The sequence below is a fragment of the Ensifer sp. MJa1 genome, from assembly GCF_037026475.1.
GTDB lineage: Bacteria > Pseudomonadota > Alphaproteobacteria > Rhizobiales > Rhizobiaceae > Ensifer.
Genome location: NZ_JAKUMO010000018.1, coordinates 112,498 through 156,572, shown reverse-complemented (window position 1 = coordinate 156,572; position 44,075 = coordinate 112,498). Strand labels below are relative to the sequence as shown.

39 protein-coding genes and 1 tRNA gene (1 of these 40 running past the window's edge) are annotated in these 44,075 nt (G+C 62.4%); 13 read left to right on the top strand and 27 right to left on the bottom strand.

Going from position 1 to position 44,075, the window contains the following annotated elements; translation table 11 throughout:
* Positions 1 to 134: 134 nt before the first annotated feature.
* The 7 genes from phoB to phoR form a co-directional block, all read right to left on the bottom strand.
* Positions 135 to 818 (bottom strand): phosphate regulon transcriptional regulator PhoB, encoded by a 684-nt coding sequence (phoB, locus tag MKZ91_RS22640; protein WP_065794638.1) that lies wholly within the window; start codon positions 816 to 818, stop codon positions 135 to 137.
* A 201-nt stretch (positions 819 to 1,019) separates the two neighbouring features.
* Entirely contained in the window at positions 1,020 to 1,733 is a 714-nt protein-coding gene (gene phoU / locus MKZ91_RS22635; RefSeq protein ID WP_275024478.1) for a phosphate signaling complex protein PhoU, read from the bottom strand.
* A 50-nt stretch (positions 1,734 to 1,783) separates the two neighbouring features.
* Positions 1,784 to 2,599 (bottom strand): phosphate ABC transporter ATP-binding protein PstB, encoded by an 816-nt coding sequence (pstB, locus tag MKZ91_RS22630; protein ID WP_336173282.1) that lies wholly within the window; start codon positions 2,597 to 2,599, stop codon positions 1,784 to 1,786.
* Between the two features lie 13 nt (positions 2,600 to 2,612).
* Positions 2,613 to 3,935, bottom strand: coding sequence for a phosphate ABC transporter permease PstA (pstA, locus tag MKZ91_RS22625; protein WP_336173281.1), 1,323 nt, complete (start codon positions 3,933 to 3,935; stop codon positions 2,613 to 2,615).
* Positions 3,932 to 5,416, bottom strand: a complete 1,485-nt coding sequence (gene pstC, locus MKZ91_RS22620) for a phosphate ABC transporter permease subunit PstC (protein WP_336173280.1) — start codon at positions 5,414 to 5,416, stop codon at positions 3,932 to 3,934. The genes pstA and pstC overlap by 4 nt, the downstream gene beginning before the upstream one ends.
* 96 nt (positions 5,417 to 5,512) lie before the next feature.
* The gene (locus MKZ91_RS22615) at positions 5,513 to 6,547 is read right to left on the bottom strand and encodes a substrate-binding domain-containing protein (RefSeq protein ID WP_336173279.1); all 1,035 of its coding nucleotides are present in this window, start codon (positions 6,545 to 6,547) and stop codon (positions 5,513 to 5,515) included.
* 194 nt (positions 6,548 to 6,741) lie between these two features.
* The gene (gene phoR / locus MKZ91_RS22610; protein WP_336173278.1) at positions 6,742 to 8,007 is read right to left on the bottom strand and encodes a phosphate regulon sensor histidine kinase PhoR; all 1,266 of its coding nucleotides are present in this window, start codon (positions 8,005 to 8,007) and stop codon (positions 6,742 to 6,744) included.
* Between the two features lie 235 nt (positions 8,008 to 8,242).
* Between phoR and ppk2 the strand changes: the two genes are divergently transcribed.
* Positions 8,243 to 9,139: a polyphosphate kinase 2 gene (gene ppk2 / locus MKZ91_RS22605; protein WP_336173277.1), complete on the top strand. Its 897-nt coding sequence runs from the start codon at positions 8,243 to 8,245 to the stop codon at positions 9,137 to 9,139.
* Positions 9,140 to 9,232: 93 nt separating this feature from the next.
* Here the strand turns inward: ppk2 and MKZ91_RS22600 are convergent, their stop codons facing one another.
* The gene (locus MKZ91_RS22600; protein ID WP_336173276.1) at positions 9,233 to 10,426 is read right to left on the bottom strand and encodes a biotin transporter BioY; all 1,194 of its coding nucleotides are present in this window, start codon (positions 10,424 to 10,426) and stop codon (positions 9,233 to 9,235) included.
* A 344-nt stretch (positions 10,427 to 10,770) separates the two neighbouring features.
* Between MKZ91_RS22600 and MKZ91_RS22595 the strand changes: the two genes are divergently transcribed.
* The 5 genes from MKZ91_RS22595 to MKZ91_RS22575 all read left to right on the top strand — a co-directional run bounded on the left by MKZ91_RS22595 (position 10,771) and on the right by MKZ91_RS22575 (position 14,413).
* Positions 10,771 to 11,781: an NAD(P)H-dependent flavin oxidoreductase gene (locus tag MKZ91_RS22595; protein WP_336173275.1), complete on the top strand. Its 1,011-nt coding sequence runs from the start codon at positions 10,771 to 10,773 to the stop codon at positions 11,779 to 11,781.
* A gap of 76 nt (positions 11,782 to 11,857) precedes the next feature.
* Positions 11,858 to 11,933: transfer RNA gene (locus tag MKZ91_RS22590), tRNA-Thr, on the top strand.
* A gap of 765 nt (positions 11,934 to 12,698) precedes the next feature.
* A complete protein-coding gene (locus MKZ91_RS22585; protein ID WP_336173274.1) occupies positions 12,699 to 12,890 on the top strand; it encodes a hypothetical protein in 192 nt (63 codons plus the stop codon).
* A gap of 398 nt (positions 12,891 to 13,288) precedes the next feature.
* On the top strand, positions 13,289 to 13,537 hold the full coding sequence (locus MKZ91_RS22580) for a hypothetical protein (RefSeq protein WP_336173273.1): 249 nt from the start codon (positions 13,289 to 13,291) through the stop codon (positions 13,535 to 13,537).
* A 552-nt stretch (positions 13,538 to 14,089) separates the two neighbouring features.
* A complete protein-coding gene (locus MKZ91_RS22575; protein ID WP_336173272.1) occupies positions 14,090 to 14,413 on the top strand; it encodes a hypothetical protein in 324 nt (107 codons plus the stop codon).
* A gap of 156 nt (positions 14,414 to 14,569) precedes the next feature.
* On the opposite strand, the gene MKZ91_RS22570 is transcribed toward MKZ91_RS22575, so the two are convergent.
* The gene (locus MKZ91_RS22570; protein ID WP_336173271.1) at positions 14,570 to 15,241 is read right to left on the bottom strand and encodes a hypothetical protein; all 672 of its coding nucleotides are present in this window, start codon (positions 15,239 to 15,241) and stop codon (positions 14,570 to 14,572) included.
* 216 nt (positions 15,242 to 15,457) lie between these two features.
* On the opposite strand from MKZ91_RS22570, the gene MKZ91_RS22565 reads away from it, so the two are divergent.
* Entirely contained in the window at positions 15,458 to 16,414 is a 957-nt protein-coding gene (locus tag MKZ91_RS22565) for an enoyl-CoA hydratase/isomerase family protein (protein ID WP_336173270.1), read from the top strand.
* A gap of 57 nt (positions 16,415 to 16,471) precedes the next feature.
* On the top strand, positions 16,472 to 17,146 hold the full coding sequence (locus MKZ91_RS22560; protein WP_336173269.1) for a type 1 glutamine amidotransferase domain-containing protein: 675 nt from the start codon (positions 16,472 to 16,474) through the stop codon (positions 17,144 to 17,146).
* 114 nt (positions 17,147 to 17,260) lie between these two features.
* Here the strand turns inward: MKZ91_RS22560 and MKZ91_RS22555 are convergent, their stop codons facing one another.
* Positions 17,261 to 17,614 carry an EF-hand domain-containing protein gene (locus tag MKZ91_RS22555; RefSeq protein ID WP_336173268.1) on the bottom strand — a complete coding sequence of 118 codons (354 nt, stop codon included), beginning with the start codon at positions 17,612 to 17,614 and terminating at the stop codon, positions 17,261 to 17,263.
* Positions 17,615 to 17,631: 17 nt separating this feature from the next.
* Positions 17,632 to 17,883: a glycine zipper 2TM domain-containing protein gene (locus MKZ91_RS22550; protein ID WP_336173267.1), complete on the bottom strand. Its 252-nt coding sequence runs from the start codon at positions 17,881 to 17,883 to the stop codon at positions 17,632 to 17,634.
* Positions 17,884 to 18,418: 535 nt separating this feature from the next.
* On the opposite strand from MKZ91_RS22550, the gene ampC reads away from it, so the two are divergent.
* Together ampC and MKZ91_RS22540 are read left to right on the top strand one after the other, a co-directional pair.
* The gene (gene ampC, locus MKZ91_RS22545; RefSeq protein WP_336173266.1) at positions 18,419 to 19,591 is read left to right on the top strand and encodes a class C beta-lactamase; all 1,173 of its coding nucleotides are present in this window, start codon (positions 18,419 to 18,421) and stop codon (positions 19,589 to 19,591) included.
* Between the two features lie 257 nt (positions 19,592 to 19,848).
* Positions 19,849 to 21,054 (top strand): alpha/beta hydrolase, encoded by a 1,206-nt coding sequence (locus MKZ91_RS22540; RefSeq protein WP_336173265.1) that lies wholly within the window; start codon positions 19,849 to 19,851, stop codon positions 21,052 to 21,054.
* 36 nt (positions 21,055 to 21,090) lie between these two features.
* Here MKZ91_RS22540 and MKZ91_RS22535 read toward each other — a convergent pair whose 3' ends face one another.
* From MKZ91_RS22535 to MKZ91_RS22500, 8 genes are all read right to left on the bottom strand, one after another.
* Positions 21,091 to 21,783 carry a response regulator gene (locus tag MKZ91_RS22535; RefSeq protein WP_336173264.1) on the bottom strand — a complete coding sequence of 231 codons (693 nt, stop codon included), beginning with the start codon at positions 21,781 to 21,783 and terminating at the stop codon, positions 21,091 to 21,093.
* Positions 21,780 to 24,473 carry a sensor histidine kinase KdpD gene (locus MKZ91_RS22530; RefSeq protein ID WP_336173262.1) on the bottom strand — a complete coding sequence of 898 codons (2,694 nt, stop codon included), beginning with the start codon at positions 24,471 to 24,473 and terminating at the stop codon, positions 21,780 to 21,782. Before MKZ91_RS22530 ends, MKZ91_RS22535 begins: the two co-directional genes overlap by 4 nt.
* A 22-nt stretch (positions 24,474 to 24,495) precedes the next feature.
* Positions 24,496 to 25,065, bottom strand: a complete 570-nt coding sequence (gene kdpC, locus MKZ91_RS22525; protein ID WP_336173261.1) for a potassium-transporting ATPase subunit KdpC — start codon at positions 25,063 to 25,065, stop codon at positions 24,496 to 24,498.
* A 2-nt stretch (positions 25,066 to 25,067) separates the two neighbouring features.
* A complete protein-coding gene (gene kdpB, locus MKZ91_RS22520) occupies positions 25,068 to 27,185 on the bottom strand; it encodes a potassium-transporting ATPase subunit KdpB (RefSeq protein ID WP_336173260.1) in 2,118 nt (705 codons plus the stop codon).
* Positions 27,186 to 27,199: 14 nt separating this feature from the next.
* The gene (gene kdpA, locus MKZ91_RS22515) at positions 27,200 to 28,909 is read right to left on the bottom strand and encodes a potassium-transporting ATPase subunit KdpA (protein WP_336173259.1); all 1,710 of its coding nucleotides are present in this window, start codon (positions 28,907 to 28,909) and stop codon (positions 27,200 to 27,202) included.
* A gap of 81 nt (positions 28,910 to 28,990) precedes the next feature.
* Positions 28,991 to 29,077, bottom strand: a complete 87-nt coding sequence (gene kdpF, locus MKZ91_RS22510; RefSeq protein WP_336173291.1) for a K(+)-transporting ATPase subunit F — start codon at positions 29,075 to 29,077, stop codon at positions 28,991 to 28,993.
* A 313-nt stretch (positions 29,078 to 29,390) separates the two neighbouring features.
* The gene (locus MKZ91_RS22505) at positions 29,391 to 30,551 is read right to left on the bottom strand and encodes an AI-2E family transporter (RefSeq protein ID WP_336173258.1); all 1,161 of its coding nucleotides are present in this window, start codon (positions 30,549 to 30,551) and stop codon (positions 29,391 to 29,393) included.
* A gap of 187 nt (positions 30,552 to 30,738) precedes the next feature.
* Entirely contained in the window at positions 30,739 to 31,962 is a 1,224-nt protein-coding gene (locus MKZ91_RS22500) for an MFS transporter (RefSeq protein ID WP_336173290.1), read from the bottom strand.
* Between the two features lie 351 nt (positions 31,963 to 32,313).
* Here MKZ91_RS22500 and MKZ91_RS22495 point away from each other — a divergent pair, with 351 nt between their 5' ends.
* Together MKZ91_RS22495 and pgi are read left to right on the top strand one after the other, a co-directional pair.
* Complete coding sequence (locus tag MKZ91_RS22495) at positions 32,314 to 34,014, top strand: long-chain fatty acid--CoA ligase (protein WP_336173256.1); 1,701 nt, start codon at positions 32,314 to 32,316, stop codon at positions 34,012 to 34,014.
* A 139-nt stretch (positions 34,015 to 34,153) separates the two neighbouring features.
* Positions 34,154 to 35,779 (top strand): glucose-6-phosphate isomerase, encoded by a 1,626-nt coding sequence (gene pgi, locus MKZ91_RS22490; RefSeq protein ID WP_336173255.1) that lies wholly within the window; start codon positions 34,154 to 34,156, stop codon positions 35,777 to 35,779.
* Between the two features lie 41 nt (positions 35,780 to 35,820).
* Here the strand turns inward: pgi and MKZ91_RS22485 are convergent, their stop codons facing one another.
* The 8 genes from MKZ91_RS22485 to MKZ91_RS22450 all read right to left on the bottom strand — a co-directional run bounded on the left by MKZ91_RS22485 (position 35,821) and on the right by MKZ91_RS22450 (position 42,781).
* On the bottom strand, positions 35,821 to 35,943 hold the full coding sequence (locus tag MKZ91_RS22485; protein WP_336173254.1) for a hypothetical protein: 123 nt from the start codon (positions 35,941 to 35,943) through the stop codon (positions 35,821 to 35,823).
* 168 nt (positions 35,944 to 36,111) lie between these two features.
* Positions 36,112 to 37,038: a carbohydrate kinase family protein gene (locus MKZ91_RS22480; RefSeq protein ID WP_336173253.1), complete on the bottom strand. Its 927-nt coding sequence runs from the start codon at positions 37,036 to 37,038 to the stop codon at positions 36,112 to 36,114.
* 88 nt (positions 37,039 to 37,126) lie between these two features.
* Positions 37,127 to 37,819, bottom strand: a complete 693-nt coding sequence (locus MKZ91_RS22475) for an orotate phosphoribosyltransferase (protein ID WP_336173252.1) — start codon at positions 37,817 to 37,819, stop codon at positions 37,127 to 37,129.
* Between the two features lie 11 nt (positions 37,820 to 37,830).
* Complete coding sequence (pyrC, locus tag MKZ91_RS22470) at positions 37,831 to 38,868, bottom strand: dihydroorotase (protein ID WP_336173251.1); 1,038 nt, start codon at positions 38,866 to 38,868, stop codon at positions 37,831 to 37,833.
* Positions 38,869 to 39,072: 204 nt separating this feature from the next.
* Complete coding sequence (locus MKZ91_RS22465; RefSeq protein ID WP_336173250.1) at positions 39,073 to 39,693, bottom strand: nucleoside triphosphate hydrolase; 621 nt, start codon at positions 39,691 to 39,693, stop codon at positions 39,073 to 39,075.
* Positions 39,690 to 40,472: an ATP-binding cassette domain-containing protein gene (locus MKZ91_RS22460; RefSeq protein ID WP_336173249.1), complete on the bottom strand. Its 783-nt coding sequence runs from the start codon at positions 40,470 to 40,472 to the stop codon at positions 39,690 to 39,692. Before MKZ91_RS22460 ends, MKZ91_RS22465 begins: the two co-directional genes overlap by 4 nt.
* Positions 40,472 to 41,557: an ABC transporter permease gene (locus MKZ91_RS22455; protein WP_336173248.1), complete on the bottom strand. Its 1,086-nt coding sequence runs from the start codon at positions 41,555 to 41,557 to the stop codon at positions 40,472 to 40,474. The genes MKZ91_RS22460 and MKZ91_RS22455 overlap by 1 nt, the downstream gene beginning before the upstream one ends.
* Before the next feature lie 198 nt (positions 41,558 to 41,755).
* Positions 41,756 to 42,781, bottom strand: a complete 1,026-nt coding sequence (locus MKZ91_RS22450) for a sugar ABC transporter substrate-binding protein (protein WP_336173247.1) — start codon at positions 42,779 to 42,781, stop codon at positions 41,756 to 41,758.
* Between the two features lie 341 nt (positions 42,782 to 43,122).
* On the opposite strand from MKZ91_RS22450, the gene MKZ91_RS22445 reads away from it, so the two are divergent.
* Positions 43,123 to 44,075: the 5' portion of an ROK family transcriptional regulator gene (locus MKZ91_RS22445; RefSeq protein ID WP_336173246.1), read on the top strand. 280 nt of this gene lie beyond the right edge of the window; the window shows 953 of its 1,233 coding nt (coding positions 1-953); its start codon is at positions 43,123 to 43,125; its stop codon lies off the right edge, out of view.

Sequence of the window (44,075 nt, the reverse complement as noted above, 5' to 3'; positions counted from 1 at the left end):
ACAGCCCGAACAAAAATGCCTGCCACAAAAACAAAAACCCGCCGAAAATATCGACGGGTTTGTCAGCGGTCTGAAGGGGCCGATCGGCCCCTTTTTTATGCTCTCTACCCGGCCTCGCTGGCCGCTCGGTCTCGTCAGCTTTCAAGCGAATAGCCGGCACCGCGAACGGTGCGGATAACATCGGGCATGCTCGAGAAATTCAAGGCCTTGCGCAGGCGGCCGACATGCACGTCGACGGTACGTTCGTCGACATAGATGTCATGACCCCAGACGCCATCGAGAAGCTGCGAGCGCGAGAAGACGCGGCCCGGAGAGGACATCAGGAACTCGAGCAGGCGGAACTCGGTCGGGCCCAGGCGAACCTCGCGGCTGCGGCGGTGCACACGGTGGGTCTCGCGGTCGAGCTCAATGTCGCCGCAACGCAACAGCGTGGAAAGCACTTCCGGCTTCGCCCGACGAAGCATCGCCTTGACGCGGGCCATCAGTTCCGGCGTCGAGAATGGCTTGACCACGTAGTCGTCGGCGCCGGTCGCAAGACCACGAACGCGCTCGCTTTCCTCGCCGCGCGCCGTCAGCATGATGATCGGCAGGCGTTCGGTTTCCGGACGCTGGCGCAGGCGTCGGCAAAGCTCAATGCCGGAGACGCCGGGCAGCATCCAGTCGAGGATGAGCAGGTCGGGCAACCGTTCCTGCAGGCGGATTTCGGCCTCGTCGCCCCTGAGGATCGTATCGACGTCGAAGCCCTCGGCTTCGAGATTGTAACGCAGCAGGACGCTCAGCGCCTCTTCGTCTTCGACTACGGCGATTTTTGGCAGCATAAGGTAACGTCTCCTTACCGCGAGCGCCGCGCGATCCTTTCGATCGCCAAAGCGCCCTGACACTCTAAATCTGGAACCACGGCCGCCGTTTTCAAAGGCAGCGGGAAACCGCATGCTTCAGATGCAGGAAATCGGGGCCGCGACCGAAGCCGCGACCAGATGATACTCAATAGGCATGCATGCGAACGGCGCGCTTGACGCTCAGTCGGTGACCGAGCCTAGCGTCGACGTGTTGTCATCCTTCGGACGTTCGCCTTCCGGCTGTGCGCCTGTCGCCATGTAGTAGATCGTCTCGGCGATGTTGGTCGCATGGTCGCCGATGCGCTCGATGTTCTTGGCGCAGAACAGAAGATGCGTGCAGGGCGTGATGTTGCGCGGATCTTCCATCATGTAGGTCAAAAGCTCGCGGAACAGCGAGGTGTAGATCGCGTCGATCTCCTCGTCACGCTCACGGATGCTGTTGGCCTTTTCCGGCGAACGCGACGCGTAGACGTCGAGCACTTCCTTGAGCTGAACCAGCGCCAATTCGGCAAGGTGCTCGAGGCCGCGTGCAAGCTTGCGCGGGATGCCGGAACCGGCAACCGCGATCACGCGCTTGGCGGTGTTCTTGCCAAGGTCGCCGACGCGCTCCAGATCGGAGGCGATGCGGATCGAGCCCATGATCTCGCGAAGGTCGGCTGCGACCGGCTGGCGCTTGGCGATCGTGACGATCGCCTTCTCGCCGATCTGGCGCTCGGCATCGTCGAGAATGGTATCGTCCGAGATGACCTTCTGCGCCAGCGCCAGGTCGGAATTGACGAGCGCACGAACGGATTCGGCGACCATCTGCTCGGCGAGACCGCCCATTTCCGAGATGCGGCGCGTCAGGTATTTCAGTTCTTCGTCGTAGGCGGACATAATATGCATAGACATGATCGTCGATCCTTACGGGCGCGTTCAGGGTGTTGTTGCTGCCGAATCCGGCCTCAACCGAAGCGGCCCATGATGTAATCCTGGGTGCGCTGGTCATCCGGATTGGTGAACATCTTGTCGGTGTCGTTCTCCTCGACGAGGTTGCCGAGGTGGAACATGGCGGTGCGCTGCGACACGCGGGCTGCCTGCTGCATCGAATGGGTCACGATCACGATCGTGAAGTTCGTGCGCAGCTCGTGGATGAGCTCCTCGACCTTGGCGGTCGCGATCGGATCGAGCGCCGAGCAGGGTTCGTCCATGAGGATGACTTCGGGGCTGACGGCAACGGCGCGCGCGATGCACAGGCGCTGCTGCTGGCCGCCCGAAAGACCCGTGCCCGGCTCATGCAGCCGGTCCTTCACTTCGTTCCACAGACCGGCCTTCTGCAGGCTGGTCTCGACGATCTCGTCGAACTCAGCCTTGGTGCGCGCGAGCCCGTGAATGCGCGGACCGTAGGAGACGTTGTCGTAGATCGACTTCGGGAACGGGTTCGGCTTCTGGAACACCATTCCGACGCGAGCGCGAAGCTCCACGACGTCGATCGTCGGATCGTAGATGTCGTCCTCATCGAGCGTGATCTTGCCGGTGACGCGGCAGTTCTCGATGGTGTCGTTCATCCGGTTCAGCGTGCGCAGGAAGGTCGACTTGCCACAGCCGGACGGACCGATCAGCGCCGTGACCGTGTTTTCGCGGATGTTGAGGTTCACGTCGAAAAGCGCGCGCTTCTCGCCGTAGTAGACCGACACATCCTTGCCGATCATCTTGTAGGGCACCGTGTTCATTTTCAGGTCAAGAGCCTTTTCGACTGAAGCTTCCGACAGCATGTTCATAGTCCTTACCCCACTACCAGCGACGCTCAAAGCGACGACGCAAGAGAATTGCCCCAAGGTTCATGAAGACGAGGAAGATCAGGAGAATGATGATCGCCCCGGATGTGCGTTCGACGAAGGCACGTTCGGCTTCATTGGCCCACATGTAGATCTGTACCGGCAGCGCGGTCGACGGCTCCATCGGCGAGCCCGGAAAGTCGACGACGAAGGCGACCATGCCGATCAGAAGCAGCGGCGCGGTCTCGCCCAGAGCGTGGGCAAGGCCGATGATCGTGCCGGTCAGAATCCCTGGCATCGCCAGCGGCAGCACGTGATGGAAGATGGTCTGCATCTTCGACGCGCCGAGGCCGAGGGCTGCCGAACGGATCGACGGCGGAACCGCCTTCAATGCCGCGCGGGTGGCGATGATGATCGTCGGCAACGTCATCAGCGTCAGCACAAAACCACCGACGACGGCCGCCGAACGTGGCATGCCGGCAAAGTTGATGAAGACTGCCAGACCCAAGAGACCGTAGACGATCGACGGAACGGCCGCGAGGTTGTTGATGTTGACCTCGATCAGGTCGGTCAGCCGGTTCTTCGGCGCGAACTCTTCGAGATAGATCGAAGCAGCGACACCGATCGGCAGCGACAGCACCAGCACGATCAGCATCATGAACAGCGAGCCGAGAGCGGCGACACCGACACCAGCTGCCTCAGGACGGCTGGAAGCGCCGAAGGTGAAGATACCGGTATTGAAGCTCTTCTTCAGTACGCCGGCTTCGGCAAGCTGGTTCATCCAGGTGACCTGCTGGTCCTTGACCTTGCGCTTGCTCTCTTCGACCTTGAGGTCGATCTGCCCCTTGTAGGCGGAGTCGATGTTGGCTTCGGCGAGCAACGTGACCGGAACGGTCGTGCCGATGATCGACGGATCCTTGACGACCATGTCGCGCAACAGCGTGCGGGAGCTCGCAGACATCATGTCGGTTGCCTGCTTGACCAGCGGCCGCTTGCTCGGATCGATGCCCAGCTGCTTGACGAGCGCTTCACGCACCAGCACCGGGTAATTCGCGGTCATCAGCACCTTGGCGTCGGTCGTGCGTTCGCCGTTCGGGTCGATGACCTTTTCGGTGAACTCGATCGGCAGGGTGATCGTCGTCTGCTGGAAGGCGGTGTAGCCGTTGGAAATGACGGTCCACAGCAAGAGCGCCAGGAAGAAGAGACCGGTGCTGATTGCCGCGATCCCGTAGGCGCGGAACCGGCGCTCGGCGGCGTAGCGGCGCTTGATGCCGATATCACGCTTGGTGGATTCGGGACGGGCGGAGATCCGGACGGTCGGTGAAGCGATGTCGGTCATTCGTACTGTTCCCGGTATTTGCGCACGATGTAGAGCGCGTAAATGTTGAGGCCGAGCGTGATGACAAAGAGCGTGATGCCCAGGGCGAAGGCGACCAGCGTCTGCGGCGAGGTAAACTCAAGGTCGCCCGTCAACTGGTTGACGATCTTCACGGTCACCGTTGTCATCGGTTCGAAAGGATTGATCTGCATGCGGGCGGCAACACCGGCGGCCAGCACCACGATCATGGTTTCGCCGACGGCGCGCGAGGCGGTCAGAAGAAGAGCGCCGACGATGCCGGGCAGTGCGGCCGGAAGGATGACCTTCTTGACCGTCTCCGAGCGGGTGGCACCGAGGCCGAGCGAACCGTCACGCAGCGCCCGCGGCACCTGGGTGATGATGTCGTCCGACAGCGACGACACGAACGGGATCAGCATGATGCCCATCACGATGCCGGCAGTGACGACGCTCTGCGCCTGGATGAAATTCTGGTAGTTGCCGGTGACGAGACCGTTCAACTGAGCGGAGATATCGCGCAGGAACGGACCGACCGTGACCAGTGCAAAGAAACCGTAGACGATGGTCGGGATGCCGGCGAGAACTTCGAGCAGTGGCTTTGCAGTCGAACGCAGTCTCGGGCTCGCATACTCCGCCATGTAGATGGCGGCGAACAGGCCGATCGGCACGGCAAAGAGCATGGCAACGAAGGCGATGTAGAGCGTGCCGGCGAGAAGCGGGATCAGGCCAAACTGACCCGAGGCGCCACCGCTACCGGCGGCAGCAAAGCGCGGATCCCAGACCGTGCCGAAGAAGAACTCGAACGGCGAGACCATCGTGAAGAAGCGGCCGGCTTCCGACAGCATCGAGGCAACGATGCCGACGGTCGTCAGAATGGCGATGGAGGACGCGACGATCAGCGAGCCGAGGATGACCCGCTCGACCTGGTTGCGCGCACGAAAGCGCGTCGCGACATTGCGAATGGCATAAATGCAGCCGGCGATCGCGATCAAAAGAACGGCCGCGCTCATGAGCCAGCGGTTGGTGCTCGTCATCGCGTTGTAGTGCTTTGCGGCGGCAACCATGTACGGCTCGCCTTCGCCGGCGAGGGCGACGCCCTTGGCCGCGAGCGTCGAGCGAAGATTGGCAGCACCGCTTTCGAGCGCTGCGACTTCCTCGCCGCTCAAGCGCAGCAGGCCGCCTGCAACGGACTTGACCTGACCAAGCGCCAGTTCGACGGCAGCAGCGCCCTGGCTCTGAACGCTATCCGGCAGAGCCGCGCGCGTGTTCCCATCGATGTAGATAGGAGCGGCAATCAGCCAGGTGCCGAGAACCAGCGCCGCCGGCAACATCGCCCAGATAGCGACGTAGCTGCCATGATAGCCCGGCAGGGAATGGAGGTTGGAGAGCTTGCCGCCAGCCAGCCCAAGCGAGCGCGAACGGCCGGAAAAATAGGCAATGAAACCGATAGCAACAATTAACAAAAGAAGGAGCGAAGTACTCATTGGCACGTCTCCCCGGCATCGCCCGTCATGGGCCACCGGCCAATCGAATGAAGGCATGCCCCAGCGCGAGCAGTGTCGCGCCGGGGCTTGTCATTATCAGAGCATGTTGCCGGCTTCGAAAGCCTTGCGGACTTCTTCGCGCTCAGCGTCCGGAGCAGCAACCAGGCCGTACTCGGCGAGCGGGCTGTCCGGGCCGACCATCTGGTCGTTGATGAAGAACTCAACATATTCCTTGAGGCCCGGGATAACGCCGAGATGTGCCTTCTTGACGTAGAAGAACAGCGGGCGGGAAACCGGATACTCGCCGGAAGCGATCGTTTCGGTCGACGGAACGATGCCGTTGACGGTCGCGACCTTCAGCTTGTCAGCGTTGTTTTCGTAGAAGGAAAGGCCGAACACGCCGATGCCGTTCTTGTTGGCAGCGATGCGGGCGAGCGTTTCGGTGTAGTCACCGTCGATGTCGACAGCCATGCCATCCTTACGAACGGCAACGCACTTGCTGTGCTGCTGCTTTTCATCGGCAACGGCAGCCTTGATCACGTCAACGGCGCCAGCTTCCTTGCAGCCTGCGGTCAGGATCTTCTCTTCGAAGACTTCGCGGGTGCCGTGCTTTTCGCCCGGGATGAAGGCGGCGATTTCCACGTCCGGAAGAGCGGAGTTGACTTCCGACCACTTCTTGTAGGGGTTGGCAACGATCTTGCCGTCGACGACGACTTCAGCAGCGAGCGCCTTGTAGAGGTCAGCCGGCTTCAGAGCGAGGTCGGCGTTGCCGCTGTCGGTTGCGAATACAATGCCGTCGTAACCGATCTTGATTTCCTGGATTTCGGTGACGCCAGCGGCCTTGCAGGCCTCAACTTCGCTGTCCTTGATCTTGCGCGAGGAGTTGGCGATGTCGATGGTGTCCGGGCCGACGCCCTTGCAGAATTCCTTCAGGCCGGCCGAGGAGCCGCCCGATTCAACGACCGGGGTCTTGAAGTCCGGGAAGGTCTCGCCGAACGTCTCGGCGACGATCTTGGCGTAGGGAAGAACGGTCGAGGAGCCGGCGACCTGAACCTGGTCGCGCGCGGCGGCTACGCCAGCAAATGCGGCGGATGCTACCAGCGCCGCGACAGTGAGTTTAAGAGCTTTCATAGAAGTTCTCCCGGAATGGGCTTGTGTTGGTGTGCGCCAAGCGTTGCAGCGCTCTTCGCCGTCTTTCGGCTGCCCCTAGTTAGCCGCCGATGGCCACACCTTTTATGTCAGTTTGACGAAACATTTATGACAGTTCATGTCATTGAAAAACCTAACGAAAAATGAACTGTCCCGGTTTTTCCCGCGCCAATATGTCAGAAGCGGACCGTAAAAGTCGTACCTTTTCCGACCTCGGAATGAATGAGCAGCCGGGCACGGTGTCGGGTGAGGATGTGCTTGACGATGGCAAGGCCCAGGCCGGTCCCCTTTTTCGAGCGGCTGGCCTCGACATTGACCCGGTAAAACCGCTCGGTAATGCGCGGCACGTGCTCTGCCGGAATGCCCGGTCCATAATCCTTGACGATCACTTCGGCCTGCGAGCCTTCGACGCCACGCAAGGTCACGTCGACCTTCTTGCCTTCCTGCCCGTATTTGCACGCATTCTCGATCAGGTTCTCGAACACCTCGATCAGTTCGTCACGATCACCCTGGACGATGACCGGCTTGTCCGGCACCACCAGCGAGACCGCAACGTCGAGATCCTTGGCCAGCGGCAGCAGGCTGTCGCGCACATGCCCGAGCAGCGGCACCAGATCGATCGGGTCATCGGGCGCAATATGCGAGCGCAATTCCAGCCGCGACAAGGACAGGAGATCGTCGACCAGACGGCTCATGCGCGTCGCCTGCTCGTGCATGATGCCGAAGAATCTCTCCTGCGCCTTCAGGTCGTTGCGCGCCGGCCCCTGCAGCGTCTCGATGAAGCCGCGCAGCGACGCCAGCGGCGTGCGCAACTCGTGGCTGGCATTGGCGACGAAGTCCGAGCGCATGCGGTCGATACGGCGGGCTTGGGAGATATCGCGATAGGTGATCAGGAAGATGCGGCGCGCCGGTCCCTCGCCGCCGATCTCCGCCGGCGCCACGCGCACGACATAGACGGCGTCGGACGGCAAACGCTCCGTATGCTCGATCTGGTTCGCCTTGCCGGTCGCCATGGTCTCCCGAACCATGTCGAGAATCCCGGGTGAACGGATGCGTGCAGCCAGGTAGGTGTTCGGCGGAATGGTGCCGAAGGCTTTCTCCGCGGCGACGTTCTGAAAGACCACCGTCTCGTCGGCGCCCACCACAATGACCGGCATGTCGAGCGCGTTCAGGGCCGGCACGAGCGGGTCGCTTGCCGGCCCCGCCACGACCACGGTCTTGGCCGGGCTCAATATGACCGACGCCGGGGCGGTGCGATTGAGAAGGGCTGCAACCAGAACGATCCAGAAGGGCAGGACGATCAGGAAGTGGATACCGGCGAAGGTGGCAAGGATCGCCAACAGCAGGGTAAGGCCCAGCAGCCAGCGTTCTGCTTTCAGCCGCGGCACCAGGTCCCGCCAGAACGCCTTCGAACCGTCCACCTCGACATCCTCATGAATCACTTTCAACTTCCTCCCGAACCTAAATGGTCGAGAAATAGCGATCCTTCATGACATGATTTTCACGACCGGCTTGAATCCGCAATGCAATTATGGCCTCCTCCAAGGAAATCGAGCCTCGAGCACCGTGCCTTTCAAAACAGTGCGCGCAGGTTCCACAAGTTTGAAAACGCGCATGATCCTGCCGATGATCGAAGCTGGTTTTCGGCCCCGTGCGCCAAGCCGGAGGGGCGAGCATATGGCGTTAGCGCAGACCACGGAAAAGGCTGAAAGCCGCGCGGTGGAACTTTCGATCGACGGCAAGACTCGGATCTTCGACATCGACAACCCCGAGCTGCCGGAGTGGATTGACGACGAAGCCTTCGCCTCCGACGACTATCCCTACAAGAAGAAGCTCGACGAGGAGGAGTATCTCGAGACGCTGGAGGCGCTCCAGGTCGAGCTCGTCAAGGTCCAGCTCTGGCAGCAGAAGACCGGCAAACGCATGATGGCGCTCTTCGAGGGCCGCGATGCCGCCGGCAAGGGCGGCGCGATCCAGGCGACCTTGAGCAACCTGAACCCCCGCTGGGCGCGGATCGTCGCGCTAACGAAGCCGACGGAGACCGAACGCGGGCAATGGTACTTCCAGCGTTATGTTGCGACCATGCCGACGGCGGGAGAGTTCGTGCTGTTCGACCGCTCGTGGTACAACCGCGCCGGCGTGGAGCCAGTCATGGGCTTCTGCACGCCCGAGCAGTACAAGCAATTCCTGAAGCAGGCGCCGCGCTTTGAAAAGATGATCGTGCATGAGGATATCCAGTTCTTCAAATTCTGGATCAATGTCGGCCGCGAAATGCAGCTCAAGCGCTTCCACGACCGTCGCCACGATCCGCTGAAGATCTGGAAGCTTTCGCCGATGGATATTGCCGCCCTCAACAAATGGGACGACTACACGGCCAAACGCAACGAGATGCTGAAGGCGACCCATACCGATCACGCGCCCTGGACCGTGGTTCGCGGTAACGACAAGCGCCGGGCACGGCTCAACCTCATCCGCCATATCCTGACGGCGCTCGACTATGACGGCAAGGACAAGGGCGCGATCGGCGAGGTCGACGACAAGATCGTCGGGTCCGGGCCCGGTTTCCTGAAATAAGCGCCGGCCCTTCGCGGCCGGGCTGGCCGCCGAGGCAAAAGGCGGCCGGTTGGCCGCTTCACGCTCCTTTCCATAGGTCCCTGCCTGGCCGCCTTATTGACCCGGCAGCACGCGGATGGCGTAGAGATTGAGGCTCTTGCCCTCGCCGCTGATGTCGCTGTTGATCACGATCTGGCCGGCGGAGCTTGGCGCCAGGCTGCGGTCGAAGGTGACCTTGAACAGCATGTCCAGCCGTTCGTCGTGCACCGTGAACCGGTGGCGGCCGCATTCGCCGAGCGAGGAGAAATTGCACTCGACGGCAAACTCAGTGGTCTTGCCCGGCTCAGCCTGCACCGTCAGCGCCAGGGTCGACGTCTTTCCGGAAAGCTCGGCCAGGATCGCGGCCGGAATCTGGATGGTGATGTCACCCTCGGTCTCGGCAACCGCCGACGTCAATTGGATGCGCCGGCCACCGTCGTCATCCAGGGGATCGGCCTTGGCGCGCGATCCGGGCGTCACAGCGTCAGCCTTGGCAGGCGTGAAGACCTCCACCCAATCACCGGTAAAGCCCTGTTGGGCGCCGAGCGTCTGCAAGCCTGCGGCACCGTCGAAATCTTCCGATGCCACGGACGCCGGCGGGTTGGCGACGTTGGTGTCGCGCTCGGCCGCCGACTTCAGGAGATCGTTGGTCTCAACCCACCAGTAGGCAGCACCAGCAGCGGCGGCCAGCGTGACCACGACCATGGTGAAGGACAGGAAGCGGCTGCGTTTGCGCCGGCGCTTGCGGTCGGTATCGCCGCGCACCTCAGGCACACCGGCGGCGATCTGCGACTTTTTCTCGACCGCTTCGGCGGCGCGCGTCGAGACGACCGGGCCATCACGATCGGCGCGAAGACCGCCCAGACCGCCGTCGCCAGCCGCAGAGCGTGGCGCATCGGCTGCAAAGCCCGGTTCCCGGCGATCAGGCGTCGCAGGCTGTGGCTGGGTCTGAGCTTGAGGCTGCGGCCGCGGCGGTTCGGCACGCGCCTGCTCCGGCCCGCGCGAACGTGCGGTATCGTCGAGGCTGACAACCGGTGGCGCCGATTGCCGCGCTTTCAGGGCTGCCCGTTCTTCCGTTTCGATTGCATGAATGACCGCTTCCAGGCGGTGGCGCTGCTGCGCGATGACGTTGGCGTCTTCTATCCCCTGCTTCTGCAGTCCGGTCTCGAGCGCCTGGCGAGCCGATTGATAGATGCGCGCGCGTGTCTCTGCATTGGCGCGGTCCGAGCGCTCCAGCGCATTTCTGATCGCAGTCTCAAGTCCGCTCACATCAAGTCCTTCTGTGTAGGCAGGGCTTTTGGCCTGCCGGCGGGCTGCAGCCGAACGGCACTTGGCGACCTGTCCGCAAGGGCCTAACGGTTAACACTGGAGGCACGCCGTTGGTTTTGTTAACAATTGCGTAACCGCTCATGCCAGAATCCGCAAGTCCGGCGACCGGTTCGGGCGGCCAAGGCCGGGGAAAACACCGCAGCTGCTCGCGGCGCGGATCCGTTCATAGGTCGATGGAGCCGCCAATCGCGCCCCTTTGCAAGTGGCAAACTTGCTGCTATCTATTTTGACGTTTACGCAAACGTCAAAATTTCGATGCGACTTATCGAGGGATGGAGAAACCGATGCCGCTTCCGCCTATTCTTTCCGGAACGACGAGACTGCCCGTTGTCGGCGCGCCGCTCTTCATCATCTCGCATCCGCAACTGACCATCGCCCAGTGCAAGGCCGGCGTCATCGGCTCCTTTCCGGCGTTGAACGCCCGGCCACACTCGCAGCTCGATGAATGGCTTGCTGAAATCACTGAAACGCTGGCCGACCACGACGCCAAGAACCCTGGCCGACGGGCCGCGCCCTTTGCCGTCAACCAGATCGTGCACAAGTCGAATGCGCGGCTCGAACAGGACCTGATGCTGTGCATCAAGTACAAGGTTCCGATCGTCATCTCCTCGCTTGGCGCCGTGCCGGAGGTCAATGCGGCCATCCATTCCTATGGCGGCATCGTGCTGCATGATGTCATCAACAACCGCCACGCCAATTCGGCGATCCGCAAGGGCGCGGACGGTCTGATCGCCGTTGCCGCCGGCGCCGGCGGCCATGCCGGTACGCTTTCTCCCTTTGCCCTTGTCCAGGAGATCCGTTCCTGGTTCGACGGACCCTTGCTTCTCTCCGGCGCGATTGCCACCGGCGGCGCCATTTTGGCGGCTCAGGCGATGGGCGCCGACATGGCCTATATCGGCTCGCCCTTCATCGCCACCGAAGAGGCCCGCGCCAGCGACGCCTACAAGCAGATGATCGTCGACAGCAACGCCGCCGACATCGTCTACTCCAACTATTTCACCGGCATTCACGGCAACTATCTGAAGCCCTCGATCACCGCCGCCGGCATGGACCCGGAGAGCCTGCCAGAAGCCGACCCCTCGAAAATGGATTTCGCCAAGGCGACCGAAGGTGCCAAAGCCTGGAAGGACATCTGGGGCTGCGGCCAGGGCATCGGCGCCGTCAAGGAAGTAACATCCGTCGCCCGCCTCGTCGACCGGCTCGAGCGCGAATACGACGCGGCACGCACCCGCCTTGGCCTGCATTCCACTGCTGCCATCGCCACCAACAAGGAATTTTCAACTTCTCGAAACTGATGGCTTGAAATCTTGGCGCTTTGCGTTTATCAGCGCCTCACATTCGTTCCGCGGACTTCCGCGGAACCGCCTCCGGGCCGCTTTAGCTCAGTCGGTAGAGCACATCATTCGTAATGATGGGGTCACGTGTTCGAGTCACGTAAGCGGCACCATTTCCTTCTGAAAAGCGAAGCGAAATCGACGCAGTAGCCCAGAGAGATGGGTTCAATCCCCCTCTACACCCCCTTTCCGATCGCGGTAGGAAGGCTGATTGAGCACTTTCACGACCCGTGAAAGGTCAGTTGGCACGAATCGGAAAGGCATTCATTCTCGATCCCGAAAGATGCAACAGGGGCGTGGATGTCCGAACTTGGTGCCTATCAACGCAAGGCGCTCGCCATCCTTGACCGCCAGCCATGGGAAAACAGGGCGCAGCTCTATGTTGGCGAGAAGACGATATCGAGCCTGCTTCAGCTGGGGTACATCGAGCCATTGCCTCCCGTTCTAACAGGAACCGAGCGCTTCAAGATTACCGTTACCGGACGCGAAGCTGTTAGGGCGCTGCGAGCCGTCAAGGAACAGCCGAAACGAAGGCTCGGGCCCGAGCCAAGGCTAGCGACAATGCCTCCGCGGATAAAATCACGGGACAGAGACCAACCGGATAGGAGGCGTACTCAATTCAGAGTAGGTGAAATCAAGAAACGGTTGCGGTACACTGATTGGAAGAAGGGCGTCCGCGGGAGGGAGAGTTGCCGTTCAAGCCAACGTGGGTGTGTTGCCTCGGTCTGCTGTCCGGCGCAATCGTAGGCTACCTCACAGGTTTCGGCGCAGGTATGGGGATGCCAGAACTCGGAACCGAGTTGGTCGGACTGATTGGCGCAATTGCCGGAGGCGTCGGTAGCGTGGTCGCCCTGGGATGCTTCGAATAGGAGTAGGCAATGTCTCTCGCATTCGCCCGTATCCAAATTCTATTGGGATGGTTCCTTATGATTGCTGGCGGCCTTGTCAGCTGGACGACGAACTCTATTGTCGGAACAGGAATCTGGGCCATTGGTATGGCACTACTTATTCTGGTCTCCTTGCTGTACCTCATTTCCAAGACCGGCGGTGGGCGCCTAGGCGGGGCGTAAATCCCACCGATCAATGCAAACGGTCGTGTGCGCCGCTTCGACAAGACACAATCGAATTTGGCTTTGCAGCGGCGCAGGACGTGCCGGAACAGCGACGGGAACACGATCAGCGTCGGGAAGCTGAAGCGCTAGTCAGTCTCGGGGAAACCACCCCAGACCTAGGTCTTACTCGCTCCGGCAAAGGTCCTATCTGCGTTGCCGAATCCGATCGGCACTGCCATTCCTAGTTGAGCGTCAACCGCACTTGGCGCTATGACCCCAGAGCGCACCCGGAGGCAACGTAGCGCTCTGGGGTCGAATGCAACCAAGCCGTCCCACCGTCAAATCTGAGGGGGACACTTTTGTCACCTGCCGAACAACCGCATCCTGTCCTCGCCTTCCCCTATGGAGGATCTGAGATGACAAACACCCAACGACGCATGATGAAGACGAGCGAGATTTCTGCCTTCGTATCCGAGGTAATCGGGGCCGGCTGCCAAATCAGCGCTGTTGGGCACGACATGTACGTAATCGGCGATGTCGAGGAGCAGGATGCCGCCATTGAAGAAATCAACCGCATTGGAGAAAAGTACGGAAGGCGGGGTCCGTTGAGACTGGAGATCGTCGCCTACCTTCGGTCGATCGGCCGGTACGTGGACGTCACTTGACCGGAAAGGCTGCACGAGCGGAAACGTCTCGGCCTGCCGGGCGCGGACATCGTGTAAAAAGTGTCTCCAGCGATGCTGCAATTAGGAATTGTGCGCAGCCGAGAGGGGGAAGTTCATGTCCTACGACTGGGAAGGTGCCCGCCGGGCAACGCTACCGCAACGCCCGCGTTTGGATTTTGATGGCTGTGTCTGCCTGGTCCATAGCCCTCGCGCTGTCCGCGTGACGAGATCACTGCGTGATCACTGGATGTGAAACCCGCCTTTCATCGTGAACGCGACGACGCCGGCAACAAAAGAAGCTGAAACGCTGATCGTCACAAGCTCAGACCTAGGTCCGAGGCGACCTCGCATTGGTCCTAACTGGGTTGCAGAATCCGGATGGCCTCGCCATTCCTCGGCGTGCGTCAACGGCATTGTCCCGCCACCGTTCGCGCCAATGATCCCAGAGCGCTCGCCCCAGTCCCAAGCGACAGCGCTCTGGGGTCCATTTCGCCAGTTCATCGGAGGTTCAGGCTTGAGGAACCAGGCTGAGAACCAGAGAGGATGCGTCAAATGAAAAAGCTATTTTCCACCCTCGGAGCCGCAGTCCTGGCGGCATCTTTCGCGCTACCGCTAACCGCCGCGCCGATTTTCGCGCCGAAAGCCGAACAAGTGCAGGCCGGCGGTGTCGAGCAGGTAAAACACCGGAAACATCGTCATTGGCATGCGGATCGCCACTGGAAACGGCGGTACGCACATCGTCCCTGCGGTTATTATGGCAGGTGCTACCCTCGTTACTCCCGATACGACGGATATCGTGATAGCTACCGATACGGATATCGTGACTATTACCGCTATGAACGGCGGCAGGGCGTGACAGTCTACTTTGGTAACTAGCAGCCAACGCCCTGTTTGAGCGGCTCCGCGGCGAAGTGCTTTACACCTCCTGGGGTTCGGACCTCTGACAAGTCGCCACCATCTCGCTAGCGGGGTGGCTGGGCAACCTTAAAGGCCGTCCATCCCCTGGCTACGTAAGCCACAGCACGAACCGCGCTATCCTGCGCAGACCTTCCAGCCATGACTGCGGTCCGAAAGAACCCCTGGCGCCTCTACGCCGTCCAGCCAGATCTCCAAGCCCCGGGCGCTTGGCAACTGGCGCCGTTGCGGAAACCAGGGACGGTTCGGATCGACGGCGATCAGCATCCCCTCGTCGCCGCCGATGGCAGCGAAACTGGCGGAGGCCGGCCCGAGCGTTGTCAGACCGAACGTCCGCGCGGCCGCAGCTACGGTCCCCTCGACATCATCGGTTGGAAGCCCGACCTCGCTGAGACAGTACAAATCGGAACCGCTGAATGGCCACGTGACGGCAGGATCGCTCAGCCGGCGGCGACCGATCAATTCTAGCACTGAGCCGTCGGGACCTTCGAAGTAGACGGATCTGGACTGCCAGTATCCCTCAAGAGCGAAGCTCTCGTCGCCGTCCGGTTCCGCCTGGAGCGGTGCGCGCTCCTTCAACCATGTTACTGCCGCATCAAACCGCCCATAGGGCACATTGAAGGCCAGATGCACGCCATGCGGCGACGGTTCGACGGCAGAGATCAGCTCGATTTCGCTCCATCCGACCTGGATGGAGTTGCCGGCACCCGGCAGTTCCAGCAGGCCCCGAAAGTAGGCTGCGCTCTTTGAAACATCAGATGCAGGCAGTGCAAGTTTGATGATGCGCATGAAATCCGATCCTGTCGCTAGGCTCTTTGCTTCTCGGATCCGTTGTTACGACCTCAAGATAAGCTGAGGTCAAGGGATATCGAATTCAACCGATTTTCGGCACAGTGACTACCGAACAGCATGCATTCACCCGAATGCCGGAATGCGTGAAGATGACTCCATTGAAACCGAGCGCCCGGCCATCCAATCCGGCACTCACACTGTGGAGACAGGACGATGAGAGGCATCAGAAAACTGGCCGTTCTTCTGGCGGCATCGGCGGCAATCATTTCGACCATCCAATCACCCGCCCAGTCCGCGGACCCGTCCGGCACCAGGACTGTGCAGAGCCAACCTGCCGAGACCGCGCAGTCGGAAAAGATCCGGCTGATACGCAACAGCGCAGCCTATTGGACTGTCACCTTCAACAACCCGCCGCTCAACATCGTCGGTCCGGCTGAGGTTCGCCGGCTCGTGCAGATCCTCGACCAGGTCGAAGCCGACCCGAACGTCAAGGTCGTCGTCTTCGACAGCGCGGTGCCGGGCTACTTCATGGCGCACTACGATCTTCTGAAGCCGCTCGAGGATTCGACCGGCATGGCTGCCGGCCCGACGGGCATGCATCCGGTGCCCGATTTCATGACCCGCCTCAGCCGCCTGAAGGCCGTGACGATCGTTTCCATTCGCGGGCGGGCAAGCGGCATCGGCAGTGAACTGGCGCTTGCGGCCGACATGCGTTTCGCCAGCCGCGAGAAAGCGGTACTATCCCAGTTCGAAGTCGGCGCCGGCTTCGTGCCCGGAGGCGGACCGATGGCCTACCTGCCGCGCCTCGTCGGTCGCGGCCGGGCGATCGAGATCCTGATCGGCGCCGATGATTTCAATGGAGAACTGGCCGAACGCTACGGCTACGTGAACCGAGCGCTACCGGACGCGGAACTGGACGCCTTTGTCGATGGCCTGGCGAAACGCATCGCCTCTTTCGACCAGCATGCCATTGTCGAGACCAAGAAGCTGATCGACCGGGCCAGCCTGCCACCGGAGGAAGAGATGCAGCCCGGCTGGGACGCATTCATCACGTCGGTCCAGCGTCCCGCCGCCCAATCCCGGGTCAAGGCGTTGGTCGAGCAGGGACTGCAGCAACCCGGCGACGTCGAAAGGAACCTCGGCCAGTACACCGCGAAGTACCGCCAATAGCCGGTGCCATTCCGACCGGCGGCTCAATGGGAGCCGCCGCATCAAAGGGAGCGAAAGATGAAGATACTGATGGTTCTGACGTCGCACGACCAGCTTGGCAACACCGGTAAACCGACCGGGTTCTGGCTCGAGGAGTTCGCAGCACCCTATTACGTTTTCCGGGATGCGGGCGTCGATATTACGCTGGCCTCGCCCAAGGGCGGACAGCCGCCGATCGACCCGAAGAGCGACGATCTCGGCAACCAGACCGAAGCGATGGCCCGCTTCAAGGACGATCCCGCTGCACAGCGGATGCTCGCCAATAGCCATCGGCTTGCCGACGTCAAGGCTGACGATTTCGACGCAGTGTTTTATCCCGGTGGTCACGGACCGATGTGGGACCTCGTCAACGATGTGAACTCGATCGCGCTGATCGAAAGCTTCTACAATGCCGGCAAACCGGTCGCTGCGGTCTGCCATGGGCCGGGCGTGCTGAAGAAGGTGACAGATCAGGGTGAGCCTATCGTCAAGGGAAAACGCGTGACCGGCTTTACCAACTCGGAAGAGGCAGCCGTGCAGTTGACGGATGTCGTCCCCTTCCTCGTCGAAGACGAATTGAAACGTCTCGGCGGTCACTTCGAGAAGGGGGCCGATTGGGCGGATTTCACCGTCGTCGATGGACGCCTTGTCACCGGGCAGAATCCGTCATCCTCGACCTCCGGCGCCAAGGAACTGCTGAAGCTGCTTCGGTAGCCGCAACAAGCGCAACCGCGCGGCCGGCAAGACCTGCCGGCCGCGTATCTGCGGATCCCGTTCACCTGGGCGCCCACGGTCGATCGACCGCACACCAGCCCTACACCAGCCGCGCTACTTCAAGTTTCCGTCGCCACTGCGATCGGCAGTCTTGAAGTCCGCCATCACCCGGTCGAGGAATTCTGCCTGGGTGATCTTGCCATCGCTGTTCGCGTCGGTGGCGGCAAATTGCTGAGCGTTCAGCGCCTGCTTCGTCTCTTCGGGACTCAGACTACCGTCCTTGTTCTTGTCAAGATTGGCGAACGCGGTCGTCATGAACGCCTGGTACTCGGACCGGTCGATCGCCCCATCCTTGTTGCGATCGAGCGCATTCATCTGCCCCTGGTTCATCGTCGCAGCCTGCTGCTGGGCGAGCACCGGAGCGATCTGGCCGACCACAAGTAGGCCCAGGAGAACGAGTTTTCTCATCCCTCACCCTTCCGCGATCAGTAATAAACGCACGTCAGCGCATTGCCTGCGGCCGCACCGAGCGTCGCGCCGCCGCCAACGGCCCATAGCTGACCGGTACCCGAACCAATCGTCGAGCCGATCAAGCCGCCAACGATCGCGCCGCCGACGGTTCCGGCGATGCAGCCGAATTCGTTGCCGGTCACGCCGCTCCTGGACACGGAAGCGGATTGGCACCCTGACAAGGCAAGGGCACCAGCAAGAATGATAGTTATCGTCTGCTTGCTCATATTATCCTCCAGTATGGCCGTCTATTGGAATAAAGATCGGCGGAGGCGCCATTGAGTGGCGTCAGCTGTAAATAAGCTTCGGAGTATGATCCCCCGATACGGGAGAGATTCTTCTGTTCGACGAGAAGCTGTTTGCAGATTAAACAGTCGGTCCGGAGATCAGAACGCCCAAACCGCTGGCGAATACTACGCCTACCTGGCGACTATGACAATGTACCCCGTGATACTCGGGCCTTGCTCGCGGTCACGTTCGGTGCACGCCGGACAACTCGGTTTACTGGTGCAAGACCCTGTCGCCTTAGATTTTTTTGGGGCTCCCTCGAAATATCATCGTTTGTGACGGAGCCACCGACGGTCTAGGTCTGCCCTGCCCCTTGCCGGGCGTTTCTCTCACCGGCCTGATGCGTTGCCCGCACAAGAAAAGCCGACGCGCAATTTCGGGCGATTACCCCAGGCAACCCACAGCCGATCGCTACCGATATCTCGCTCAGAAGCCAAACCACGGGCATCGCGCTATCGAGAAAGAGTACACGGAATGAACAGAACGACGACAATCAAATTAGGGCTTGCTACTGCAATCTACGCATCTCTCGCGGCCACCGCCCTTGCCGAGGGCAGCGAGCAGGCCCGGATCGTCGCGGCCATCGACAAGGCAATCCGTCCGGTCATGCGCGAGCACAAGGTGCCGGGCATGGCAATCGCGGTCACCGTTGACGGCCAGCACTATTTCGCCGACTATGGCATCGCCTCCAAGGAGACGAATGATCCCGTCACCGAGAACACGCTGTTCGAGCTCGGCTCGATCAGCAAGACATTTGCCGGAACGCTCGCTTCCTATGCGCAGGCGCGCGGCAAGCTGTCCTTCGACGAGCATCCCGGCCAATACATGCCTGCGCTCAGCGGCACCGCCATCGACAAGGCGACCTTGCTTCACCTCGCATCCTATACGGCCGGCGGCCTGCCGCTGCAGTTTCCCGACGCGGTCAAGAACGACGCCGACATGCTGGCCTACTACAGCAAGTGGAAACCGGACGCAGCACCCGGAAAGACGCGCCGCTACTCCAATCCGAGCATCGGCCTCTTCGGCCACATAGCGGGTCTCGCCTTGGGTGGCAGCTTCTCGCAAGCACTGGAGACCGAGCTGTTTCCAAAACTCGGCCTTCAGCACAGCTACGTCGTCGTTCCCAAGAGTGCCATGGGCAACTACGCCTGGGGCTATGGCAAGGCCGACAAGCCGATCCGCGTCAGTCCCGGCATGTTCGACGCGGAGGCCTACGGGGTCAAATCCTCGACTGCAGACATGATCCGCTTCGTCGATGCCAACATCTCTCCGGAGAGGTACGATGAAACCGTGCGCCGCGCCATCGAGGGAACCCATATCGGCTACTTCGACAGCGGCAAGATGATCCAGGGCCTTGGCTGGGAGCAATATTCCTATCCGGTGTCGCTCGAGCGGTTGCTCGACGGCAACTCCCGCACCATGGCTCTCGATGCCCACCCCGTGACGGCACTGAACCCGCCCAAGCGCCCCGACGACGCAACGCTCTACAACAAGACCGGCTCCACCAACGGGTTCGGCGGCTACGTCGCCTTCGTGCCGGAGAAGAGGATAGGCGTCGTCATGCTGGCAAACCGGAACTTCCCCAATCCGGAGCGTATCAAGGCTGTTCACGCGATCCTCGGCGCGCTGGCTGCCACCGCAGACTAGATCTTTCTTATCCTGCAAGACCGAATGTCGCGCTGAGATACACGCCCAATGCGACATTCCTTTCCCTCCAAACAACCTTATCGCGAACTCTCAATCTGTATCCGCTTGCATATTAGCCTCGAGTGTTGTCATCTTCCCTTCGCAGAAGCGCTGTGAGATGCGACTGAGGTTAGGTGTTCCGGGGACTGTCAATGCTTGAGTGGGGTTTGCGTACTGCCGCGAGCGGCGGACTGACACGTGGAAAAACAACAGTTTGCATGATTGGACTTCTGGCCGTGCTTGCCGGTTGCGGCGGACATGCCAAGGGCGTGATGGCACCGGTTGCCGTAACCTCTCCGACCCCCGGCACTTCGACAGTGGACATGCTCGTCGCCACCACACGCGAGCCTTCCGGCGATCCAGCGACACTGTTTTCCGGCGAACGCGACGCCGGCACTTTCCTCACCGACGTTGCCGTCTCGATCCCGCCGGACACAGCTCGCAAGTCAGGCACCGTGCAATGGCCGCGCAAGCTGCCGCCGGATCCGACCAAGGAATTCGCCGTTACGCGCGTACGCCAGCTCCAGACACTGGATGAGGCCAAGTCCTGGTTCGTGCAGCACGATGTCGGCGGCAATGCCTTCGTCTTCGTGCACGGGTTCAACAACCGCTACGAGGATTCCGTCTACCGGCTTGCGCAGATCGTCCACGACTCGGACGTCCAGGCAACGCCGGTTCTCTTCACCTGGCCTTCGCGCGCCAATGTCTTCGACTACAACTACGACAAGGAAAGCACGAACTATTCGCGCACCGCTCTCGAAGACATTCTGAAGAAACTTTCCGACGCGCCGAAGGTCAAAAGCATAACCATCCTCGCTCACTCGATGGGCACTTGGCTGACAATGGAGTCGCTTCGACAGATGGGCATTCGCGACGGCAACGTGCCGTCGAAGATCGAAAACGTCATCCTTGCCTCACCGGATATCGACCTCGACGTCTTTGCCAAGCAGTTCGTCGAGATGGGCCAGAAACGGCCGAAATTTACGATCTTCGTTTCGCAGGACGATCGTGCGCTGGCGCTCTCCAGCTTCATTTCCGGCGACGTCTCCCGCCTCGGCGCGATCGACCCGTCTGCTGAGCCCTACCGTACCCAACTGGAAAAGGCCGGCATCACTGCGATCGACCTGACCAAGGTCAAGACCGAGGACGGCCTGCATCACGGCAAGTTCGCCGAGAGCCCGCAGATCGTGCAGCTCATCGGCACGCGGCTTGCCACCGGCCAGACGCTGACCGACTCCGATATCTCGGTCGGGACGGGGATCGCTGCCGTCGTTGCCGGCACGGCGAGAAACGTCGGCAATGTGGCGGCGGTCACCGTCGCCGCGCCCGTATCGATCCTCGAAAATCCGCAGCCGAAGAAGAAAAAGGTCGTCGTCGGAGAAACGCTGGCCACCGACACGCCGACAGCGGTCAAGATCCAGTGACGAGCGGCAGCGGTCGTCTTTGCCTGCCGTCCGCCATCAACCCTCGTCGCCGACGAAACGGTAGCCGACGCCCGGCTCCGTCCGGATGATCTTCGGATCGGCCGGGTCACGCTCGATCTTGCCGCGCAGCTGGCCGATGAAGACGCGCAGATAGTGCAAGTCTTCGCCATGGGCGACGCCCCAGACCGAGGTGAGCAACGTCTTGTGGGTGACCACCCGACCGGCATGGTGTGCCAGCATGACCAGGAGATCATACTCCTTCGGCGTCAGCCGCACCGGCTCGCCATCCTTCGTCACCACGCGCTTGATCGTGTCGATCGCCACGCCGTCGGCCGAAAGCTGCGTCTGGCCGCCGTCCATGTGCACCCGGTGCCTGAGTGCCGTGCGGATGCGGGCCGTAAGTTCGCCGATGCCGAAGGGTTTTTCGATGTAATCGTCGGCGCCGAGATCGAGCGCGGCGATCTTTTCGCTTTCCCGGTCACGCGCCGAGAGGATGATGATCGGCACCTGCGACCAGCCGCGCAGGTTGGCAATGACCTCCTTGCCGTCCATGTCCGGCAGGCCTAGGTCGAGGATGACGAGATCCGGCGCAGTTGTCGCGGCCGCTTTCAGTGCCTCGGCGCCAGTCATCGCCTCCAATACGTCATAGCCGGCAGCACTCAGCGCCGGTTTGAGGAAACGCTGGATCTGGGGTTCGTCGTCGACAACGAGGATACGCTCCACGCTCATGCACGGTCCTTTTCGGATATTTCAGCCTTGGCGGCAGGAAAGCGCATGGAGATACGCGTGCCGCGGCGCCGCAGCGCCGGGCTTTCCGCCTTGATCTGTCCGCCCATCGCCTCGACGAAGCCCTTCGCGATCGATAGCCCCAGCCCCGTACCCGGCGTGCGGCCATCGGCCTTGCCGCGGCGGAAGAATTTCTCGAAGACCTGCTCGAGGTCCTTGGGCGGGATGCCCTTGCCGAGGTCGGTCACCGACAGGGTGATCTCGTTTCCGTCGCAACGAGCATAGATGCTGATCGGCTCATCGCCGCCATATTTATTGGCGTTGTCGAGCAGGTTGAAGAGCACCTGCCCGAGAAGCACGCTGTCGCCGCGCATCAGCGGCAGGTCCGGCGCGATGCTGGTTTCGATCTCACGCTCGGGGAAGTACTTGCGAGCTCGGTCGACCGACGCCCTGACCACGTCGGCGACATCGACCCAGTCGCGCTTGGCGTTGACCGTACCCGCCTCGATGCGCGTCATGTCCAAGAGGTTGGCGACGAACCGGGTCAGCCGCCCGCCTTCCTCCTCGATCGACTTCAGCAAATCGTCACGGCTTTCGGGCGGCATGCGATCGCCAAGCTGGCGAAGGCTGGTGACCGCGCCGGTGATGGTCGCAAGCGGCGTTCTAAGGTCATGCGAAATCGACGACAGCAGTGCAGCGCGGAAACGTTCACCTTCGAGCTTTGCCGCCTGATCCAGGCTTTCGCGCGACAGGCGTGCGCGGTCGACGGCGATCGCCGTCTGGTCGAGGATCGCCGAAAGCGCCCGCTCCTCGTTGATCTCCAGAGGCTTGTCCGCCTGCACGAAGCCACAGACGCCGACGACGCCATGCGGGCTCGTCAGCGGCCGGAAATGAAACGGGCTGTTGGGCAGGGTGCCCGTACCGTTGCCGGCCGGTTCCTTTTTGTCCATCGCCCAGCGCGCCGCCATGATATCGGCGACATCAAGCTCGGTGTCCGGCGGCCAGGCGGCCTTCAGTTGCAAATCGCCCTCCTCCGGCAAAAGCAGCGCCGAACTGCGCTTCAGGGTCGATTGCATCTGTGTCACTGCCGCCCAGAGCACGTCGTCGGCCTTGGCGGTACCGGAGAGCTTGCGGGAAAAATCGTAGAGCGCCTGGGTCGCAGCCGCACGCTGGCGCGCGGTCTTTGCCTGTTCGCGCACCCGCGAGGCAAGGCTTCCGGCCAGGGCCGCGGCGACCAGGAAGATGACGAGCGCGAAAACCTCGTGCGGCTCTGCGATGGTGAAGGTGCCGGTCGGCTTGATGAAGAAGAAATTGTAGGCAAGCACCGAAAACAGCGCCGCGGCGATCGCGGATATATGACCGGCATAGGTCGCAGAAGCCAGAACCGCCAACAAGTAAAGCAACGAGATATTGGGCAGGACTATGAAGTGGCCCAGCAGCAATCCGACCGCCGTTGCCGCGGCGACCGACCCGGCGGCGATAGCGACGGAGCGCCCGGTTCCCGGCGGCAGCGTTCTCTTGCCCTTAGATCGCTTGACGGGCACTGTTTCGCGATCGGTCACGAGGTGGATGCCGACCTCGGATACACGTTCTGCCAACGCGTCGGGAAGCGACTGGCGGAACAGCCGCATCGGGAAAGACTGGCGGCGTGTGCCGATGACGATCTGCGTCGCATGTTCGCGGCGCGCAAGCTTGAGGATCTCCTCGACGAAATCGTTACCTATGATGCGGCGCGTCTCGGCGCCAAGCTGTTCGGCGAGCCGGAAGGTCTCGTCGAGACGGCGCACGTCTTCGCCATCGCCGCTCTCGCGGTCGGCGCGTTCGATGAAGACGACGATCCACGGCGCATTCAAGCCTTCCGCAAGCCGGCTTGCCGTGCGGACAACCTTTTCAGACAGCGGATCAGAACCAATGCAGACCAGCAGCCGCTCGCCGCTCGCCCAGACGCCTTCGATCGCGTTCTGCTTGAGGTAGTCGACCATCTGGTCGTCGACGCGGTCGGCCGTGCGGCGAAGCGCCAGTTCGCGCAGCGCCGTCAGGTTGCCGAGGCGGAAGAAGCGGTCGGTGGCGCGCTTGGCGCTTTCGGGCAGATAGACCTTGCCCTCCTTCAGCCGCTCGATCAGTTCAGCCGGCGGCAGATCGACGAGCAACACCTCGTCGGCACGCTTCAGCACCGTATCGGGCACGCGTTCGCGCACCGGAACGCCGGCAATCTGCGCGACCACGTCAGAGAGGCTTTCCAGATGCTGGATGTTGAGCGCCGTCCAGACATCAATGCCGGCGGCGATCAGTTCCTCGATATCCTGGTAGCGCTTCGGATGCCGGCTGTCGGCCGGATTGCTGTGGGCCAGTTCGTCGACGACGATGATCTTGGGGCGGCGGACAAGCGCTGCATCGAGGTCGAATTCGGAAAGCATGCGGCCGCGATGGTTCACATCGCGGCGCGGCAGGATCTCCAGTCCGTCGATAAGCGCTGCAGTCTCGCTGCGCCCATGGGTTTCGACGAGCCCGATGACGATGTCGACCCCATCCTGTTTCAGGCGGCGCGCCCGGGTCAGCATCGCATAGGTCTTGCCGACGCCGGGGGCGGCACCGAGGAAAACGGTCAGCTTTCCCCGGCGGTCCTGCGCGGCAAGTGCCAATAGCGCGTCTGGGTCTGGGCGACTTTTGGCGTCGCGATCACTTTCGGGCATTCATCGTCTCAGGCGTGAGGTGTCAGGTTCGGGGCGCGTCCAGGGCCAGATTGAGTTCTAGCACATTGACGCGCGGCTCGCCTACGACCCCAAACAGCCGATCCTCGGTCGCCCTGTCGACCAGGGCGGCGACGTCGGCTTCGCTGAGGCCGCGTGCCTTGGCGACACGGGCGACCTGGGCCTGGGCGAAGGCGGGCGTGATGTGCGGGTCGAGGCCGGAACCGGAGGTAGTCGCCGCGTCGGCCGGAATTTCACCCATGACACCGGCACCCTTCAGGCGCTCGACATCGGCGGCGACACGGTCCTTCAGCTTGACCGAAGTGGTACCGAGGTTGGAGCCGCTCGAGGCGCCGGCATTATAGACCTCCGGACCGGTCGCGGACGGACGCGGCCAAAAGTACTTGTCGGCCGTGAAGTTCTGGCCGATCAGCTCGGAGCCGATCAGGGTTCCGTCCTTCTCGATCAGGCTGCCGTTGGCCTGGGCCGGCATCAGCACCTGCGACATGCCGGTGATGGCAAATGGATAGGCAAGCCCGGTGATGGCAGTCAGAAGAACGGTCATCACGATGGCGGGGCGAAGTTGGTTCAGCATGATTACACCAGATTGAGTGCGTTGACGGCGATATCGACGAGCTTGATGCCTGCAAAAGGCAGGAGAATGCCGCCGAGACCGTAAACGAGGAGGTTGCGGCGCAGGAGCGCGGCGGCACCGACCGGCCGGTACTTGACGCCCTTCAGCGCCAACGGGATCAGCGCGACGATGATCAGAGCGTTGAAGATCACCGCCGACAGGATCGCCGATTGCGGCGAGGCAAGGCCCATGATGTTAAGGGCTGCGAGCGCCGGATAGGTGGTGATGAACAGCGCCGGGATGATGGCGAAGTACTTGGCCACGTCGTTGGCGATCGAGAACGTCGTGAGCGAACCGCGGGTCATCAGCAACTGCTTGCCGATCTCGACGATCTCGATGAGCTTCGTCGGGCTCGAATCGAGGTCCACCATGTTGGCGGCCTCGCGGGCGGCCTGGGTGCCCGTCTGCATGGCAACGCCGACGTCGGCCTGCGCAAGCGCCGGCGCGTCGTTGGTGCCGTCGCCGCACATTGCAATCAGACGGCCGCCCTGCTGTTCCCGACGGATATAGGCGAGCTTGTCCTCCGGGGTTGCCTCGGCGAGGAAGTCGTCGACACCGGCTTCAGAGGCGATGGCAGCGGCCGTCACCGGGTTGTCGCCGGTGACCATGACGGTGCGGATGCCCATGGCACGAAGGGCGGCGAAGCGTTCCTTGATGCCGGGCTTCACCACGTCCTTCAGGTGGATGACGCCGAGCAGGCGCGGACCATCGGCAACAGCAAGCGGGGTGCCGCCGGTGCGGGCCACCTGGTCGACGGCGCGCCGGAACTCGTTCGGCACATTCTCGTCGCGGATGCCGGTGAACTTCAGGATGGAATCGACCGCACCCTTGCGCAGCCGGCGGCCACCGAAGTCGACGCCCGAGAGCCTTGTTTCCGCGGCAAAGGGGATGACGGCATCGATCCGCATCGCGCCGGCAGAGCTTGCACCCCCGCCGACGGCAAGCGCCACGACCTCGCCCTTGCCGGAAGCGGGAAGCGAAACGTTGGGCGCCTGGCGACCGAACTCGCCGGTCGCAAGCGCTGCGATCGAGCGGCCCTCGGGTGTTTCGTCCGCGAGGCTGGCGAGCAGCGCCGCATCGGCAAGCTCCGCTTCGCTGACGCCGGGAACCGGCATGAAGTCGGCGGCCATGCGGTTGCCGAAGGTGATCGTGCCGGTCTTGTCGAGCAGCAGCGTGTCGACGTCGCCGGCAGCCTCGACAGCGCGGCCGGAGGTGGCGATCACGTTGAAGCGCACCAGGCGGTCCATGCCGGCAATGCCGATCGCCGAAAGCAGGCCACCAATCGTGGTCGGGATCAGGGTGACGAGCAGGGCAGCAAGCACGGTGACGGAGAGTACGGTACCGGAATAGCCGGCAAGACCCCAGAGCGTGACGACAGCAACCAGGAAGATCAGCGTCAGGCCGGAGAGCAGGATCGACAGTGCGATCTCGTTCGGGGTCTTCTGGCGCTGCGCACCCTCGATCAGCGCGATCATGCGGTCGACGAAGGTGTTGCCCGGGGCGACCCCGATGCGGACCTTGATCCAGTCGGACAGCACCTGCGTGCCGCCGGTGACCGCCGAGCGGTCGCCGCCGGATTCGCGGATGACGGGTGCGGATTCACCGGTGATCGCGCTTTCGTTGACCGAGGCGACGCCCTCGACGACTTCACCGTCGCCGGGGATCAGTTCGCCTGCCTCGACCAGCACGAGATCGCCGACCTTCAGCGATGTCGCCGGGATCGTCTGGGTCTCGCGGCCCTCCGCCGAGACGAGCTTGCGCGCCGTCAGCTCGGACTTGGTGCGACGCAGGCTGTCAGCCTGGGCCTTGCCGCGCCCTTCGGCGACGGCTTCGGCGAAAGTGGCAAACAGCACGGTGAACCACAGCCAGGCGGCAATCTGCCCGGAGAACAGCGGGCTGCCGGTGCCGGTCGCAATGTCGCGAACGAAGAGGACCGTGACCACGGCGGCGACCACCTCGGTGACGAAGATCACCGGGTTGCGCACCAACTGGCGCGGGTCGAGCTTGACGAAGGCGGCCTTGATCGCCGGCAGGAGGATGGCCGGGTCCAGAAGACTGGGAGCGACTGGTTTGGAAGACATGATGCCAATTTCCTTTAGAAGGTCTGACCGGCAAGCATCAGGAAATGCTCGACGATGGGACCGAGAGCGAGCGCCGGGAAGAACTGCAGCCCGCCGAGAATGAGGATGATGCCGACGAGCAGGCCGACGAAAAGCGGCGTGTCGGTCGGGAACGTGCCCTTGGAGGCCGGAACGCGGGTCTTCACCGCAATGGAACCGGCAATCGCCATGACCGGAACTGCGTAGGCGAAGCGGCCAAGCAGCATCGCGAAGCCAAGCGTGGTGTTGTACCAGGGCGTATTGCCCGTGAGACCGCCGAAGGCCGAGCCGTTGTTGCCGGCTGCCGAGGTGAAGCCGTAGAGGATTTCCGACAGACCGTGCGGGCCGGCAGTGCCAACGCTTGCAACGGCGAAGGGCAGCATGGCCGAAACAGCGGTGAAGCCGAGGATCGTCACCGGCAGGATGAGGACCGCGAACATCGCGTATTTCATCTCGCGGCTTTCGATCTTCTTGCCGAGCAGTTCCGGCGTACGGCCAACCATGAGACCGGCAACGAAGACGGCGAGGATCGCAAAGACGACCATGCCGTAGAGACCGGAGCCGACACCGCCCGGCAGAACTTCACCGAGCTGGATCAGGAACATGGGCACCAGGCCCCCGAGACCCGTGAACGAGCCGTGCATGCCGTTGACGCCACCGTCCGACAGACCGGTCGTGACCGCCGCATAAAGCGCCGTCATCGCCTGGCCGAAGCGGACTTCCTTGCCTTCCATGTTGCCTTGGACAGCATCGACGCCGAGCGCCGTCAGGATCGTGTTGCCCTGCGCTTCCGCCCAGTAGATGACCGCAACACCGGAAATCAGGAGAATGCCGGTAACGGCGATGAAGGCCCAGCCCTGGCGACGGTTACCGACCATCTGGCCGAAGGCGTAGACCAGAGCCGCCGAGACCGACAGCATCGCGAAGATGTTGAGGTAGTTGGAGAACGCCGTCGGATTCTCGAACGGATGGGCAGCATTGACGTTGAAGAAGCCGCCGCCGTTGGTGCCGAGCTGCTTGATCGCTTCCTGGCTTGCGACCGGTCCGACAGAGATCGTCTGCTTGGCGCCTTCGAGCGTCGTTGCTGTAAGGTCGGCGTTAAAGGTCTGCGGCAGGCCCGTCCAGACCATGGCCAGCGCCATGACGACGGCGATCGGCAGAAGCACGTAGAGCGTCGAACGGGTAAGGTCGACCCAGAAGTTGCCGACCGTCGAGGCGTTCGAGCGGGCAAAGGCGCGGGTCACCGCGAGTGCCATGGCGATACCGGTCGCGGCCGACACGAAGTTGTGCACCGTCAGTCCGGCCATCTGGCTGAAATGGCTGAGCGTGGTTTCGCCGCCATAGTTCTGCCAGTTGGTGTTGGTGACGAAGCTGACTGCCGTGTTGAAGGCGAGATCGGAAGGCATGCCGGCAAACCCCTGAGGGTTCATCGGCAGGTAGGCCTGCAGCCGAAGGATCGCATAGAGCGAGGCAAAGCCGGCGAGGCTGAAGGCGAGCATCGACATCGTATAGGCGAGCCAGCCCTGCTCCTTCTTCGGATCGACGCCGGCGGCCAGATAAAGGCCGCTCTCGACCGGACCGAGGATGGGCGAAAAGATGTTGCGTTCACCGGCGAAGACCCGCGCCATGTAAAGCCCCAGTGGCTTGATGACGATCAGGACGGCGATGAAGAGGAGGCTGATCTGCAGCCACCCGATGATAGACATGAGGATTTCTCCGCTGGATCACAACGACTTTGGGCCGCATCGGCCCAAACTCACTGTGATCGCTTCTGGTTGGCTAGAGCGTCAGAACCGTTCCGGGCGAACGAGGGTGACGATGAGATAGGCGGCAAGTGCGACGGCGACAGCGAGACCGATCAGGGCTTCGAACATCGTGGCCTCCTAAAGACGGCTGAGCGCGCGCGCGTACAGCGCAAACACGACAAAGCCGCCGATGCCGGCGGCAAGGAAAAGAACATCGGACATGCAAATTCTCCGGACTATTGAAGTCCGGATCTTGCATCCTGAGCGGGTCAATTATCGATTGCGATGGTCGGAAGAGGGCATAAGGAAAAAATAAAGACGCCCGCCAAAATCAGGGGCGATGTGCCGGTTCAGGGCACGGGATCCTCTCGCCGACCCTTGAAACAGCGGCATTGGCAAAACCGGCCGCAGCCAAGCGACCGGTAGCCCGACCATTGGCAGATCAGCCCTTGATGATCTGGTTGACGTTGGTGTCCGTCGGGGTGGCGACTTCGCGCATCCATTCGCGCCAGATGGCAACCAAGAGCGCCATCAGCACCGGACCGACGAAGAGACCGAGGAAGCCCATGGTCTTTACCCCGCCGACAAGGCCGAAGAAGGTCGGCAGGAAGGGCAGCTTGATCGGGCCGCCGACGAGGCGCGGACGCAGGGTCTTGTCGACGATGAAGAGTTCGGTCGTGCCCCAGGTGAAGAGCGCCAGGCCGTGAATGGGCGAGCCGCTGGCCACGAGATAGATCGACACCAGCGTGAAGCAGAGCGGGGCGCCACCGGGGATCAGCGCCATCAGGCCGGTGATGATGCCGAGCGTGACCGGCGACGGCACGCCAGCCAGCCAATAGGCAACGCCGAGCACGATGCCTTCGCCGATCGCGATGATGCCCATGCCTGTGACCGTCGAGCTGATCGTCATCGGCACCACGCGCGAGAGACGCTCCCAGCGCATCGGGAAGATGCGCTCGCCGAGGCGGTCGAGCTGGCCGGAGAAGGACTGCCCGTCACGATAAACGAAGAACAGCGTAATCAGCATGAACAGCAGCGTCAGGAAAGCATGGAACGTCGAGGCGCCGACCACCAGCACGCCGCGGTAGATGTTGCCGATGTTGGAACCGCTGACCAGCTGTACCAATTCGCCGAGCGCACCGGGATGGCCGATATGCTTGACCCATTGTTCGCCGAGCCACACGCCGGCAATCGGAATGCTGCTGAGCCAGGCGGGCACGACGGCACCATTGGCGTTGGTCTCGACCGCCCAGACGACCCAGTCGCGCACCTCATCGACCGCATAGACGGCGGCGATCGAGATCGGCACGACGATGAAGGAAATGACGCTGATGATGGCGATGGTCGCGGCCAGCGTCCGGTTGCCGTTCACGGCGGCAAGCAGCCGGCGATAGATCGGCCAGCTGGCAAAACCGATGACGACGGCGGCCAGAACCGGAACGACGAAACCGTGGAAGAAATAGACACCGGCCAAGAGAACGAAGACCAGCATCCAGCGGGCAGCCGTCATCGGGCCAACAAGAGCGTGGCGCGAAATCGCCGTATGCCCGAGCAGCCGCGGCTCCACGGCAAAGTTTTCTCGTTCGCGATTGCCCAATTGCACCAATGATCCTCCGTCTTCCGACGAGCTTACAACAAACCCGCGGCCTTGCCAGCCATTGCCGCGTCTCGCGGCGCCCTTTGCCCCTGCTTTACGGTAGTTTCAGGGCCGTAAGCGACGCTAGCGGCGCGACATGACAGAAAAATTTAGGAGGGTTCAAGAGCCCGAGGCTTTCTTTAGCCCCGTTCGGTCATTCGGCCGCAGGCTTGGCGCGCAATCCGGCCGGCTGAGCGCGATCGACAAAGACCGATGCGAGGAAGATGCCAAAACCGGCAACGCCGAGTACCGCGCCAACGAGACCGGTGGACGTCCAGCCGTAGCCGGCGGCAATCGAGACGCCGCCGAGCCAGGCGCCGAGTGCGTTGGCCAGGTTGAAAGCGGAATGGCTGAGGGCTGCAGCCAGCGTCTGTGCCTCGCCGGCAACGTCCATCAGCCGGGTCTGCACGCCCGGCACAACGGCAAAGCCGCCGCCAATGAAGAGCACGTTGACGATGGCGATCCATGGATTGCCCATGGTGAAGTAGAAGAGCACATAGGCGAAGATGTTGAAGGCGATGGCGATGCCGATCGCCGGCAGCAGCGCCCAGTCGGCGAGCCGTGCGCCGACGATGTTGCCGAGGATCATGCCGGCGCCGAAGACCGAGAGCATGATCGGCACATTGGCAAGCGAAACACCCGCGACTTCGGTGAGCGCCGGTGTGATGTAGCTGAAGACAGCGAACATGCCGCCACAGCCGATGGCGCAGATGCCGAGCATCAGCCAGACCTGCAGCTTGCCAAGCGCACCGAGCTCACGAAGCGGCGTCGCCTTCGGGTTGCCCTTGTCCCTCGGCACGTGGGCGTAGGTCAGCGCCATTGTCAGAAGACTGATCGCGCCGACGATCGCGAAGGCGGAGCGCCAGCCGAGCGCCTGGCCGAACCAGGCGACAAGCGGCGTGCCGAAGAGAGTGGCGATCGTCAGCCCCATCATCACCCGGCCGACGGCGCGCGCCCGCTGGTTCGGGGCGGCGAGGCCGGCGGCGACCAACGCAGCGACACCGAAATAGGCGCCATGCGGCAACCCGGCAAAGAAGCGCGCGGCAATCAGCGTGTAGAAATCAGGGGCGACGGCACTGGCGAAGTTGCCAATGGCGAAAATCAGCATCAGCGCCAGCAACACCCGGAAGCGTGAGAAACGGGCGGCAAGTACCGCGATCAGCGGCGCGCCGACGACAACACCCAAAGCATAGGCGCTGATCACTGCCCCGGCCTGCGGCACCGTAACCGCAACGTCGTCAGCCACCTGCGGCAGGAGACCCATGATCGCGAACTCGCCGGTGCCGATACCGAAGCCGCCGACGGCAAGCGCCACTTCAGCGGCGGAGATCCGGGCCCGGCGCGGCTCGACGGCGGAGGAATAGGCTTCGTCACACATGGGTTCGCTCACGAGCAATGGCCAGCGTCGCCGGACCGAAATCGGCCGGAGAAAAATCTGGGGGAAATGTCGGCGGGCGTTGGCTTGGACCAACCAGGATATGCTGCAATGCAATACAGGTTTTCGCCGCGGCAGGCAAAGGATTTGCGGCTCTTGTCATACTTTTTCAGGGCCGCGCCAGCCGCCGGTTAACCGTTAGCTCAGTTGACGTTTACGTCAAAGTTATATAATCCCGAATCTCAGCTTGAAGAGGTGTTGCAAAAGCATCATCTTCATCGGCGTGAGAGGATCGGGAGGGATTTTCTCAGGCCGCGAGCAGGCCAGCCTGTGGCGACCAGAGGGAGAGAGGTCATGGCGGAAGTCAGCACACAACAAGCAGGTATCAGCCCGGACAAGATCTGGCTAAAATCCTATCCACCCGGTATCGCTGCCGAAATCGGCCCCCTGCCCTATAAATCGATCGGCGAGTTCTTCGACCACGCCGTCGCCCGCTATTCGAACCGCCCGGCCTTCACCTGCATGGGCAAGACGCTGAGCTTTGCCGACCTCAATGCCGAGTCCGCCCGCATCGGCGCTTGGCTGCAATCCATCGGGCTTGCCAAGGGCGACCGCGTGGCGGTGATGATGCCGAACATCCTGCAGAACCCGGTCATCGTCTACGGCATCCTCAGAGCCGGCTTCACCGTCGTGAACGTCAACCCGCTCTATACGCCGCGCGAACTGCAGCACCAGCTCGTCGATGCCGGTGCCAAGGCAATTTTCGTGCTCGAGAACTTCGCGCACACGGTGCAGCAGGTGATCGACAAGACCGCGGTCAAGCACGTGGTGGTCGCCACCATGGGCGACATGCTGGGTCTCAAGGGGACGATCGTCAATCTGGTCGTGCGCCGGGTCAAGAAGCTCGTACCGGCCTGGTCGATCCCCGGCCATCTCTCCTTCAAGAGCGTGCTTGCCAAGGGCGGCCGCAGCACCATGAAGAAGCCGAATGTCGTGCCGAGCGACGTCGCCTTCCTGCAATACACCGGCGGCACAACGGGGGTTTCGAAGGGCGCGACGCTCACCCACTCGAACCTTCTGTCGAACATGGCGCAGATGGAGATCTGGTTCCAGACGGCGTTCCGCTCGCGAGCGCAGCCGGACAATCTGGTCTTCATGTGCGCGCTGCCGCTCTACCACATCTTCGCGCTGACGGTGAATTCGCTGATGGGCCTTGCCACCGGCGGCAACAACATCCTGATCCCGAACCCGCGCGACATTCCAGGCTTCGTCAAGGAACTCGGCAAGCACAAGACCAACATCTTCCCGGGCCTCAACACGCTGTTCAACGCATTGATGAACAACGCGGAATTCCAGAAGCTCGACTTCTCGTCGCTGATGCTGACCTTCGGCGGCGGCATGGCAATCCAGCGCCCGGTGGCGGAACGCTGGAAGCAGATGACCGGCTGCTCGATCGCTGAAGGTTACGGCCTGTCGGAAACCTCGCCAGTGGCAACGGCCAACATTCTCGACGCCACCGAATTCACCGGCACGATCGGCATGCCGATCCCCTCCACCGATGTGGAGATCCGCGACGACCAGGGCAACACACTGCCGATCGGCGAAGTCGGCGAGATCTGCATCCGCGGGCCGCAGGTGATGGCCGGCTACTGGCAGCGGCCGGACGAGACCGCCAAGGCGATCTCGCCGGATGGTTTCTTCCGCTCGGGCGACATCGGCTTCATGAATGCGGCAGGCCTCGTCAAGATCGTCGACCGCAAGAAGGACATGATCCTTGTCTCCGGCTTCAACGTCTTCCCGAACGAGATCGAGGAGGTGGCGATGACCCATCCCGGGATTCTCGAATGCGCGGCGATCGGCGTTCCGGACGAGCATTCCGGCGAAGCGGTCAAGCTCTTCGTGGTCAAGAAGGATCCGTCGCTTACGGAAGAGGAAGTCAAGCGCCATTGCGCCGCCAATCTCACCAACTACAAGCGGCCGCGCTTTGTCGAGTTCCGCACCGAACTGCCGAAAACCAATGTCGGCAAGATCCTGCGAAAGGATCTCAGGGGCTAAATTACTCGCAAAATTAAAACGATTTAAAAAATCCCGAAAACCGCCGCTTTGGCGGTTTTGCGGGCTTGATTTGAGTGGCTTAAAGCGAATAGCTACGCAGGCGATTGTCCGACACACTGTCCGACCAAGGAGCCCCGCGATGAAAGCGCTTGTCGACCAACTCAAAGCAACCGCCGCCGAGACCCAAGCAACCGATATCCGTGCCGCCTTCGCTGGCGATGCAGAGCGCTTCAGGCGTTTCAGCACCACGCTCGGCGACCTGCTGTTCGACTATTCGAAATGCGCGGTCAACGACCGGGTTCTTGATGGGCTCGAGGCGCTCGCCAAGGCCGCCAAGGTTGAGGAGAAGCGGGACGCGATGTTCCGCGGCGACATCATCAACATCACCGAAGAGCGTGCCGTGCTGCACACGGCGCTGCGCAATCGCGGCAACAAGCCGGTGCTCGTCGACGGCAAGGACGTGATGCCCGACGTCAACGGCGTGCTTGCCGCCATGGGCGTCTTTGCCGACGGTATCCGCTCGGGCGCGCTCAAGGGAGCAACCGGCAAGAAGATCACCGACGTCATCAATATCGGCATCGGCGGCTCCGACCTCGGTCCGGTCATGGTGACGCTGGCGCTCGCACCCTTCCACGACGGCCCGCGCCTTCATTTCGTCTCCAACATCGACGGCGCCCACATCGCAGACACGCTGAAGCTGGTCGATCCGGAAACCTCCCTCTTCATCGTCGCCTCGAAGACCTTCACGACGATCGAGACGATGACCAACGCGGCGACTGCCCGCGCCTTCATCGCCGGCAAGCTCGGCGAAGCGGCGGTCGGCCACCACTTCGCAGCCGTGTCGACGGCGCTCGACAAGGTCGCCGCCTTCGGCATCGACCAGGCCCGCGTCTTCGGCTTCTGGGATTGGGTCGGCGGTCGCTACTCGATCTGGTCGGCGATCGGCCTGCCGCTGATGATCGCCATCGGCAAGGAAAATTTCGGTCGTTTCCTCGATGGCGGCCACGCGATCGACGAGCATTTCCGCACCGTGCCGATCCGTCAGAACATTCCGGTGCTGCTCGGCCTCATCGGCTTTTACCATCGCAACGTGCTCGGTTACCCGTCGCGCGCCATCCTGCCCTACGACCAGCGCCTGTCGCGCTTCCCCGCCTATCTGCAGCAGCTCGACATGGAATCGAACGGCAAGGCGGTGACGCTCGACAGCACCCCGGTCGAATATTCGACCGGCCCGGTCGTCTGGGGCGAACCCGGTACCAATGGCCAGCACGCCTTCTACCAGCTGATCCACCAGGGCACCGACATCATCCCGGCCGAATTCATGATCGCTGCCAACGGCCATGAAAAGAACCTGCGCCACCAGCATGAGCTGCTGATTGCCAATTGCCTGGCGCAATCGGAAGCGCTGATGAAGGGCCGTACGCTCAGCGAGGCCAAGGCGCAGCTGACCGCCAAGGGCATGCCTGACGCCAAGGCGGACAGAATAGCGCCGCACCGCGTGTTCGCCGGCAACCGCCCGTCACTGACCATCGTCTACGATCAGCTCGATCCCTTCGCGCTCGGCCGCCTGATCGCGCTCTACGAACACCGCGTCTTCGTCGAGGGCGCGCTCTTCAACATCAACTCCTTCGACCAGTGGGGCGTCGAGCTCGGCAAGGAACTGGCAACCGGTCTGCTGCCGGTCGTCGAAGGCAAGGAGAGTGCCGCCGGCCACGATTCCTCCACGGCGGGTCTCGTCGCGGCGCTCCTGAAGGCGGCGTACTAAGCAAGCTGCAGGAGGAGGCGTTGCCCGACGCCTCCTCCTCGTCAAACGGCGCAGGCGGGCAGCGCCGTCACCTTTGCCTGGTTCAGCACCTGCATCAGATCGAGGTTCGAAAGCAGCGGGAAGTAGTCGGTTCCCGCCTCAGTCTGCACCCACGCATTGATCATGACCTTACGTTGCTGTTGAGTACGCTTGCCGCCGGCGCGGCCCTGAATGTTGGCTCGATCGACAGGCTGTCGAAACTCGACCCGGCGAAGACAGATCCGGCAGACCTGCGCGTCGCACTCGTGGTATCCTGGAATACCGCCCGGAGCCGGAGGATAGCTAGGTACAGCTCAAAGGCCGATTTCGTGTTTCCACGGCGGGTTTGCACCGGCGCGCGAGACGGTGACGGCAGCGGCCTTGGCGCCGAGCGCCAGCGCATTGCGAACGGCGGTCTCGCCGAGGCTGGCGACCTCTGTCTTGGTCAGCAGGCCGGAAAGCTTCAGCGACGCCAGCACGCCGGCATCGAACGTATCGCCGGCGCCGACCGTGTCGACCACGGTCACCCGCTCACCGGCGACCTCGACCTTGTGGTGCGCCGTGTAGCCGACGGCACCGTCGGCGCCCTTGGTGATCAGCACCAGCTTGGGTCCGCGCTTCAGCCATTCGGCGGCGAGCACGTCGTGGCTGCCTTCCATGCCGAACCAGGCAAGATCCTCGTCGGAAAACTTGATGATGTCCGACATCGCCGCCATGCGGTTCATGCGGGCAAGATGGGCGTCCCGGTCCTTGATGAAGCCCGGACGGATGTTCGGGTCAAAGGAGATCACCCGCTTCTCGTGCTCGCGCGCCATCAGGGCTTCATAGGTCGAGCCGCATGGCTCGGGAATGAGGCTGATCGCGCCGAAATGCAGCGCCTCGCAGAAATCGCCAAGCGCTGGCAGATGCTCCGTCGTAATCATACGGCCGGCGGTGTTCTCGTCGAAGAAGGCATAGCTCGCATGGCCGTTGACCAGTTTGACGAAGGCGAGCGTCGTGTGCAGCGAAAGCGTTGCGCAGGGGCCGAAATCGACATTCGCCGCCTCCAGCGTCTCGCGCAGGATATCGCCGAACATGTCGTCAGAAAGGCCGGTGAAGAAGCCGGTCTGGATGCCGAGGCGCCCAAGTGCGATAGCCGTGTTGAAGATCGCGCCGCCGGCATAGGGCGCAAAGGCGCTTTCGCCTGCGGTGGTATCCCGCGGCAGCATGTCGATCAGCGCTTCACCGCAACATACGATCATCGGCTCTTCCTCCTCGATAGAATTTCAATCGATTTAAAACACAGATCTCAGAATTGCCGGCCCCGGCGCGTGCCGGGGCCGGCAAGCATTATGCCAAAGCGCTCACGCCGCCGTTGCGGCCCGACCAGGCGAGCGGCGCATTGAGGAAGGCCTCAACTTCACTGAGCGTCTTTTCGTCGAACAGCGCCTGCTCGCGGGCGACCGAAAGCACGTTGCGCCAGGTGGCGATCCAGTGCAGGTCGACGCCCTTGCCCTTCATCTCGCCGACCGCTTCCGGGAAGATGTCGTAGTAGAAGAGCGCGATACCGTGGTCGACGATGCCGCCGGCGGCACGAATGGCGTCAATGAACTTGAACATCGAGCCGCCGGCCGTCGTCAGGTCCTCGATGACGAGCACGCGCGCACCTTCCGGCATGTGGCCTTCGATCTGGGCGTTGCGGCCGTGGCCCTTCGGCGCCTTGCGAACATAGATCATCGGCAGGCCGAGGCGTTCGGCGAGCATGGCGGCAAAGGGAATGCCGGCCGTCTCGCCACCGGCGACGACGTCGAACTTCTCGAAGCCGGCTTCACGCAGGATCGAAGCGGCGGCAAAGTCCATCACCGCCGAGCGGATGCGCGGATAGGAGATCAGCTTGCGGCAGTCGATATAGACGGGGCTCGCCATGCCGGACGACAGCTTGTAGGGCTTGTCCGCGCTGAAATGCACGGCCTTGATCTCCCAGAGCATCTTTGCAACCAGCTCGGCCATCACGGCCTTGTCGGTGAACGCGTTGGAAAACATCAAACTCTCCTTCAGACAACGGCCCAGTGCAGCGGGAACATCGGATCGAACACGGTGACAAGACCGGCACCGGTCTCAATCTTCTTGGGATAGGTTACGGCGTCCGCCTGCTTCCGGAGCGTGATCGTTTCCTCGTTGACCGGCAGGCCGTACCAGGCTGGGCCATTCAGCGAAGCGAAGGCTTCAAGCTTGTCGAGTGCGCCCTCTTCTTCGAACACATGCGCCAGGCAACTCATGGTGTTGATCGAGGTGTAGATGCCGGCGCAGCCGCAGGCGCATTCCTTCAGCGGGTCGACATGCGGTGCCGAGTCCGTGCCGAGGAAGAAGCGCTTGTCGCCGGAGACGGCCGCTGCGCGCAGCGCCAGGCGGTGGTTTTCGCGCTTGGCGACCGGCAGGCAGTAGTAGTGCGGCTTGATCCCGCCGACGAGAATGGCGTTGCGGTTGATGATCAGGTGATGGGTGGTGATCGAGCCGGCGAGGTTCGCCTTCGACGCCTTGATATAGTCGATGCCGTCCTTGGTGGTGACGTGCTCCATCGTCACCTTCAGCTCCGGCAAGCGCTTGCGCAAGGGGTCGAGCACGGTCTCGATGAACACGGCTTCCCGGTCGAAGATATCGACATCCGAGCTCGTGACTTCTCCATGCACGCAGAGCGGCAGGCCGATCTTTGCCATGCGCTCGAGTACCGGCATCGCCTCGTCGATGTTGCGAACGCCGCTGTGCGAATTGGTCGTGGCGCCCGCCGGGTAAAGCTTGATCGCCTTGACGAGGCCGCTCCTGTGGCCGGCCTCGACGTCGTCCGGGCTGGTGCCCGCGGTGAGATAGAGCGTCATCAGCGGCTCGAAGCGGTCTCCCGCGGGAACAGCTGCAAGAATGCGTTCGCGATAGGCGGTGGCGTCTGCTGTGGTGACGACGGGCGGCACCAGGTTGGGCATGATGATCGCGCGGGCGAAGTGGCGGCTGGTATCGGCGATAACGCCTTTCAGCATGTCGCCGTCGCGCAGGTGAAGGTGCCAATCATCCGGCCGGCGGATAACGAGGTCTTGCATGGTCAGCGTTCTCCTAGGTCAGGGCGGGATGCAGGCGGAAATCCGCATACACTTTTCCTGATCCCGCTCCCGGTGCTCGCGCCCGATCCGCGCGCGCGGCTGTGCAGCCGGCAGGCGCGGGTGGCGGGCGGTTACTCATGTGGTGGAACCGCGTCTCGATAACACCAATGCGCCCGGAAACACAATCCGCAATCCGACCATCACTCAGAAATCCGCAAGCACGAGATCGGCGCGTCGCTGATGATCGACCACACGATGCGCATTCGGGATGTCATTGCCAAAGGCCTTTTTCCGTGCGGCCTCCTCGTCATAGCCGTGATCGTACCAGCGCTTCAGAAGCCGTCGCTCCAGTTCCTCGACGCCAGGGTTGATGAAGATCGAGAAATCGAAGGCCCCATCGAGCCGGTTCCAGGGCGCCTCGTCGAGCAGCAGATAGTTGCCCTCCACCAGGACGATCCGCGTCTCCGGCGCGACGATGCGGGCGGATGCGATCGCGATCTCGCGCGAGCGGTCGAAGACCGGAACCAGCACTTCGCCGTCGTGGGCGCGAACGGCCGCGATCGTCGACAGGAAAGCCCGGACATCGAAGGTTTCCGGTGCGCCCTTGCGGGCAAGCAGGCCTTTCGCTTCAAGCACCGCATTGTCCATGTGGAAGCCGTCCATCGGCAGCACCGCCGCCTTTTCGCCGCCGGCGACCAAGGCCTCGGCCAGCGTGTCGGCGAGCGTCGACTTGCCGGCACCGGGCGGCCCGGCGATGGCGACGACGAAACGGGCAGCATCGGCTGCCCGCCTCAGGATTTCGTCTGCGATCGGCTCGACGTTCATGCCGCGAGCGCCTCGCGCGGCGGCTCCTTCGCCCCGGTCATGAAGGCGACGGCGTCCGACATGGTGTACTCCTTCGGATTGATGACGCAGAGCCGCTTGCCGAGCCGATGAACGTGGATGCGGTCGGCGACCTCGAAGACATGCGGCATGTTGTGCGAGATCAGCACGATCGGCAGGCCACGGGCGCGCACGTCGAGGATCAGCTCCAGCACCCGCCGGCTTTCCTTGACACCAAGGGCTGCCGTCGGCTCATCCATGATCACCACCTTGGAGCCGAAGGCTGCGGCACGCGCCACCGCCACGCCCTGGCGCTGGCCGCCCGAGAGCGTTTCCACCGCCTGGTTGATGTTCTGGATGGTCATCAGGCCGAGCTCGGAGAGCTTTGCCCGCGCCTTCTGTTCCATCGCCGAGCGGTCAAGGGTGCGGAAGAGCTTGCCCATGATGCCGGGTTTACGGATCTCGCGGCCGAGGAACATGTTGTCGGCGATCGACAGCGCCGGCGACAGCGCCAGGTTCTGGTAGACCGTCTCGATGCCGGCCGAGCGTGCGTCCATCGGCGAGCGGAAGTGAACCGGCTGGCCCTCGAGCCTGATCTCGCCCTCATCCGGCGTGACGGCGCCGGAAATCGCCTTGATCATCGAGGACTTGCCGGCGCCGTTGTCGCCGATGACGGCAAGAATCTCGCCCGGGTAGAGATCGAAGTCAGCATGATCGAGGGCCGTGACACGACCGTATCGCTTGACCAGGCCGCGCGCGGTGAGAATGGGTTCCTGGGCCATCAGCCTGCTACCTTTCTGATCCATTGGTCGATTGCGACGGCGGTGATGATCAAGACGCCGGTGAGGAAGACCTTCCATTGCGGATCGGCTCCCATCATGTTCAGCCCCATGGAGACGACACCGACGATCATCGCGCCGATCAGCGTTCCAAGGATCGAGCCGCGTCCACCGAAGAGCGAGATGCCGCCGATGACAGCTGCGGTGATGGCCTGGAGGTTGTAGTCGGTGACCGCTGCCGAGGGGGAGATCGAGCCGTTGCGGCCAATCGAGACCCAGGCGGCAAGGGCTGCGATCAGGCCCGCCAGCGTATAGGCGCTCAAGAGCACGCGGCTGGTGCGGATACCCGAAAGTTTCGCCGCTTCCGGGTCATCGCCGACGGCATAGAGATGGCGTCCCCAGGCGGTGTGGTTGAGTGCATACCAGAGGCCGAAGACCAGCGCGACCATGGTGATGACGCCGAGGGTGAGCACGGCCGAGCCAACCTTGAAGCTGACGCCAAACACATGCAGCATCGGGGTGACGGCGGTGACGTCGGCTTCGCGGATCGTCTCGTTGGCCGAATAGATGAAGTTCGTCGACATGATCACGTACCAGGTGCCGAGCGTGACGATGAACGGCGGAAGCTTGACCCTGGACACCAGGAAACCGTTAAGGAAGCCGCACGCGCCGCCGACGACGAAGCCGATAAAGATCGCGATCGGTGCCGGAAGGCCGTAGGTGACGGCGCAATTGCCCATGATGACCGCCGAAAGCACCATGATGACGCCGATCGAAAGATCGATGCCGGCAGTTAGGATCACCAGCGTCTGCGCGGCGCCGAGGATACCGACGATGGCGATCTGCTGGAGGATGAGGGTCAGCGTGTAGGACGAGAAGAACTTGCCCCCGATGGCGATGCCGAAGATCAGGATCGCAGCGACCAGCACGATGAACGGCACGGCCGCCGGCGTCGAATGCAGGAAATGCTGGATCTTCTGGATCGGCGTCTTGTCATGCGTATCGAACGACGCGACCTGCGTCGAACTGTTGACCAGGACCTTTTCGAATTCCTGGGATGGCTGTGCGGCTGTGTTGGGCTCGCCCATGGACCTTCCTCCCGTGAACCCCACTCCCAAGGGGTTGCGATGGTGTCGTGCACAGCCCGCCCACCAAGACGCGGGCAATAGCACTCATTAAAAGCTGCGCGGTTTTCTTCGCCTTGTCAAAGACATCGGCGCTTACGCGAAGGGCGGCCGGGGCCGCCCTTCCGTTGTTTTGTCGTCGTGACCGTCAAGGCCGGGCAATCAGCCCCAGCACTTGTCCGTACCGACCTTGGTGTCGATCGATTCGACGCCGGAGGCCGGCTTGTCGGTGACGAGCGAAACGCCGGTGTCGAAGAAGTCCTTGCCTTCGGTCGGCTTCGGCTTTTCACCGGTGTCAGCGAACTTCTTGATCGCTTCGATGCCGAGCGCGGCCATCATCAGCGGGTACTGCTGCGAGGTTGCGCCGATGACGCCTTCGGCGACCGATTTCACACCCGGGCAACCGCCGTCGACCGACACGATCAGCACGTCCTTCTCCTTGCCGACGGCCTTCAGCGCCTGGTAGGCGCCAACAGCAGCCGGCTCGTTGATGGTGTGGATCACGTTGATCTCAGGGTCCTTCTGCAGAAGGTTTTCCATGGCCTTGCGGCCGCCTTCCTCGTTGCCGTTGGTGACGTCGTGGCCGACGATGCGCGGATCATCCTCGTCGCCGATCTTGTTCGGGTCCTTCGGGTCGATGCCGAAGCCGATCATGAAGCCCTGGTCGCGCAGGACGTCGACGGTCGGCTGCGACGGCGTCAGGTCGAGGAAGCCGATCTTGGCAGTCTTTGCGCCATCACCCATGGTGGCGGCGGCCCACTGGCCAATCAGCTTGCCGGCAAGCAGGTTGTCGGTGGCAAAGGTCGCGTCCGCTGCAGTCGCGGGATCAAGCGGGGTGTCGAGTGCAATCACGAGCAGCCCGGCTTCCTGCGCCTTCTTGACCTGGTCGACGATCGCCTTGGTGTCCGAGGCTGCGATCAGGATGCCCTTCGCCCCATCGGCGATGCAGGATTCGACCGCTGCAACCTGGCTGTCATGGTCGCCGTCGATCTTGCCGGCGTAGGACTTCAGCGTCACGCCGAGTTCCTGGGCCTTGGCGGTGGCACCCTCCTTCATCTTGACGAAGAAGGGATTGGTATCGGTCTTGGTAATGAGGCAGGCGCCAACATCAGCAGCCTGCGCCGGCATGGCGAAGACGACGCCAAGCGACAGCGCGCCAAAAGCAGCGGAAAGAACAGTCTTCTTCATGAAATCCTCCCAAGGATTGAAAATCGTGCCGGCGGACCGGCCCCGGGCACACCGACGCAGCATTCTCCTCCGCTGCAATTGGCGCTTCCGAGACAAAAACAAACACTAAATTTCCGGGGTGTCAATAAATAAATCAAATTGAATTATTATTTCGATGTGTCATTCTTTCGCTGTGGTGCGGCGGTCGCAAGCCGGGGCGCCAGAGATTTGACAGGGCCGCCACAAGCGGAAACAACAGACCTGCGCCAGGCAGGCACCAGAGTGGGATGAGGAAAAGCGCATGCGGTTGTCCGCCCGCATCCCGCCCTACTGATGAAGTGCCAACGGGAGGAGACGGTGGCATGTCACTGACAGACGGTCCCGACAAAGGACCGATGCAACCTGAGGTCATCGACCCGAGCGGCGGGGCCAATCAGACGCGCGTGCGCGCCTATAACGAGCGGCTGGTCATGTCGCTGGTGCGGCGTCATGGCGAGCTTTCCAAGGCCGACATCGCGCGGCGGTCCGGCCTTTCGGCGCAGACCGTTTCGGTGATCATGCGGGCGCTCGAAAGCGATGGCCTGCTCGTCAAGGGCGCGCCGGTGCGCGGCCGGGTCGGCCAGCCCTCGACGCCGATGCGGCTCAACCCGGATGCCGTCTATTCCTTTGGCGTCAAGATCGGCCGGCGCAGCGCCGATCTCGTGCTGATGGACTTCGTCGGCAATATCCGGCTGCACTTGCACCATGTGCACGCCTACCCTCAGCCCGCCGATCTCGTCGACTTCATCATTTCCGGCATGGAGACGCTCGAGCAACAATTGCCGACGGACCAGCGCAAGCGGATCGCCGGCGTCGGCATTGCCACGCCCTTCGAGCTGTGGAACTGGGCCGAGGAAGTCGGCGCGCCGCGGGAAGAAATGAACAAGTGGCGCGACGTCGATCTCCAGGCGGCCATCTCTGCCCGCACCACCTATCCGGTCTTCCTGCAGAATGACGGCACCAGCGCCTGCGGTGCCGAACTCGCCTTCGGCGTCGGCGCCAGCTATCCCGATTTCGTCTATTTCTACATCGGCTCGTTCATCGGCGGCGGCATCGTGCTCAACTCCGCGCTGTTTACCGGGCGCACCGGCACGGCTGGCGCCGTTGGTCCGCTGCCTGTCTCGGCCAAGGACGGCAAAACCATCCAGCTCCTGAAGATCGCCTCGGTCTTCGTGCTCGAAAACCTGTTGCGCGAGCGCGGCATCGATCCGCGGCCGCTCTGGTATTCGGCCGACGACTGGATCGATTTCGGCGAGCCGCTCGACATCTGGATCGA

Bases quoted from the DNA above. Each gene is read 5' to 3' on its own strand.
- phoB (WP_065794638.1), bottom strand. From the start codon at position 818: ATGCTGCCAAAAATCGCCGTAGTCGAAGACGAAGAGGCGCTGAGCGTC.
- pstB (WP_336173282.1), bottom strand. From the start codon at position 2,599: ATGAACATGCTGTCGGAAGCTTCAGTCGAAAAGGCTCTTGACCTGAAA.
- pstA (WP_336173281.1), bottom strand. From the start codon at position 3,935: ATGACCGACATCGCTTCACCGACCGTCCGGATCTCCGCCCGTCCCGAA.
- pstC (WP_336173280.1), bottom strand. From the start codon at position 5,416: ATGAGTACTTCGCTCCTTCTTTTGTTAATTGTTGCTATCGGTTTCATT.
- MKZ91_RS22615 (WP_336173279.1), bottom strand. From the start codon at position 6,547: ATGAAAGCTCTTAAACTCACTGTCGCGGCGCTGGTAGCATCCGCCGCA.
- ppk2 (WP_336173277.1), top strand. From the start codon at position 8,243: ATGGCGTTAGCGCAGACCACGGAAAAGGCTGAAAGCCGCGCGGTGGAA.
- MKZ91_RS22595 (WP_336173275.1), top strand. From the start codon at position 10,771: ATGCCGCTTCCGCCTATTCTTTCCGGAACGACGAGACTGCCCGTTGTC.
- MKZ91_RS22585 (WP_336173274.1), top strand. From the start codon at position 12,699: ATGTCTCTCGCATTCGCCCGTATCCAAATTCTATTGGGATGGTTCCTT.
- MKZ91_RS22580 (WP_336173273.1), top strand. From the start codon at position 13,289: ATGACAAACACCCAACGACGCATGATGAAGACGAGCGAGATTTCTGCC.
- MKZ91_RS22575 (WP_336173272.1), top strand. From the start codon at position 14,090: ATGAAAAAGCTATTTTCCACCCTCGGAGCCGCAGTCCTGGCGGCATCT.
- MKZ91_RS22570 (WP_336173271.1), bottom strand. From the start codon at position 15,241: ATGCGCATCATCAAACTTGCACTGCCTGCATCTGATGTTTCAAAGAGC.
- MKZ91_RS22565 (WP_336173270.1), top strand. From the start codon at position 15,458: ATGAGAGGCATCAGAAAACTGGCCGTTCTTCTGGCGGCATCGGCGGCA.
- MKZ91_RS22560 (WP_336173269.1), top strand. From the start codon at position 16,472: ATGAAGATACTGATGGTTCTGACGTCGCACGACCAGCTTGGCAACACC.
- MKZ91_RS22555 (WP_336173268.1), bottom strand. From the start codon at position 17,614: ATGAGAAAACTCGTTCTCCTGGGCCTACTTGTGGTCGGCCAGATCGCT.
- MKZ91_RS22550 (WP_336173267.1), bottom strand. From the start codon at position 17,883: ATGAGCAAGCAGACGATAACTATCATTCTTGCTGGTGCCCTTGCCTTG.
- ampC (WP_336173266.1), top strand. From the start codon at position 18,419: ATGAACAGAACGACGACAATCAAATTAGGGCTTGCTACTGCAATCTAC.
- MKZ91_RS22540 (WP_336173265.1), top strand. From the start codon at position 19,849: ATGATTGGACTTCTGGCCGTGCTTGCCGGTTGCGGCGGACATGCCAAG.
- MKZ91_RS22535 (WP_336173264.1), bottom strand. From the start codon at position 21,783: ATGAGCGTGGAGCGTATCCTCGTTGTCGACGACGAACCCCAGATCCAG.
- MKZ91_RS22530 (WP_336173262.1), bottom strand. From the start codon at position 24,473: ATGCCCGAAAGTGATCGCGACGCCAAAAGTCGCCCAGACCCAGACGCG.
- kdpC (WP_336173261.1), bottom strand. From the start codon at position 25,065: ATGCTGAACCAACTTCGCCCCGCCATCGTGATGACCGTTCTTCTGACT.
- kdpB (WP_336173260.1), bottom strand. From the start codon at position 27,185: ATGTCTTCCAAACCAGTCGCTCCCAGTCTTCTGGACCCGGCCATCCTC.
- kdpA (WP_336173259.1), bottom strand. From the start codon at position 28,909: ATGTCTATCATCGGGTGGCTGCAGATCAGCCTCCTCTTCATCGCCGTC.
- kdpF (WP_336173291.1), bottom strand. From the start codon at position 29,077: ATGTTCGAAGCCCTGATCGGTCTCGCTGTCGCCGTCGCACTTGCCGCC.
- MKZ91_RS22500 (WP_336173290.1), bottom strand. From the start codon at position 31,962: ATGTGTGACGAAGCCTATTCCTCCGCCGTCGAGCCGCGCCGGGCCCGG.
- MKZ91_RS22495 (WP_336173256.1), top strand. From the start codon at position 32,314: ATGGCGGAAGTCAGCACACAACAAGCAGGTATCAGCCCGGACAAGATC.
- pgi (WP_336173255.1), top strand. From the start codon at position 34,154: ATGAAAGCGCTTGTCGACCAACTCAAAGCAACCGCCGCCGAGACCCAA.
- MKZ91_RS22485 (WP_336173254.1), bottom strand. From the start codon at position 35,943: ATGATCAATGCGTGGGTGCAGACTGAGGCGGGAACCGACTACTTCCCG.
- MKZ91_RS22480 (WP_336173253.1), bottom strand. From the start codon at position 37,038: ATGATCGTATGTTGCGGTGAAGCGCTGATCGACATGCTGCCGCGGGAT.
- MKZ91_RS22475 (WP_336173252.1), bottom strand. From the start codon at position 37,819: ATGTTTTCCAACGCGTTCACCGACAAGGCCGTGATGGCCGAGCTGGTT.
- pyrC (WP_336173251.1), bottom strand. From the start codon at position 38,868: ATGCAAGACCTCGTTATCCGCCGGCCGGATGATTGGCACCTTCACCTG.
- MKZ91_RS22465 (WP_336173250.1), bottom strand. From the start codon at position 39,693: ATGAACGTCGAGCCGATCGCAGACGAAATCCTGAGGCGGGCAGCCGAT.
- MKZ91_RS22460 (WP_336173249.1), bottom strand. From the start codon at position 40,472: ATGGCCCAGGAACCCATTCTCACCGCGCGCGGCCTGGTCAAGCGATAC.
- MKZ91_RS22455 (WP_336173248.1), bottom strand. From the start codon at position 41,557: ATGGGCGAGCCCAACACAGCCGCACAGCCATCCCAGGAATTCGAAAAG.
- MKZ91_RS22450 (WP_336173247.1), bottom strand. From the start codon at position 42,781: ATGAAGAAGACTGTTCTTTCCGCTGCTTTTGGCGCGCTGTCGCTTGGC.